This window comes from Methanobrevibacter sp., assembly GCF_017427765.1.
GTDB lineage: Archaea > Methanobacteriota > Methanobacteria > Methanobacteriales > Methanobacteriaceae > Methanocatella.
This window is the reverse complement of record NZ_JAFRSC010000013.1, coordinates 1-45,538: the sequence shown is the minus strand read 5'-3', so window position 1 is coordinate 45,538 and position 45,538 is coordinate 1. Positions and strand designations below refer to the sequence as shown.

Sequence of the window (45,538 nt, the reverse complement as noted above, 5' to 3'; positions counted from 1 at the left end):
CCTTTTTCATCAGTAGTTGTGTTGTATACTTTACCATTGAATCCTATTTTCACAGCCTTATTTGCAATAGGTTTGGATCCGTCGGTTAAAGTCACTTCGAAGTATCCTCCACGCTCACCAGCATAATAATCAATAGCTTTAATGTTATAGTCCTGAGCTATAATGGCAGTATCCTGTCTTACAGGATTAATATTATTCAAAGTTATCTCAGCATCAGACGGCAAATATGAATCTTTACCTGCAAAAGCAATAGTTATTAAAGAATTGTCTTTTGCCTGGAAACTAAATACCCCATTATTACCTGTTGTAGCTGTTAAGTTACTGCTTCCAACCTTAACATTTAATTTGGCACCAGAAATTCCTTTGCCTTCGCCATCTTTTAAAACACCTTCAACAATACAATCCCCATCCACTTTTGTAATAGTGATTGAAGTAGAAATATCAGCCACATTCAATACATCTGATTTGACAAATTGATTATACTTATCATCACCTGAATAGGAAACATTGTAAGGATATTTTCCTTTATCAAGGCTTTCTAAATTAATATTTACTTTACCATTTTTAACTGTAGTATTATATTTATCACTGTTAATTTCAAGTGTTACGTTTCCGGATGCATCAGAAGGCAAATCAAAGCTGAATGTGGTTTGCTTTTGTGAAGCGGATGTCGGTAGCTGCACATCTGTTATGTCAATTTTTTTAACTTCTATTGATTTGATGACACTTGAATTTTTATAAAATTCATCTCCACCGTAAATTGCTTTAAATGTTTGATTTCCGGCCAATAAATCAGATATGGCAAATAAGGCCTTGCCGTTTTCAATGTCTTTAGTGTAGTTTTGTTTATCAAATGCCAAAACGACATTGCCTGTAGCTGTAGTGTTCAATGTAACATTAATGTATGCAATCTGACCTACTTCGATATTTGCAAAATCAACATCCAAACTGGATGCTACTTTCTCAACAATTACATCTGTTGATTTTTCAGCCGGAAGGTATGTATCATCACCTTTGAATTTAATCTTTGCAACATAATCGCCAGGATCGATGCCGTCACAGGACAGACTGATTTGACCTGATGAGTTGGTTGTCAAATTAGAAACAACCTTATTAAGAGTAACTGAAACTTCAACACCACCAACTGCCTTACCGTCGCTGTCAGTTAGTGTGGCAATCAGGACCTTGCCCCCATTGTAAGGAGTGGTAACTGCCGGAGCTGTAATTATAACCTTTGAAAGGGTTTTTACTGTTGTGTTATATGTGTCATTACCGGCAATGCCTGCAACATTATTTTCAAAGTTACTTCCAGCAACTGATGCGCCATACATTGCTCCACCATTTTCTGTAGCTTTATTGTTTGTGAAGTTACAGTTAGTTGCATTTACCCAATAAAGTGCACCGCCATTTTTCGCAGAGTTATTAATGAAAATACAATCTGCAGTTTTGTAAGCACCTTCCTTTTTTTCAGTACCCGTTATAATAGCACCACCATTTCCGCCAGCAGAGTTATTAATAAAAATGGAACTTTCAACAGCAGAACTATTCGTAATAAGATCATAAATAGTATAAATTGCACCACCATTGCCTCTTGCAGAATTATTAATAAATTCACAATTGACAACAGACAAACAATAATTGGTATGAATAGCACCACCAGAAGACTGTGCATAATTATTTATAAACTTAGAATTTACGACAGAAAATTTATTATGACTATAAATGGCACCACCATACCAAGGACCACTTGGGGATTTTGCAGTATTATTAATAAAAGTACAATTTTCAACAGACAACATATAACCATTATGTATAGCTCCGCCCCTAGCAGCCACGTTATTCATAAAAGTACAATTGACAACAGACAGAATGGCAGTATTATAAATAGATCCGCTCTCATAATAAGAAAGATGTTTACCATTCACAAAAACAGTGTCTTTAAAAACTATATTGCCTTTACTCAGTACAAAAAGTACGGCCGAATTATTACCATCAATAATGCAGCCGTTACCATGAATAGTTACATTACGTGAAACCTTTATTCCGGATTGATAACTGGAATCTGAATCTGAATGATACAGATAGGTTCCATTAAGATAAACATCACTACCCTCATTACCGTTAATAGCTGAATTTAAATCCGCAAATGTTTTAGGATTATCGGCTAAAACATCATCATTTACTTCATTTACAAGTTTATTTTGATTTTCAATGCCAACAACATCATCTGTGGCATTTTCGGCTGCATTTAAGCACCAATTGTAAAAATAGCCAATAAAAACAATGTTATTACCATCATCTTTTTTAATTTCATTATTTTTCAACCTATTTCAATTAATTGAATTGATATATATTTATAAATTAAATTGTATTTATTATTTCCTAAATAATTTTAAATTAAATATACAATAAACAAAAAAATATTAATTTTTCAATTATATTTTCAAATATGTTGAAACTATTCAAAAAAATCAAAAAGATTCCATTGCCAATCAAAATTACATTTAACTTTTTTAACAATTAAAAAACAATCAATATTTAACTGAAATTTGTTCAAAAAAAGTAAAAAGAAGAATTATTCTTCTTTATTCAATCTGTAGCTACCGTTTTCCACAATGTATTTTGGAACAATAATCTTTAAAGAACGAATAACATTTAAATAAAAGTCATCAAGTTCCCTGTCAGCATAAGGATAGATATATTCAAAAATATAGAGATTATCATCCTCGACATATAGAAATTCATTGCGGCGGATTTCTTTTTCCCCATCAGAAAAAGATGATACGAACATGTAATAGATTACGTCATTGATTACAATAAAATCTGAGCTAATCAGATTAATCTTGTCGTTTGCCTCCGCATTCTTTTCAATGCCGTCACAGATTTCAGGAAGGCCCACCAATGTAGGGGTTGTTGAAAATTTAATTGACATAGGTATTTTGGTATTTACCAGATACATGTCATTAAATTCCTCTTTTGTTGTAACCGCATCAAAATCTTTAGGCATTTCAAGAGTTACAAATCCGTTTGAAAATAAAGTCATCCAATCACCTATTTATGCGCATAATAAAATATCAGCCCATCATCGGCAATTTCATCAAGACGGGCAAATCCTACCCTTTCAAACTGAACTACATCTCCAACTGACAAGTCTTTTAGCGCAGCTTCACCAAGACCTTCTTTAACAGATGCATCATCCATTACGATTTTAACAGACACATTGTCCTGGGTTGGAACCCATTGAATAATTCTGGCTTTTACCTCACGTGCATCTTCAAAGGAAGTTGAATGATATTTTACTTCATCACCTGAAATTTCAACATTTACCGCATCCATCAATCTGAATAGACCATCTTTAATGTCGGATTCAGCCAAATAAACATTTCCGTCAAACGGCAAGATTCTGTTTCCCCTATCCAAGTGGTCTGCATGAAGTGGTCTTTCAACATCAACTGCTCCGCCTTCATAACCGTCAACACTAATTTCAACAGGGTTTTCACAGAAGAAGTATCTGTTTGCAACAGGTTCTAGGAAGTTACGGTTTAAACCATAGATTTTTTTCCAGCTTATAGCTGAATCAGCCATCTTGACGCCCATTTCGGTAATCAAATCATAAATTGATCTCGGGTCAATTCCACGTCTTGCAATAGCTCTAAGAGTACCTAATCTTGGGTCATCCCATCCACAATAGGTTCCGTTTTCGATACCCTCTTTTGCTTTTGAGGTACTAAGTGCAATATCCTCCATTTTAAGTCTTCCATAGTGGATGAATTCAGGCAAGTCCCATCCCATATGGTCATAAAGGTATTTCTGCTTTTCAGTATTTGCAAGATGATCTTTTCCCCTCAATACATGTGTCATGCCAAGCAAGTGATCATCAACTGCAACTGAAAAGTTCATCATAGGATATATTCTGTATTTTGTGCCCAAACGTGGGTGAACCTCATCGACCAGCCTCATTGCAACCCAATCCCTGATTGCAGGGTTTTTGTGGGCAATATCTGTCTTGACTCTAAGCACTGCTTCACCAGCCTCCATTGTGTCGAATTTCTCCCATAACTCAAGATTTTCTTCAACAGTATTGTCACGACATGGGCAGGCTTTGCAGTTGTCCTTAAGTTCCTTGAATGTTGCACCGTCACAGGTACACATGTAGGCTGCGCCCTTTTCTATTAATTGGCGAGCATAATCATAATAAATTTCAAATCTGTCTGACTGATAGACGATTTCATCAACTTTGACGCCTAGCCATTCCAAATCTTCAGGAATCATATCATAGGCAGGCTCATATACCCTTTTTGGATCGGTGTCTTCAATTCTCAATATTAATTTACCGTCATGCCTTTTTACATATTCTCCGTTTGGAACCGCAGCACGGGTGTGTCCAATATGCAGAGGCCCGCTTGGGTTTGGAGCGAATCTCAAAACGATGTTTTCATGAGAGCCAGGAAGTTCCTGCAAGCCTTTTTCTTTTGCTTTAGGTTTTTTATCTTCAAGCTGAATACCTAATCTTTCCATTTCACCAGCTTGCTCTTCAGTTGATAAAGCATTAACCTTTGCTACGATTTTACCAGACATAGGTCCAATTTCCTTTGCCTTGCTTCTGAGTTCAGGTTCATTTGACATGATTGAACCCATAACCGCTCCGGGATTTGCAGAACCTTTATGTTTTGCCGCATTCAATAAAGCATGTTTATAGATAATTTCTTCTAAATCATTCATTTAATCATCACAATTTAATTAATTTAATAAAAATAAGCATTATTATTTATCTATCTAAAAATATATAAATATAATGAGAGAGTAGTAAAAAAAATCGGAGATTGATAAAAAAATTAGGTCGATATAATGAGTGATGCTATCGAAAAGGCAAAACAATACATTGAAGAAGAAAACTACAAAGAAGCTTTAAGAATTGCCCGTAAAAGACATGCAAAAGATGACATTAACGAGTATTTGGAAATTCTTGACCTGTTAATCGAAAAAGATTATCTTCTAGCTTTAGAAGAAAAGGGACTTTACTATCAATACTACGATGAAAGCCATGACAACGGCGACTATGGTGAAAAATACTTTAACAAATACCTTGAAAAGCAACCAAAATCCATTAATGCCATATGTGATAAGGCAATGTCTCGCTTTAATAAAAACCATCTGGATGAAGCACTGGAGTTAATGGATGAAGCTTATGATAAATACAATCCCTATTCAAAAGCTGAAGAGCCAAGAATTAAAAAAAGCGAGGTTAAAATGGGTAAAATTGAGCTGTTGATACAGGCCAAAGAGTATGATGATGCATTGACATTACTAAAACACTTTGAAAATGAAAACGGCTACACCGAAAAGGTTCAATCATATAAGGGATTGCTATTACAGAAAATCGGTGAAAACGAAGATGCTTTGGAATATATTGACGATGCTCTTAAAAATGACGAGACAATACTTCTCAACAACTCCAAAGCGGATGCCCTGTATGATTTGGGAAGATACAAGGAAGCACTAAAATATTACAACCGATGCATAAAATACGAAAAGGAAGTAGATGACTTGGAGCTTTTGACCAACTTCAACTATAAACCTGCATATTGTGAACTTAAGCTTGGAAACACAGAAGAAGCCGTCAAATACTTAAATAAAACAATCAATATGCTGAATGAATATGGCAGACTTCCAAAAGATATTGAAGCGATCTATCAGAAATGCTCCTTTAAAAAAGATGAACTGATGAAGCATGGAGACATTGAAGATAAGGAATTCAAACAGACAAAGTTTCTTTCTGGAAAAACTGCAATTTACGTTTTAATTGCAATAATAATTATTTATATAATACTCAAAATATTCGGTTTTTAAGATTAACCTGTGAATTTTATCAGAATACTCACTAGTGAAATGAAATAGGATGGATTTTAAAATGAGGCTTGGAAAAACTAATTTAGAAGTAAACAAAAATGGATTTGGGGCTCTCCCGATTCAAAGACGCAATATGGCCGATTCAATTGAAATACTTCAAACCGCTTATGAAAACGGAATCAATTTCTATGACACTGCACATTTTTATACAGACAGTGAAGAGAAAATAGGCAATGCATTTAAAGACATTGCCCGTGAAGAAATTTATCTGGCAACTAAAAGCGGATCAGAAACTGTGGAAGATTTTTGGAGCGATTTGGAAACATCACTTAAAAGTATGAAAACTGATTATGTTGACTTGCATCAGTTCCACAACATTTCATTTTGCCCGAAAAAAGACGATGAACTTTACAAAGCAATGCTTGAGGCAAAAGATGAAGGTATGATTAGACATATTGGAATTACCACTCACAAAATAACCCACGCTCATGAGGCGCTTGACAGCGGATTATACGAAACATTGCAATATCCATTTTCCTATTTGAGCGGTGAAGAGGAACTTAAACTGGTTGAAAAATGTAAACAGTTAGATGTCGGATTTATTGCAATGAAGGCAATGGGCGGAGGATTACTTAAAAACTCAAAAGCCAGTTTTGCATATATAAACCAATTTGACAATGTCCTGCCGATATGGGGAATCCAAAAGCTTGAAGAGCTTGAAGAATTCCTAACATATGATGAAAATACTATTTTAACTGATGATTTAAAAGCAATTATCAAAAAGGATAAAGAAGAACTGGGAGAAAATTTCTGCAGAGGCTGTGCATACTGCATGCCATGTCCTGAAGACATCAACATTAGCTTATGTGCGAGAATGTCCCTTTGGATTAGGCGTTTTCCAACTGAACCCTATTTAACTGAAGAGTATCAGGAAATGATGGAAAAAACCACTAACTGTATGGAGTGCTATGCCTGCGTGGACAACTGCCCATATGAACTGGATATTCCTGAGCTTTTAAAAGAAAATTATGCTGATTATCAAAATGTTTTAAATGGGAATGTGAAATTATGAAACAGTGCATTGAAAATCCAAATGATGTCGACTGGGCCGGTTTTTGGGCTGAAAAACTCGCCACAAAAGTTGACAAAGACTGGGATAAAGCAGCACCTGGATTTTTTAAAAGAACCCATAAAGAAGACTATAACGATGCATTATTTGACATGCTGATTTTAGATGAAAATGACACAGTGCTTGATGTCGGATGCGGTGAAGGATCTGTAACCGTGCCTCTTGCTAAAAAGGTCAAACATGTAATCGGACTTGATTCATCACCTAAAATGTTGGAATATCTTGAAAAAAGATCTGCTGAAAATGATATTTCAAACATTGAAACCATTTTAAAACCGATTGAAGAGATAAAATACGATGAAATAGGAGATGTAGATGTTGTTGTCTGCTCAAGATCTCTAAACGGTATTATCCCAATTGAAGAAGTGCTGGCTGAACTGAATAAAATAGCTAATAAATATGTTTTTATAACAATTTTCGGACCTGAAAACAAAAAAATAGAAAAAGATTTTGATAAAAGAATTGGAAAACAAACCGAAAACTTTCCTGATTACAATTATTTCTTCAACATACTTTACAACATGGGAATATATGCAAATGTCCAAAGATTTGACCTGAACAATTACCGAGAATATGACAGCATTGATGAGGCAGTTGACAACGGCAAATTCCGACTGGATTTATACTCTGAAAGTGAAAAAGAAGAGCTTAAAAGATATTTATCCGAAATTCTAACCAAAGATGAAGAAACCGGAAAATTATTCAATGTAAAAGACAAAGCTGACTGGATAATGGTTTGGTGGAAAAAATGAACTAACAATAGGAGCAGTTAACCACTCCCTAACCTCCTCTTGGTTTGTGTGACATCATCCATATATGTATTTAAAAAAAAAAGAGATAACCATGACAAAATTAATTAAAAAAGATAGTATACTCAATAGTGCAATTCATCCACGACTTAAAAGAAGTCGTGGCATTCTTGCATTTTTAAGATAAATCGTTTAAGATAATAAGAGTCAGGTTTTGGCCAAATAAATCCTAATTTCTTAAGTATATCTACAGTCTGAGTGATATTTACATTAACTTCACTTGCATCTGCAGAAAGCTCTGAATCATCCATAGAGTTATCTGATGTGATTAATCCCTGAATATTTTCATCAAGATTCTCCATACATATTTCAAAAAATTCTTTATCACTGACACATTTAATATTATTACCCAATGAATTTAATGCTTCAATAATGTCTTTAGTGTATAAGAAATTATTGTTCTGGCAGTTGAACACACTGCATTGAGAAGGAGTTTTTGCCAATGCAATGATAGATTTTGCAGTAAAATCAATTGGACTCATCTCTATTTTTGCATTATACATGGAATCTGATATAACCTGAAGGTTTTTAATTGATTTGATATTGGATAAAAATGCATTGGTATCATAGTTTTTCTGGAATAATCCGTCATCATATCTGGCCATAAGGTTTCCGACCCTTACGATTTTTACATACAAACCATCCAGTGCAGCTTCAAGCACTTTCCTTTCAGCCAAAAATTTGAGTTTAGAATTTGATTATTATTCTCTTGGTGATTTAGTCAAGATTAAATATGGGAAAAATCAGAAGAAAGTTCAAGATGATGAGAATGGACAATACCCTATTTTTGGAACTGGTGGATTAATGGGTTATTCAATGAAATATCTTTATGATAAACCTTCTGTTTTAATTGGTAGAAAAGGTTCAATTGAAAAAGTTAGATATATTGAAGAGCCATTTTGGACTGTAGATACATTATTTTATACTGAAGTTAATGAAAAAATTGTTATTCCAAAATTTCTTTATTACGTAATGTCTTTAATAGATTTAAGCAGATATAATGAAGGAACATCAATTCCTAGTTTAAGAACTGAAACTTTAAACCGTTTAGACTTACCAATCCCCGATTTAGGTTATCAAAATAGAGTTTTATCAGTATTATCGAAGATTGATGAAAAAATTGAGATAAACGAAAGAATAAATAATAATTTATAATCCTAACTATTTAAAAGAAAATACTGTCAAAAATATATTCCAAATGAAATCAGCCAATAAAATAACTAATTTAAAGAATTTTAAAAAATTAATCATCAACTATAGCATATTCAAATAATATGTAAAAATAATATATAAAATAGATACTTAGCAAAAATATTGGGAGAATTAATTTTCATACATACTTATTCCAGTAAGTTTTTCAATATCTGAGAAATTCCAATACTTATTCTCCCAATGATAATACACATCTTTTCTTTTCTTAAAAATTCTAAATGGAACATTTGTATTATCATAAATATGGACAATATCACAAAGCTCAATTAATTTAGGGATTAAATCCAATGCTTTGAAGTATCTTGATTTAATTTTATCTTCTGGAACATTATGTCCTCCCATGGATTCCCTAATATTTACTCGAGTGATGTTAATTTTATAATCTGATGTCAAAACATAGATGCATCTTAAAAAATATCCTTTTTCTTTAGCTTTTTGGAGCAATTTTAGATTCCTATCTGTAGAAAGTACTGTCTCAAATGTGAAATCTTCACCTTTTTCAACCATCATTTCTCGAAGTTCTTCCGCTTTAACGGCGGCTTCCAAATCACTGCATGAATTTGATTTTTTAATATCGTCTGCATTAATATAGACACCAATGGTTTTTGCCATGCGAGTGATTGTAGTTTTGCCACTTCCATTTGGGCCTGCAAATACAATAACTTCAGGAAGTCTTTTATTCTTTGACATATTCCCTCTTTCCATCAGGATATTCTATGTAAGGACAATTAAGTTCATCATCATAACCCGCAATAGGAAGTCCTTTAATTTTACAAATATCTTGATCTATTTTAATAGATGCTTTAAATCTTTCTGTAAGTTCTTCATCGGAAATTCCGCATGTTGAATCTAATTCGTTACCTTCTTGCAAAATAAATCTCCTCCTATTTCTAATTGTATTATAAGATATAAACTTCATCAATAATAAATATTTTCAAACTGCGACTAGATGAAAAAGCACCGATGCACAAATAAACTGTAATTAATAAACCCAACTATATGATTGTGAATATAGATTAAAAACTGATATTTATAAGCCTATCGATTAAGTGAAAAATAAGTCACAGAATAATTTAGGAGCAAGCAATTAATTAAAATAAATAAAAAAGAAGAAGTGGAGATTTAAATTGAATTAAAACAATCAATTTCCATGATACTGCCCACATCCAACTTAATAAACTTCGGATTTTCTCCTTGCTGAAAATAAATATAATAAAGGTTGTCTTTTAATATGAGACAAACCTAAACTACATTACTATATTAGTCACTTTTTATCATGGTTAAAATCATTTTATATGGACTGTTTTCTGCCTGAAGCGCATGTGGCTCATTTGCAGGCATGATAATCATTTCACCTGCTTTAACAGTGTGTTTTTTACCGGAAATAGTTATTTCGGCTTCACCATCAATAACCTGAACCATTGCATCGAAAGGAGCTGAATGCTCAGAGAGGCCCTGACCTTGATCAAAGGCAAAGAATGTTACAGTTCCCAACTCCTTTTTGATTACTTCACGACTAACAACAGTATTCTGCTGATAGTCGACCAAAAATTGGATATCCAAAGCCTGTGCTTTAATATCCCCACTCATTGCTTATTCCCCCATAATAGTTTTAATATCGGCTATTGCATCACCAGTTGTTGGAGTCAAGTTGTAATTTTCAACTAGGACATTGATGATGTCTTCATTACACCATGCAGGAAGAATCGGTCCAATCCACATGTCAGTTTTTCCAAGGTATAATAATGCCCATAAAACTGCAGCTGCTTTTTGTTCCATCCAACTGAGCACAATAGTTAATGGTAAATCATTTAATGGCAAGTCAAATAATTCAGATAATGCTAATGCCACATCCACTGCGACAATAGTATCGTTACATTGACCTACATCCAATAATCTTGGAATACCTTCAATATCACCTAAATCTAAGTCATTGAATTTGTATTTACCGCATGCTAATGTTAAAATTACAGTGTCTTGAGGTAAGTTCTGTACGAATTCTCTGTAATAATCGTTGTGTTTAGCTGCTTTGTCACATCCTCCGACAACGAAGAATCTTCTGATTTTACCTTCTTCAACTAATCTTTTAATTGTATCAGCATGTTCTACAATAGCTCCTGCACTCCAACCAGTAGTTATGGTAGTTAATTCTTCTGGTTCTAGAGATCCAAGAGATTTTGCGCATTCAATAACTTCTGAGAAATCATAATCATCTATAGTTTTTACTCCTTCAAGTTTAGCTACATCCATAGTGAACATTCTTTCTTTGTATGCGTCAAGAGCAGGAAGTACACAGTTACTGGTTCCAACGATTGCTGCATTGTATTTCTTAAAGATTGTTCTTTGATCATGCCATGCTCCACCTAATTGTCCTGCTAGGTTTTCGTATTTGTTTAATCCAGGATATCCGTGAGCAGGTAACATTTCAGAGTGAGTGTAAACTTTAATGTCTGTTCCTTCAACTTGTTTTAATAATTCTTCGAGAGCTTTTAAGTCGTGCCCGGTTACAATTATTGCAGGACCTTCTTGTGCCCCAACTTTAACTTCTACAGGTTGTGGTTCACCGTAAGCTTTAATGTGAGCGTCTTTGAGTAATCTCATTACAGCTACGCTTTTTTCACCAGCTTCAAGTGCCAATGCAACTAAATCCTGAACATCAAAATTAACGTTAGTTAATGTTGTGTACAATCCTTTGGTTAAAAATGCATCGATTTCAGGATCATAAGCTCCTAAAACATTTGCGTTGTAGTTGTATGCACTTATTCCTTTCATAGTGAAGATTAAGTTATCCTGTAATCTTGCTACGGTTGGTTTTTTACCACAAACTCCACTAACAGTACATCCTGTACCTTTAGCGGTTTGGGAACATTGATAACAAAACATATCTAATCCGTCTGCCATAATAATTACCTCTTTAAGAGTTGTTAATATTTATTTAATTAAAGAGAGTATATAAAGATTTTGTCACTTGTTAAGGGTTAAAAGTAACAATTATATATGGTTACTTTCAAAATATTATTATGGATGAAAATTTATCAGTTTTAAAAGGAATTGGATTAACAATGTATGAAGCCCAGGCATATGTTGCACTGACATCACTGATATCCGCAACTGCAGTTGAAGTGTCCGAAAGTGCCAACATTCCAAGAAGCAAAATATATGATGTGTTGAAAAAACTAAATGAAAAGAATTTCATTGACATTGAGGATGGAAGACCATTAACATACAACGTTAAATCTCCAGTTGAGGTATTATCCCGTGAAAAAGAACGGCTGGACAGCGAAATTGATGATACCATTACAAGGTTAACATACGTTTATGAAAATGGTATGAGTCAGGTTCAGGCCCCTATCTGGAGAATATATGGCGTTGACAAGATTATCTCACAGGAACTTGAAATCATAAAAAGGGCAAAAAAATCAATAAATATGAGAATAGGATTTCTCTTTGAAGGCGAAGGGGATGAATTAGTAAAAGCCCTTAAAAACAGATCAGATTTAAGAGTAAATATCCTCGCTTCACCAACTTGCTATATCAATGATGAAGAGTTTAACATTATCCAACTTTTTAAGGAAAATGACATCAATATCCAAAAAGCAGATATTCCATTTGTTAAGCTTATCATTTCAGATTCAAAGGAAATGATGCATACATACACAAAGTTTACGGAGGATAAACGAAATGTAATTCCACAAACAGCAATTGGAATCTGGAATAAATACGAAGATATAGCGCGAAACTACGATGACAGATTCATGAATCAGTTAAAAAAATTAAAAAAGAAATCTAAACAGAGTTAAATTTCTCTTCAAAATCAATGAAAACATTTAGCAACGTATAATCCAGACGATGAATAGTTTTATATGAAATACTTTTAGGAACATCCCAAAATGCTGATGCAATACTTCCTGCAATTGCAGCTTGTGTATCGGCGTCACCGCCTAAAGATACTGCATTTCTAACTGCATCTTCAAAGTCATTGGCTTCTAAAAAGCAAATTATTGATTCAGGGACACTTCCTTTGCAAGACACGTCAAAAGAATAATAAGACCTTATTTCATCTAATGGCCTGCTTAAATCATATTCATATCTAACTTCAACATGGTCTTTAATTTCATCTTTGCTTGCGCCAACTCTTGCAAGATAAATTGCATCTACGGTCGCAAGCGCTCCTTTAATGCCTTCAGGATGATTGTGAGTTACAACAGCAGAAGTGTAAGCCAAATCCTGTGCTTCCTCAAGAGTATCTGCAACCCAAGCACATGGTGAAACGCGCATTGCAGATCCGTTTGCCCAACTGCCATAAGGTTCGGGACTGTCCTGTCTTAACCATTCATAAAACCTGCCACCATAACCTGCATTGGGATATAAATTACCAAAATATTTTAAATTTTTAATCAAAACATCTTTTGAATCTTTATTTTCACATAACCACTTAGCTACTGCCAATGTCATTATAGTATCATCAGTGAATATGGACCTTCTTGTAAATAAGTCAAAATCCTTAGTTTTTATGGGGTCAAACTCCCTGGTTGAACCAATGATGTCCCCACTTATAGCTCCAATTATACCTTTCATAATAATATATTGTGAATAAATCATTAATAAATATTATTGACCCCACTTCGAAAAATTGCTTTAAGAGTGTAAAATTGTCCCAGAAAAGAATAAAAAAGATTATATAATTCTTTAAACATAATTATAGACGATAATATCTAATATTATCAAAAACACGGAAATTTCTATATATCTAAAAATAAAAAATCATTCAAATGACATGCTTCATTGAATAAATTCATATACGTATTACCAAAAAAATATAGAAATTTCATGCAATTACTTCACAGAGAAATCTAGCATAAAAATTAGTGGTTCTGGGTTCGCCCGGAACCATAAAAATAATTTTCTAATTCTAAAAAAAATAGTAAAAAAGAGAGAAATTATGCACTTCTCTCAAGTACGAAATCTGCAATGTTTGCAAGTACCTGTTTGGATGAAGAATCAGGTAATATTTCAAGTACTTCTTTAGCTTGGTCAACAGATTCTAGTGCCAAATTGCGAGCATATTCAATAGCACCACAATTTGATAAAATTTCAATTGCCTCATCTATCTCATCTTGAGAATTTTCTTCAGCTTTTAAAATTTCTAATAACTTATCATCCTCAACATTATCCAAACCTTTAATTGCAATAATAGTCATCTTGCCTTTTCCAATATCTGATCCAATAGGTTTTCCTAATGTTTCTTCATCGGAAGCCAAGTCAAGATAATCATCCTGAATTTGGAAAGCAAGTCCAATTAAACGACCATATTCATACATTGCTTCAATGACTTCATCTGATGCTCCTCCCATGATAGCTCCTGCTTTAGTAGCAGCAGCAATCAGTGCACCAGTTTTTTTGAAAATCATTTCCATGTACTCATCTTCAGTCACATCAAATCTATCTTCAAAGCCCATATCAGATGCCTGACCTTCACAGATTTTTACACATGCATCTGCAACAGTAGCCAATGCCTTGTTGTTTTGCTCTGAACTAGTGCCCTCAGTGCCTATAATTATTTCAAAAGCTTTTGAAAATAAAGTGTCACCTGCAAGGATAGCTACATCATCACCCCAAACCTTGTGAACTGATGGCATTCCTCTCCTCATATCATCCTGATCCATGATATCATCATGAATAAGTGAAAATGTATGAATCAATTCTATAGCTGCAGCGGATTTAAGTGCATTTTCGCGTTTTCCTCCAACAGCTTCAGCAACAATTAAAGTTAAAGCCGGTCTGAGCATTTTTCCACCAGCTCTTGTAAGATAAACTGATGCTTCTGCAAGATTATCCGGAGTAATAGTTGCCAATTCCTCTTCAATAGTTTTTGTAATGTCAGTTGAATAATTTCCTAACACTTCTTTTACATCACTCATATTATTCCCTCTTTAACTTTTAAAAACTTGTGCCTGAGCATTCCTTAAGATATGAATGTCATATCCTATCCTATAACCTTCCTCTTCGGCAAGTTCAGCGTAAGCTGCAAGCATTGATAAGTCTCCGTGTGCTGGAATAATATGTTGTGGTTTTAACATACGTAGGAATTCTCTGTGATCTTCTCTTCCAGCGTGTCCAGAAACGTGAGCATTCGGATAAATTCTAGCACCTTTTAATTTCAATCTCCTTTCCATAATATGCCTATTTGCAGCATTGGTTGGATTCGGAATGATTGGTGCTGAAATGATTACATTATCTCCCTTTTTAATATTGAATGGTGTTCTGCCATTAGCGATTCTTGGAAGTAATGCATCAGGTTCACCTTGGTGACCTGTAGTTACAAGCAAATAATTTGCCCTGTCTTCATCAGCTCTCATTAAAGCTTTATTGACAGCTTTTGGAGAGCCGTAAATACTGGCATTTTTCGGTAATTTTAAAATACCCAGTTTTTGTGCTATTCCGCAGAACCTTTCCATAGACCTTCCTAGGAAGAATATTTCCCTATGGCTTTTTTTAGCGATATCTGCAATAGCCTGTACACGTTCAACGTGAGATGAAAATGTGGTAACAATCATACCAGTTTTCTCTTGAAGAGGCCCTTTCATTACGTCCTCTAAAATATTTTTAGCTATTCTTTCTGAATGAGTTTTAACCTCATTATAGTTTTTGGCATTAGTTGTCTCAACAATTAAAGCAAGCACTCCTTTCCTTCCAAGTTCTTTTAACCTTTTGTAATCAGGAGGTGGAGATACTTTTTGATGATTATCAAATTTAAAGTCTAATGCATACACAATAACTCCTTCTGGAGTATGCAATACCGGAAATACTGCCTGCGGAATACTGTGAGTAGATTGAACAAACTCTAAAGTAATATCTTTAGATAATTTCAATTTACTTCCAGGGTTTAAAGGTCTGATTGGATTTGTAACCTTAAATTTACGTTCACCTTTAATCTGTTTTTCAATTAAAGCAGCAGTATACGGTGTTCCGATTAATGGTGCATCATATCTGTGAGCCAATTTGGCTACTGCACCAATATGGTCCAAGTGACCGTGAGAGAATACTATTCCTTTTACTTTACCATCCACATCTTTCATTAAGGTATCGTCTGGAATAACTCCTCTTTCAATTAAATCTAAGCTATGCATTCTATCAATATCAGTATCTTCATGCATACTGATTCTGTCAAGATGGATTCCCATATCAAAGATAATTACATCTTCGCCAATCCTAACAGCAGTCATGTTTTTCCCGACTTCTTGATATCCGCCGATAGCGATTACTTCTACACTCATGTTTTATCTCCTTGAATAATTTTTAGTGTTAATTCCTCTTTCATTGAGCCACTCCCTTGTTTTTCCTCGAATGACTAAATTAGATTGTTTTAGTTCTTCAATGTTGTTAGCTCCAACTAAAAACATTGCAATTCTAAGTGAATCATTAAATCTATTAATAAAATCATTAAGTTGTTTTTGAGATGCACAATTTTTTAAAAATGGCAATGCCATGCCCACAGCATCAGCTCCAAGAGCAATAGCTTTAGCCGCTTCAAGACCTGTTCGAATTCCTCCGGAAGAAATAACCGGAATTTCAACTGCATTAGTAACTTCAGCAGTACTAATTGCTGTAGGAATTCCCCAATCCCAAAATATTTCACCTAAATATCTGTCTTCAGCGCGGTAGGTCTCAACTGCAGCCCAGCTAGTTCCGCCAGCACCTTCAATATCAATAAAATCAACACCTGCATCAACCAGAACCTTTGCTGATTCTGCAGATATTCCACATCCTGTTTCTTTTGCAAGTACTGGAATATCAACTGATTGTGTAATTTGACTGATTAAGTCAGTGTAACCTCTTGCATCCAAATCACCTTCCGGTTGAATAGATTCCTGAAGAGGATTTAGATGAATTGCCAAAATATCTGCATCTAAAATTTCAACTGCTTTTTCTGCTAAATTAAGTTGTGGTGCGCCAATGTTTCCGACAAGCAAACAATCCGGAGCATTCTCACGAACAACAGTGTAAGTATCAGCAAGTTCGGGATGCTCACAGGCAGCTCTTTGAGATCCAACACCCAAAGCAATATTATTATTTTCAGCTGCTATTGCCAATTGCTTGTTTATTGATTTTGCAGCCGGATGGCCACCAGTAATAGCTGTAATAAATAAAGGAGAGTCTAATTTTTTACCAAATACTGAAGTTGATAAATCAATTTCATTCTTATCCACTTCAGGAAACACATTATGGATTAATTCTATATCTTCAAATCCAGTAGTTTTATTTTTAAACTCCACATCATAATTTTCACAAATTAATAAATGCTCTAATTTTCTATCTGAAATCATATTTTTAATTTCCCCTTGAAATTATTGTTCCTTTTACCTTTTCATCTTCCAAAACTTTGAAAATATTATTTTTAACTTCAGCATTTATTATCATAGATTCGATTCCTAAATCTGCTAAATATAAAAGTTCTTTAATTTTTCCAACCATTCCACCTGTCACATCGACATTTGTAGTTCCTTCCAAAGTGTCTAAATCTTCAATTGATGAGAATTTTTCGAAAAATATTGCATCATCATGTGTTTTAGGATTCTTGTTGTAAACTCCATCAACGTCAGTTCCCAGAATTACCTTATCAGGATTTAGATTTACGGCCAAGTATTGAATTAACTGGTCACCTGAAATTACGCAGATTTCAAGCTCGCTGTCCAAGACAACATCACCATAAATAACTGGAATAAAACCTTTAGAAAGATAATTTTTAAAAGATTCCAAATTTCCTTTAGTGATTCGTTTATTTGTAGCAGTCATGAAACTTGAAGCAGGAATTGCAACAACCGGCAAGTCTTCCTCAATGAATGCTTCACAGATTAGCATGTTTAACTTTTTAACTGCATTCTGTGTTTTGCAAAATCCGATTCTTTTTTGTGGCAGTTCACTTTCATCAAACACCTCACCGATCTTATATTCCTTGGCAGGCGGATGTCCGAATGACCCCGCACCATGAACAATGATTAATTGCTTATCTGACTTGTCAAGTGAAGACTTGATTTCACCAGCTATTCTTTTTAAAGAATCACTGTCAATTTCACTTTCAGCAGAATCTTTATTGGTCAGGATACTTCCACCAATTTTTAAAATTATCATAAAATCACTTATAAACCCTTGAAGAAACTCCTTTTCGAGTGAAATGGATTTTTAAAATATTATCATCACGAGCTATGGCCTCAGCAACTTCATCCACTTTGCCTGGGCAGAGTGCAATAATACTACCCCCACCACCAGCACCAGTGGTTTTAGAACCAATAGCACCAGCTTCCCGTGCATTATATACCATTCTGGATAATTCTAATGTATTTACTCCTAAAACATCAAGAAATCCATGATTAATATTCATCAATTCTCCAACTTTATTGAAATCTCTTTTTAAAATAGCCTGTTTTGCATAATTAGTCAGATTACCCATGGATGTTATTACCGGATTGATAATTTTAGGATTTTTGTTTTTAAGATTTCTAACGTCCTTTACCATTTTACCGGTGTTTCCATGTTTTGTAGTATATCCCACTACAAAAGGAACATTAAAATTAACTTTAAAATGCTCAACTTTTTTATTTCTGGATAAATAAACAAGACCTCCATAAGTAGAAACTAAAGTGTCAAGCGGGCTTGCAACACCCTGAACTGCCTGTTCAACCATGTGGGCGTCATGAGCTAGAGATTTTTTATTAAAACGAATATTGTGATATCTATACAATGCAGCCAAAGTAGCTACTGTAACCGCTGCAGAAGATCCAAGCCCCGAACCGATAGGTACATTTGATGACAATGTAATATCAATTGGAGTATGGTCATGTACTCTGTAAAGAGACTCTAAGATATATCTAATAATACCAGGTTTTCCTTTCAATAAAATATATTTCTTTTCACGTGTAAGAAGTTGCGCTTCAAAATTAATATTTGGAGCTCTAAAAATAGATCTGTCATCTTCAGATTCCTTAATAGTAACATAAGCCCTTTTATTTACAGCACCCGCTATAGCAGGTTCATCATAAACTACAGAATGCTCTCCGAATAAAATTGCTTTTGCAGGAGCTGAAGCCTTAGCTATCATAAATACACCTTATTTAAAAATACCTGAAGCATAACCTACTACCGAAGTCAAATCTCCGGTAACATCACCGCTTGTTCCATAAGCCAATATTTCACAATTGTTTTTATCAGTCATCTTTGAAACAGCAATTGTTGTCATTACCGGACCGTAACCGCACATTGTTATATTGTACTGAACAACCTCTTCAAAAAGTTTGAATTCATTCATCTCTGCAATATCTTCCAGAACAAAACCATCAACCTTATTGGCTTTTTCCTGATTGTTAAAATGAGACAAATCAGTGCTGGCAATAACTGCATAGGATTTACCTAACTGTTTGCCAGATTCAACAATAGCTTTTGCCAAATCATTTGAAGCAGCAAAAGATTGTGAACCCATAGTGACTGGAACTATTTTAAAATCACTGGAAAAATATTGTAAGAAAGGTAGCTGAACTTCAATACTGTGTTCATGAGTGTGAGCTGCAAAATCAGCAGTTGCAATATCTGAATTATCAATTAATGTGTTTGCAAATTCGCCGTCAACATTTACACTACCTAAAGGAGTTATCCACTCCCCTTCATTAAACACTGAAATTTCACTACCATAACCTGTGTGATTAGGACTTAATATAATAAAAACTTCAGGAAAACCATTTTGAACTAATTTGCAATAGCTATGAGATGCTATTGCACCGGAATATTGATAACCTGCATGCGGAACCATAATATTGATAGGATAATCTACACCATCAAATTTATTCAATTTCGGTATTTCCCCAACCCCAAAATCATCTAAAAAACAATTTTCAATAGTTTTAACTAGTGTTTCAGGATTAGCCGGATAAAATGCTCCGGCAACAGCAGGTTTTCTTAACATTTAACTCGATTAGAATTTAAGTTCAAAGTCAGTTGCTTCAATATCTAAGTCACCATCTTCTGGGATGTCGCCTCTTTCTCTTAAGATTTGTCTTGCAAGTAACCAGTAAACTAATGCAATAGCTTTTCTACCTTTGTTGTTTACAGGTACAGCAATATCAACAAAACTGAGTAAGTTTTCAGTATCACATAATGCAATTACAGGAATACCGTTTTGTTTTGATTCTAAGATAGCTTGAGCATCAGATCTTGGGTCAGTTACAACAATGATTTTTGGTTCGATGAATTTAGCGTAATTAGGGTTTGTTAAAGTACCTGGAATGAATCTGCCAGGGATAGTTTTTGCGCCGGTAATTTCACCGAATTTTTTAACAGGAGCCTGACCGTATTGTCTGGTAGCTACTACTAAAATATCTTCCGGGTCATATTTTGCTAAAAGTTTTGCAATCTGTCTGATTCTTTCATCAGTTTTTTGAATGTCTAAAACATATAAACCGTCGGATCTTACTCTAAATATATATTTTTCCATGTCACTAGTTTTTTGTTGGGTTCCGATATGTAAACCTGCTGCTAAATAATTATCTAAATCTATTAAAAGTTCGTTAGTCATTAATAATCACCTTTTTTATTATATTTAATCTTCATCATCAATGTGTACACATTCATTTGGACATACGTCCATACATACTTCACAATAACTGCAATCTTCAGGATTGTTAATTGTGATTTTATCTCCTTCGAGAACTAATACTTCCATTGGGCAAACGTCAGAACATTCTGCACAGTCAGCACCATCACATTTATCATAATCAATAGTTACTTTTGCCATTAAACTCACTCCCTAAAATATTTATTAGAATTCACCCATTTTCGGATTGGAAAGTTCTTCTTCAATGCGAATAAGTTCATTTAATTTAGCTATTCTTTCACCACCAATAGCTCCGGTTTTAATCATCGGAGATGCAAAACCAACAGCAAGGTGTGCAATAGTTTCATCAGTTGTTTCGCCTGATCTATGGGATACAACCGGTACAATACCATTTTCTTTTGCTAACTTTACAGTAGCATAAGTTTCAGATAAAGAACCGATTTGATTAGGCTTAATGATAATAGCATTTGCGGCATTCATTTCAATACCCTTATCCAACAATTCTTTATTGGTTACGAATAAATCATCACCACAAACCAAACATTTATCCCCAACTTTTGAAGTTAACTCGCTAAATCCTTCGAAATCAGATTCATCGAATGGGTCTTCCACATAAAACATTTTATAAGTATCAATGATTTCTTTTACAAAATCAATTTGATCTCCGGTGTCTCTTTTAACACCATCTTGAGCATAAACATATTTTTGCTCATCAACATTCCACAATTCAGAAGCTGCCATATCTAAAGAAGGCCTAATTTCAATACCGAGTTCATCACCAACTTCTTCACATGCCTTAGCTTGGATTTCCAAAGCTGCATCATTAGTGATATTTGGTACCCATCCTCCTTCATCGCCTTTACCACCAGTAAAATTGGAGTCTTTAGTTTGAATTAACTCTTTTAATCTTTTGTGAACATTAGCATTAGCAAAGATAGCTTCACTAACTCTGGTAGCTCCTATAGGAACAACCAAAAATTCCTGAATATCCGGTGCATTAATGCCTGCGTGAGCTCCGCCGTTCATCATATTTCCTAAAGGAAACGGTAATTCATTTACTAAACTTCCACCAATGTATTTGTATAATGGCATGTTATAAGATTTTGCGGCTGCTTTAGCAACAGCCATGGAAATTGCTACTGTAGTATTACCACCAATAGCTGCCAAATTATCTGTACCATCGATTTCTCTAAGGACTTCATCAATAGTAGTCAAATCTTCAGCATCCATTCCAATAAGTTCAGAAGCTATAAAATCTTCCATTTCACGGACTATTAAATCTACTCCGCCTTCCGGAAAAGATACAACTTCCCTGGAACCAGTACTGGCTCCACTTGGTGCAGCGGCTCTACCAAAACCATTCCAAGTAACTACATCTACTTCAATAGTTGGGTTACCTCTGCTATCCAAAATCTTACGAACTTGGACATCTTCTATTACACTATCCAAAAAAAACACCTCAGTGCCATTTAATTTATTACCATATAATCTATACTCTTTAAAAAATCAGTAAGTTTCTTTATAGAGTTATGTTGGTATTTTTTATTTTTTTTAAATAATTTAAGAATAAATAGAAAAAAAACTATTTATTCATCTCTAATAACATCTAATGGTAAAACTCCAGCTTTTAACTCCTCATAAGCTATGTCAATTGGATCTAATGAATCTTTAATATCAACTAAAGGTTTTGCACCCATGGATATTTGAATTGCTCTAGCTCCAAGAAGTCTAGCTCTTTCAAACCTTGTTAATTTTTTCTCAACATTCATGAATATTACTCCATTATTAGGCATATATTTTACCAAGATTATATTTTACAATACAATATCCCTACAATTGTAAAATTATTCCCAGGTTTCCACATGAGAAATTAACATTCTTCTACAACAGTATCTAGTTAAACCTAAGTCATCTAAAACATCTTTTGACTTTTCCCCAGCAGCTACCCTTTTGTTATATTCATCAAAGTAAGCAGATACTGGTTTTCCACAACTTAAGCATCTAATAGGAATCATTTATATCATCTTTTTTAATTTAAATAAAATATAAAGGTACAGAGTAATTATCTGTAACTTTTTTGTTTACGTGCTCTTGCTCCAGGACCACCATATTTTTTAGGTTCAGAACGTCTTGGGTCTCCAACTAACATAGTTCTGTCATATTGTATGAATTTTTCTTTTAAATCCATATCCTGAGACCATTGTACAAGTCCTTTTGCAATTACCATACGTGCAGCTTCAGCTTGGCCCATTACTCCTCCACCAACAACACGGATATTGATATCCACTTCATTAGCTAAATCTCCAGCTAAGGTCAATGGTTCTTGTAATTTTAAGTTTGCAAGCTCAGGAGAATAAAGTTCTAAAGGAATTCTGTTAATTCTTACTTTACCTGTTCCTTCTTGAACAGTACCTCTTGCGATAGCTGTTTTACGTTTTCCACTTGTATGAATAACTTTAACCATAATCACACATCCATATATCTAAAAGGTAGCTCCTAAAAGTTTGGAGATTTCCCCTAATTCAATACCTTTTTTAATGTTTTTGTATTCTGCTTCAGGAACTGAAGTGAGTTCAGCATCTGCATATTCTGCAGGAACACCAACAAAAGCTTTTAATCCTTTGTATGCAGTTTTACCTTTAGCTTTTTTGAAAGGTAACATTCCTCTTACAGTTCTTCTAAATATATCATCTGGTCTTCTAGGATATTTAGGACCTAAGTCACGAGGGTTGGAAATACTTGCCCTGTCAACTCTTTGTTTGTATTTAGCATAAGCCCAATCCCTATTACCAGTTAACATAATTTTTTCAGCATTAAGAATAACTACTTCTTCGCCTTCTAAAAGATTCTTACTAGTTACACTAGCTAATCTTCCTAAAACGCATCCTTCTCCATCAATAATCATAATAACACCCTATTTATTCAATGATCCTAATGTTTGATCCTTTAGGATTTGATTCGATTATCTCATCAATTGAGATGCATTCTCCACCAGCACTTTCAATTTTTTCTTGTGCTTTAGCTGAGAATTTTAATGCTACAACATCTACTTTTTCTTCTAAATTACCGTTTGATAAAACTTTACCAGGCACTAAAATAGTTTCACCAGCTTCAGCATGTCTTGCAATATCAGACAAATTTACTTCAGCAGTTCTTCTATTAGACCTTTCAAGTCTTTGTGCAACATCTTTCCAAATAGCTGCATCTTCACTTCTTGATTGTTCATAAAGTTTATTAATAAGTTCAATAAGGTTAGGATTTGTTTTAACTACTTTCTTAACCATTATTTACTTCCTCCTTCTTCACTAAATTTGATAAACTTATCAGCTTTTTCACCTAATACATCACAAGCTTTTAATAAAACTTCTTTAGGAGGCATTGCTCCATCTGTTTCAATTCTGAAAATGAAATCGTTTTCGTGATATCCAACATTAATATAACCATTTGAAGAAGCTCTTACGCAACTTTTACACATGGCACAGTTTTCAATATCCAAAATTTTAATCTTTTTGGATCTTCTATCTGATTTTAAAACGCCACGAGGACATGCTAAAGCACAGTCGTAGTCAATTTCCACATCTTCATTAAAAGTTATTTTAGGATATTGTTTGTATGCGCATACTGTAGTTGGCATCCATTTTGCATGTTCTTTACCGTATCCAACTTTTGCAGAAGCTTCAATATCTATAATTTCATCTTCTTTAAGTTTCACTAAAGGAATTGTGTCGTATACTGGTTTAATTTTTGAGTCTGAAGATATTAAATCCTTAGAATAAACAACTTTAGGTCCTTGTTCTTTTAGCTCAAACAATATTCCGCTTTTGAAATCTTCCCATTCTTCATCTTCAGGTAATGGTAAGCCTTCAAGAGCGTCCAAATCAGAAACTAAAGGAGTTAAACCAAGTCTATGAGCAAGTACCTCGTTAAACATTGCAGAATCATTTCTAATAATATTTACATCTTCAATAGCTATTTTAGGCACATTTACCATTGCGCATCTTCTAATAGCATTTATAAAAGGCACTTCTGCGTCACGAACAATGAATACCATTTCATTGTCGCTTTGACTTCTAACTTCTATCTCCATATTAAACCCTTCCACTTATACTCTTCTTCCTCTTTTACCACCAGGTCTTCCAGTACCATCGTGAGGAATAGGAGTGATATCTTCGATTTTACCTATTTTAATTCCAGCTCTTGCTAAAGCACGAATAGTAGCTTGTGCACCAGGTCCTGGACTTCTAGGTCCGTTTCCACCAGGAGCTCTTACTTTAATATGTAAACCGACGAATCCTTTTTCTTTAGCGTCATCAGCTATTCTGGTTGCTGCAGCCATAGCTGCGAAAGGTGAAGCCTGTTGTCTGTCTGCACGTACAACTTTTCCACCAGACCATTGAGAAATAGTTTCGGCACCAGTAATATCTGTTACAGTAATAATAGTGTTATTAAATGATGAGTAAATATTAGCTATACCCCATTTTTCATCTTTTGCCATAGTTACACCTTTTATTCTTCTGTATTAGCTTTATTAGCTTTGTTATTGTTATACTCTTCAATTTGTTTAGCTACAGGTGAAGAACGATAGAAACCTATTTCATCTTCTTGACCTTTCAAGACTACATAACTTGGTGAGTTGATTTTTTTACCAGCTAAAGCTATGTGTCCATGTACAACAAACATTCTTGCTTCTTTAGGAGTACGAGCTAAACCTTTTTTGTATACAATAGTTTGTAATCTTCTTCTTAAGATATCTTCAACGTTTAAATCTAAGATTTCTTCAAGAGCAGCACCTTCTGGCAAAACACCGGTTCTAGCTAAGTGTCCTAATAATTCTAATTTTTCGTTAACCATTTGATCAGTACCGAAACCAAGTAAATATCTTGCTTCCCTACTGTATCTTCTGACTAAAGTATCAGCTTTCCAGATTTCTTTTTTATTTTTTAAACCGTATTTAGTCATTAATTTGTTTTCATTTTTAATTCTTTCCGCATTCCAAGGATGTGGTGGTGTATTATACTTTTTCCTTGATTTTCTAGGTTGTCCCATTAAAACATCTCCTTATAAAATTGAATTTAAAATATTTAATTTATAAAAAAAGTCCCATGCCTATCCGCGTGAACGTTTTACACCAACTGAAGAACTTTTTCTGAAAGTAGATTTGGTTCTTTGACCTCTAACAGGTAAACCAACTTCATGTCTTCTACCTTTGTAACTTCTGGTCTTTTTCATTCTGTTTAAATCATCTCTTAAAGTCATATCAAGATCAGATTCAATTAAGTGAATGTCATCACCAGTTTCATAGTCTTCCCTACGATTTAACATCCAGGAAGGAATGTCAAATTTTTGTGGGTCTTCTAAAATTTCTTCAATTCTTAAAACATCTTCGTCAGCAATGTATCCAATTTTAGCGTCTAAATCTAAGTCTAAAGTACGGCACATAGTTTTAGATAAAGATATTCCAACACCTTTGATTTCAGTTAAAGCTTGTTCAATGGTTTTGTTACCATTTACATCCTTTCTTGAAATACGCACTAAATGCTTAAAATCGTCTTCCATTAAATAACCTCCATTTATAGAGCGAATCTACGAGACGTAAAATAATAGATTCGAATGTTTTGAAATTCAAAACACAGTTCTTTCAACAATGTAAAACTTAGTTTAAATAAACTAAGAGTGCAAAAAAATATCAGTTTAACAAGTATTTTAATAATGATATTAAATTAAAAAACTAAGTTAAAAACTAATAAACGCCGAGACTGGGATTTGAACCCAGGAGGGCTGAACGCCCACGAGATTTCCAGTCTCGCGCCTTACCAGGCTAGACTATCTCGGCATAATAGTTAGCAATACTTGCACATCATATTGACTAGTATAATATGATAAGATAATATATAAATCTACACCTATATAAAGGTATTGTTTAAAATGAAGTTTTCACAAAAAAATCTTCTTAATAATAATTATTATTTAACCATAAATAAATTCTCGCTTGACAAATTAAAAAATAAGTTATATGTCATGATTACATATATTATAATGTTAGGTGATAAAATGGATTTAACATTAATAATTGTATTAATAGCATTAATATTCTTTATTGGATTTACAATAATACACTTATACAATAATTTGGTAAGTTTAAGAAACCGTGTTAAAAACAGCTACTCACAGATTGAAGTTCAACTCAAAAGAAGAAATGATTTAATACCTAATCTTGTTGAAACAGTAAAAGGGTATGCTTCACATGAAAAGGAACTGTTTGAAAACATAACAAATGCCAGAAGCAATATCATCAATGCCGAAAATATTGATGAAACAAGTACTGCTAATGATCAGTTAACCGGTGCTTTAAAAACATTGTTTGCAGTTGCTGAAAATTATCCAGAACTTAAAGCCAATTCAAATTTCCAGCAATTACAATCTGAATTAAGCGAAACCGAAGACAAAATTTCATATTCAAGACAGTTTTACAATGACGTTGTCTTAAAATACAACAATGCATGTGAACAGTTCCCAAGCAGCATATTTGCAAAAATGTTTGGTTTTAAACAAGCTGAATTTTTCAGCGCTCCTGAAAGCGAAATGGAAGTGCCAGAAGTTGAATTTTAAAAAAAAAGGTGAAATTATATGAATGTTAAAAATGCATTTTGTATAATTTTATTATTTTTAGTTTTATTTTCAGCAATTGCTGTTGTATCAGCAGATGACGATAAAAGCTACAGCATTAATCAGGCATTTATCGAGTTAAATGTTGAAAATAACGGTCTACTTCATGTAGATGAAATATACGATTATACATTTCATGGAACATACAATGGAATCTACCGAGACATACCCCTAAAAGAAGGAGAAAGCATAGAAAATGTTACAGTAGATACAAAAGGAGCATATTCTGTTGTAGAAGTTACACAAGAAGACGGAATAGCTCACATTAAAGTATATCTCTATGCTGACGAAGCACATACCCAAAAAATATCCAATGCACAAGTATATGCCTACATCAGTTATGATATGAAAAATACAGTAACCATTTTCAATGATGTTGCAGGCCTTCAATACAAGCTCTGGGGAGAAGAATGGGATGTTGGAATAGATGCCCTAACGGCCATAGTCCATCTTCCGGGAAACGCCAGTAATGAATATTATTTAAATCCACAGGAATATAACGCAACAAGTTATTTGAAGGGCAATACAATTACATTAACATCAAACCAAATCCCTAAAGGGGAATTTTATGAACTGCTCGTTTTAATGCCTACAACTGATTTTGAAAATGCAACTTATGCAAAGCATGTTAATGAAAACGGGAAAGACTCAATAACACATAATTTAGAAGACAGCGCAAACGGACGTTCATTCTGGAATACAACATACATAATACTTGGATTATTATCATTAATCACACCAATAATCGGAGTAATAGTCTACTTCAGACTAGGCAGGGAACCTAAAGTTGATTATGATGGAATTTATGAAAGAGAACCGCCGACAAATGACCCGCCAGCTGTTGTGAATGCACTAATTGACAATAGTTATGATATCGGGACACCAAATATGAAAGGATTTGAAGCCACAATTTTAAATCTTATTGATAAAAATGTTATCGGCCTTAAAACAAAACTAGACCCAAACACAGATATGAACGAGTTATTATTGAAATTAAATAAACATTATGATGAAAACCTAGCCATCCATGAAAATACCGTATTGGACATTCTTTCAATGTTTGCCGAGGACGACTTGATCAACTTATCTAATTTGAACTCAGATTTGTCTTATGAATCAAATGCAAAATTGTTCATGGAAGAATTTCGCATTTGGCAACAGGATGTTAAGCATGAATATTTAGACAGTGATAATCTTAAAACATATTTCAACAGCAAAGGTGCATCAATCATGAAAAAATTCGCTGTTTTCGGGTTGGCAGCCGGAATAATAATCTTTTCATTAGGATTGATAACAAATCTTAACAATGGAGTATTTGCAATTGGTGGAGGAATAGTTCTTACAATATTTTCCTTAATCGTATTCATGCTTCCGGAAGATATTTTCGGACAATGGACCAAAAAGGGCAGAGTCTACTATCTCAAATGGAAAAACTTTAAGAAATTCTTAAAGGACAACAGTTTAATTGAAGAACACCCTCCAGAATCAATAGTTGTCTGGAAAAAGTACCTCATTTATGGTGCCTCCCTTGGAGTAGCAGACAATGTTTACAAGTCAATGAAACTCCATGAAAAAAATATTTCCGATTATGATGATAACATCTTCTTATATCATCACTTCGGAGGATATTACATGATGCATCATGCATTTGAAACCGGTCAAACAACCGCAAATCCATCTTCAGACTCTGGAAGTTTCGGAAACATAGGCGGAGGATCCGGCGGAGGTGGTGGAGGAGCATTTTAGCTTCTTCATTATTTATTTTATTAAAAAAGACAAATTTTAAATGAAACATCATATGGAAAAATAACAAAATTACGGATTTTCAAATAACCTAAATTAAATTAAAAGAATAAGTCAAATAATTAATTTTGAAAACATAAAATAGCGTAAAATCGAAATAATGAAAAAAAGATTTACTTCTTAACCGTTATTTTTACTGTTTTAGTTGAAGAGTAATAAATGCTACTTCCAGCATATTTAACAACTGCATTGAAAGTACCTTTTTTAGTCAGTTTATTGAGTTTGAATATCGCCTGACCTTTAGAATTTGTTTTTACAGAATATGTTTTTCCATTAACTGTTACAGTAACTTTGGTGTTTTTCATAACCACATTCTTATTGGTTTTCAAAGTAACAGTATATTTTTTGGTTTTGTCTTTTAGTTTAAAAGTAGCTTTAGCCGCAGTTAACTTTGGAGTTAATTTTTTAACTGTGATTTTAGCTGTAGCTGAAGCTTTGACATAAGTATTACTGCCTGCATAATTAATATCTACAGTGTAAGTTTTAGGAGCTAAAGTTTTAGTTGCTATCATTACCTGACCATGGTCATCTGTAGTATAGGTTTTAGTCGCACCATTCAACTTAACGGAAACTTTAGCATACTTAATTACATTTCCTTTAGCATCATGTAAATTTATAAGTAAAACCTTACCTGCATGATAATTTGTAACCACATCGGCAGCATAAATAAAAGAAGATTTTTTAATAGTTATTTTTATATTAACTGGATCCAACTCAAACAGCTCATCATTAATGCTGATAACTGCTTTATAAGTACCTGCAGATAAACTGACAAACCAGTTATATCCCACTTCAGATAATGAGGTTTTAATTAATTTATTTTTAGAATTATAAAGTTTAATTGTTGCATTTACTCCAGTCACATAATAATTTGTATTATCAGCCAATTTGATACTAATATCCCCACCAAATCCTTCAACGCCTGAAAAATCGGAAACATATAGTTTATATACCGGCAAATTACCTTCACATTCTATTGTATCTGCAACGTAAGCTTCATATCTGACACCGCCAGTAATTTTAGCAATATTCTTTTTAAAGGAACATTCAGAAGCAGACCCATATGCAAGAGCCGCACCATATTTGGCAGTGTTTTGAGTGAATAAACATCTCCTTGCTGAAGACTGATAAATTGCACCACCATATTCATCAGCATTATTGCTTATAAAAGTACATGCCAAAACATCACTGTTACTGGCCGCACCGCCGTTTACAGCATGATTGTATCTGAAATCTGAAGATTCAGCACCGCCTTCATCTATTGCACCACCCCTTGTTGCAGTATTATTGTAAACTTTACATTTTTCTGCATGAGAATTATACATTGCTCCACCATTAACTGCTGAATTAAACATGAATATACAGTTTACAGCAGATTCCTGAAACATTGCCCCACCTTCAAGGGCAGAATTATGTGTAAAATTACAGTTAACTGAATAACATTCCATTGTAGCGCCGCCCCTATTTACAGCATGATTGTTATCAAAAAGACAATCCCTAGCTGATCCGGAATATTTGGCACCGCCCTGATGAGCTTGATTATTTATAAAAACACACTCTAAAGCAGTACCACCATACATAGCACCACCATTATCAGCAGAATTATCTTCAAAGCGAGAATTTACGGCAGAATAAGATTCACCACCTAGAGCACCACCATTTTCAGCAGAATTTTTTGAAAATTACAATCAACAACATAAGCATCGAATGCCGCACCAGCATAATATCTTGCAGTATTGCCAATGAAAACAGAACTGCCTACAGAACCTCCGTATATGGCACCACCATATTTTTCGGCAGAATTATTGATAAATTGAGATTGAGTAACATATGAACCATATAATGCACCTCCTTCCTCACCTGCATAATTACCTATGAAAGTGCAATTTTCCAAATTGGAATTATAAGCTACACCACCCCATCGGCCAGCAGAGTTATCTTCAAAAATACATTCCTTAGCATAACCGCCATACAATGCACCACCCATCCTATTTGCATAATTATTTGAAAAAGTACAGTTTACAGCGGCAAAATTAGAACCGGTAATAGCAGAACCACTTTCTGAATTACCATTAATAAAAACAATATTGTAGAATCCTACATATTCCGTTACATTAAAAATTCTTGACTGATACTTTGCATCAATTGTATGGCCATCACCATAAATATTAATGGAACGGTTTATAACAATACCATTAACAAAATTAGAATCAACATCACTAGAAAAGGTATAATCTTGGTCTAAATGATAATTCCAAATAGAATCATCAGCAAGAATATTATTTAAATCAGAAAAAGTATTTGAATTTGAAGAGGGATTATTCTCATCCGAATCCAAAGTAACTAAAGTGTCGTCAGCAATGCTTACAACATCTCCTGTGAAGTTATCTGCTGCACTAACAAATGATACAGACAACAATGCCGCAAACAATATAGAAATCCAAATAATTTTCTTATTCAGCAAACCTTAGACACCCCTAGCATTTGTATTGATATATATTTATGAAATGTATAATATTTAATACTTACGAAATAGTCACAAATTGGAATTATCAAATTAGAAACAAAAAAACAACACTTCAATAACAAATTACCTCCTGTATAAATTGAAAATTATTTATAAATGAGATAATTATACTATTCCTAGCAAAACTAATGTTAATATTCAAAACCAAACTATTTCCAAAATCTTGGATAAGTATCAGGTTTCATAAATACTTTGGATGTATTTACAGCAAATCCATTATCTGCATCTAAAATTTCATTTGAACTCAGCAATGAATTACCTGATGCAACCAATTCTCCTTTAAGAGTTTCAATAGCTACAATATCATTCTTTTGAATATTATCGGCTAATGAAGCAATTCCACCGCAAGCTAGATCTGCCCCATGACATATCGCATCTACTGCAGAATCCTTAATGACCATTTTTGGAAGATAATCTGCAGCTCGTTCCATTGGCATAATAGCGTCACGCAAGAATGATTCATCACCATCTTCTTTCCAGAAATGATATGCGTCAGTTACGTCCTGAAGAGTAACTAAATTGTTTTTTTCGGTAAATGAACCTACTTGAGTTCTTCTAAGTTCTGCCATATGAGCCCCAACACCTAAAGCTTCACCAATATTATGACAATAAGTTCTAACGTAAGTTCCAGCTTCACATCCTATTCTAAACAGCACGTCACGTCCTTCAATTTCATAGATTGTAGAATAATAGATATTACGTGTTCTCATTTCACGTTTAACAGCTGATTTTACTGGAGGCAACTGAAAAATTTTACCTGTAAACTCAGCAAAGACTTCACGGATTCTATCTTCATCCACATCCTGATGAAATGTCAGCAAACACACATATTCTTTTGGAGCTGTCAAAAGCAGTTGAATTGCACGGGTAGCGTCGTCAAGACCAACCGGAAGAATTCCAGTGACTTTAGGGTCTAATGTTCCGCCATGCCCTGATTTTTCCAAATTTAAAATACGTTTAACCCAGGAGTCAATTTCATGAGAAGTCGGACCGGATGGCTTATCGAGATTAATAACACCTTTAGAAATGTATTCTTCAATCTCCCTATCCTCAGGTTTACATCCAAATTCAGGATTTGTAAAACTGCTGGATTTTGTTATCATGTCAAACTTCATGAAAATATACCCTTTAAAAAAAATAGTAAATAAAAAAAGTTATGAATAATAATTTAATTATTCATTTTTGAATTTATAAGTCAGCTAAAGCTGCTTTAATAGAGTCAATATCGCCGGAAACGTCGATAGTTTCTTCGGTTGGTTCTAAGTGAGCAATGTTACATCTTCTGTTTTTAACTGCTTCACCAACAACTTCCACAAAGTTTTCATCGATAATTTCAACGATTGCACATTTTTCGCCAGCTTCTCTACCAGCGATTTTTACACATACTCTACCTACTTCAATTGATGCCATTTATATCACCTTTAATGTTTGAATAATGATTTCTGATACACTTTCTGGATTGAAGGTATCAGTATTTATAATTAAATCATAGATATCCATATTAGAAATGTCTATGTTATGAATTTCCATGTATCTTAAGGCTTCGCTTTTTTCACGAGTAATTATTTCGTTTTTGGCTACATCAACAGATTTTTCTTCTCTTTCAGCTATTCGTTTAGATCGAACATCAAATGGAGTTACTAACCAGAGTTTTAAATCAGAGTTATCAACGAAATATGCTGATAATCTGCCCTCAATTATTAAATTTTCTGCTTCCTTAGCCTTTTGAGCTTGCCTTCTATCAATTTCTTTATCAATATCATCATTACCTTCGGCAAATTCACTAAATTCTAGAACGCTCATTCCTTTCTCTGCAGCCATTTCCCTAAAAACGAATCCTGCAGAAATATATGGAATGTTTAACTTTTCACTGAGCATTTCTGCTGCAGTTGTTGTTCCAGTTCCAGCTAATCCACCGATTGTAATTATCATTATTTTCTAGCTCCGTTTTTGAAAAGTTTACGAGCACATTTTGAGCATAAGTACCCACCATATGGACGGTTAGGTCTTTTAGCTGTTTTTGATAATTTTCCAATTTCGTATGGACGTCCACGAGGAACTCCATGCAATACTGCACCACATTCAGCACAAACATGCTTAGATGGTTTTTTCTTTTTGTATCTTAAAACATTTTCTCCGCCAGGAGTGTTTTTATGAACTCTTTTATATGATCTTGATCTAAACCTATTTGCAGGCATTTAATCACCTATAAATTTAATTTTAATAAAATATTTAATAATTGTGTAATAGCGTATTCAATATAGAATATTATAATATATTCTTTTCATCATTAATAAATGTATGTTTAATGGTCGATTTTAGAACCCTTGTTTAAATCCTAAGAATTTTCTTAAAATCTGACTCATTCCGAAAGTACAAATCATATACCACAACAACCAACCGATACCATACGGAATAGTAGCTTTACCACCATATAAAAAACTACCTATCCAATGCCAAATTGGTGTTAAAGTAACCCAATATACTGTTTTTGGTAAAATTATTACCAAATTATGAATTGCAGAGGTTCTCATCCAAAAGAAAATCAAAATAATTGGAACAAAAGTAACAATCATCGGTTTGAATTGATTGGTCATCATTGCAGTCTGATTTTTCATTAATTCAGCTTGTTCAGCTTGAAGTTTAGCAACTTCTTTTCCGTCACCTCTCTTTTGAGCATCCCTAAGTCTCTTATTAAACTCGTTCATTGTTGCTTGCTGTTCGTTTAATTCATCTTGATCAACCAAATACTTATTAGCAATAGTTGTAATCAAAGAAACAATAAATGCAATTATTAAAACAGTTAAAGCTGGATTAGTCGGATTTGGATCAATAGCGAGAATTGGACTAAATATCGCATTCAATACCCCATAAACCGGCCCAAATAAATCAACCATTGTAATACCTCACTATAAATTTAATACATCCACCAATTTAGAAACTGAAACATCTAAATGATTATCTGGATTTTTTAAGATTTTAACAGTAGCCCCTGTCAAAGTAGCATAAGCCATTGAAGTAGCTCTGTTCATTTCTTGATGTAATTGAATTTCTTTTACTTTTTGTAAGTCACGTTCACGAGTGTCATCATTTAATCTTCTGTAAATAATTTCATCAGGATTAGCTTCTATCAAAATAAAAAGATCCGGTTTTAACTGTTCTAAAACCCATATTGGAAGACCCGGAAGGAATCCTGCAGGAGTGTTAATAGTACAGTGAGTATCTACTATAACATTATCATTTTCAGATCTTTGTTTTATTTCTTTAGCAGCCTTTGCTTGAATTTCTTTTTGTGTTTCAGCTGGTAATTTCCTTAAAGCATCTCTATCTTCAACGAGACCTTCACCAATAGCAATTTCAGTCATTATGTCCCCATAGTTTAAATGTACATAATCAACTTCATCAAGTGCCCTACCTAGTAAAGTTGTACTTCCAGAACCTGGAATTCCTGTTAATACTACTAATTTCATTTTAACCCCTCGATTGTAAAAAAGGATAATAATAGGAGATTATTCTCCTAAAAATTTCCTAAGAAGTGGATTGGAGGACATAAGTTGTTCCTCTGCCATTTCTTCATAAAGTTTATGAATAATACCTACAGTAAGCAATACACCAGTACCTCCACCTAAAGCACCAGTTAAATCTGCAAGGAAAGCAATAAGACCTACATAAATACCACTGATAATGGTAAGTGCAGGAATATATTTCTTTAAAATTTTATATAACTGACGTTTACTACTTCTAAACCCAGGTATCTGTATACCTGAATTGTATAATTGTTCAGAAATCTTTTTAGCATTCAATCCACTGATTTCCACCCATAGATATGAGAATAACATACAACATATAATAAAGAATATCGCATAGACTAAAACATGGATTGGTTCTGTAATAAACATGTTTAATTTAGGTGTTGATAACAACCATGCTATACCGTCAACAGCTTTTCCGTTTTGAATGTGACCTAATAAAGGAACCCCAATTTTTTGGAAAACATTTGCGAAAAGTGTTACGTTTACAAGCAATGCACTTGTCAAAATAACTGGCATGTTACTTGAGTAAACGAATTTCAATGGGTATTTACCAACAGACCCTCTGATTCTTCCATGTCCTCTTACACTACCATGGGAAATTGGAATTTCAACTCTCATAGATTCACCATAAAGAACAACTAAGAATACTACGATAGTTGCAATTAATGGAATTAAAATTGAGAAATCATATACTCCTGTTGTTGCTAATTGGATGAATTTTGGAATAATACCAGTAAATAAGTGATCGGTACCGCTCAAAATACTAAATGTACCTACAACGATTTGCTGACATACACCAGCTGCAATGAACAAACCAATTCCACTACCGAATCCCCATTTTGAGACAACTTCATCAAGGTAAATAATTACTAAAGCACCAATTACAAGTTGAACAATTAATAGTAATGTATAAGAACCATCTATAGGTACTAAATTACCAGTCAATACTAAAACTGAAGCTTCAAATAAAGTAAAAACAATAGATAATACTTTTTGAGTAGCTTGAAAATGAGATTTATCTTTATGTGAAGATAAATCTAAATCCAAAAGATTAGAACCTACTAACAATTGCAATACAATTGAAGCAGTAACAATAGGACCAATTCCTAAAGTAAGAATTGAACCGAAACTCCCCGCCATAACAGCTCTTAACTGAGCAAATTGATCTATAGCACCTGGAGCTAAACCATATAACGGAATTAAAGTTAAAAAGTAATACAATACTAAAACCGCTGCAGTCCATTTAAGTTTTTCATTGAAATCTTCTCTGTGAACTGGAGATTTAACTTCAGGAATAACCTTAAATATTGGCTCTAATACTTCTAGTGATGACATTTTCTTCCTCTATAAATAATAAATTATAGAAAGCTATAATTCTATAGCTTCCCCTCCTAATTCTTCAATTTTTTCAATTGCACCAGCGGAAAATTTAGGTGCTGAAATTTTGAAAGTTTTAGTGATATTACCTTTAGCTAAAACTTTATCATAACCTAATTCAGTTACATCAATAACTATTGCATCACCATCTTTAGATGCTTTTCCACTTGCAATTAAATTTTCAGCTTGTTCTTCTAAATAAACTAAATTAACTGAATTAACTTTTTTAATCATTTTTTGAGGTCTTTTAAATCCATGTTTACCAAAGTGGTCAGGGTCATGAATTACAGTCCAGGTCCAATGTTGTTTACCCATACCTGCTTTACCTTTTCCACCTTTGTTACCTGCACCTCTACGTTTTTTGGTACAGCCACCTCCGTTGGATCTAGAACCTCTTTGTTTGTTAATTTTACGTTTTGTTCTAATCATAATTATACACCCTTTTTAAAGCATTCTTTTTGCAAGATCTTTAATTTCTTCTCCCCTGTAACCTAAAGATCCACCTTCGTTTACAGATAAACGGATATCTTCATATCCTTTTCTTGGAGGGTGTAAACGGAATACAGGTTTAATACCCACATCAGCCAATTTTACATCAGATTTAATTAAAGCTTCTGCTAATTCTGCAATATTACTGTAATCAGAATTTTCTGCAACATATTCATCGGTAACTTTAACATTACCCGGGAGTCTACCTCTTTTAGCAATAATTGCTGCTAAAGTTTCAGCATCAATTTCTCCCCAAGTGATGTAATCCTTAGCTTTTTGAAGCATACCTTCATAACTAGGATTTTCTTCAACTAAAACTGCATGGCTGATTCTGTTAAGTCTTAACATGTCTAAAGTGTCAGCAATGTTTTGAATGACACCAGTAGTTCCTCTAACTCTAATAACTAAAAACATAGTAATCACCAATTAGTAGTTAACTCCCATTTTCTTAAGGTCTTCTTTACTTGCTTTAACATTACTTAATTCTTTTAAAGCATCAAATACTGCGTTAGCAAAGTTTACAGTAGTTTGGGTTTGTCCGAAAGTTTGAGACCAAACATCGTGAATACCAGCGAGTTTTAAGATAGTTTTACCTACATCACCAACTACTAAACCTACACCTGCAGGAGCTGGCATTAAAGTAACACTTACACTACTTGTTTTACCGGTTACTTTGAATGGTACAGTGTGTTCTCTTCCACAAACACAACCCCAATCTCCACAACCTCTTCTTACTTTAATAAGGTTGTATTTAGCGTTGTCAACAGCTTTTCTAATAGCTGGACCTACTTCTTTAGCTTTACCTTGGCCTAATCCTACATATCCGTTTTTGTTACCTACAGCAACAATAACTCTGAAATTAACTTTTCTACCAGATTTGTGCATCCTTTGAACTAAGTTAACATCCATTACTTCTTCTTCTAAATCTGGGATTAAGGCATCAACTATTTCTAATTCCATAATTGGAAGACCTTTCTCAAAGATTTCATCGATATCAGTAATGGTTCCATCTTTAACTAATCTACCCATTTTAGTTTTAGGTTCCCATTCATCAATATTAAAACTCATAGTTATACCTCTGCCTCATCAATATTTTTAATAGTTTCATCAAAGTTTTCAGGTAAATCTGTTGGATTGAGACCTCTTTCTAAATACTTTGAGAATTTAACTGCAACATCTTCAGCACTTAAAGATTCAGCATAATTTGCAACATGTTCTCCTCTGATACGTTCATCTTCAGGGAAAATGAAGTCACCGTGAGGAACTTCTAAACCAGCATCAACAGCACCTTTGAGAGCTGCAAATACTTTAGATCCTTTAATAGGAGATTTTAAACCGATGTCTAAAATTGCATTTTCAATACCATTAGCTAAAGCTCTTTTAGCACAGAGGTATCCGGTTAAGTAAAATGCTGAGATATTACCAGTATTTCCTTTGTATCCAAATCCAGCCAATTGTTTACTTACTGCAGAAGCAACAGTGACATCTCCTTCAGGAGCATAATCAATTACTTGAACAGTTGCATGAGCATTAGAAACTCTAACAACTAAACGAGATTTTTCATAGTCAACTAATTTTATTCTAGCTGCATAATCAGTTTTACCTTCTCTTCTTCTTCTGAAAGCAACTTTATAGTTAGTTCCATGTGCCATGTTTAGTCATCTCCTTTAATTAAATCATGGTCACGGGCGTAGTTTCTCATGTAAGATTTACTTCTAAATGCGCCACCCTTAGCCATTTTGTATAATTTACGATAGGTAGTTGCATCAATCACTTCTTCTTCACGCATTTCTTTTAAGTCTTTTCTTAATGCTCTGATAGTAGTCATCCATGCTTTTTTCTTAGGTGTACGTGCTTTTTTAGCCCCTTTAATACTACCTCTACCTTTTCTTTTACCTTTTGCTTTTTGTTCTTTGATTTTTTTAGATCTGTAGCTACTAATACCTTTTTTAGGTTTTGCTTTAATAGCGCCATCATTTATTAACTGCTTTACTCCTTCTCTAGTAATCGCCATGGATACTTCTTCTAATCTTTCAGGATCAATCCATACACGATTAAGCCCTACTTTGAGTATACTAGCAGCTAATCTTTTTTGAGTTGTAAGATTCATATATATAATCCTCCATTTCAGCATAGCTGATAAATTTAGACAATATCTAAATTCCCTTTAATATTTTTTTAATTTAAACAGTCAAACCAATTCATAAAAAACCCCGGAATTGATTCAACTTATAAATATGACTTATTTGTTTAATACTTTAATTCCGAGTTCTGATGCTTTTTCTAACATCAAAGCTTTTTTCCTTTTACCGATAGAAGCACTGATTCTTGCAGCATCAACTGCTGGATCTAAGTCTTCTAATTCTTTTAAGTTATGAACAAGAACATCGTTGTACCCTGAAGGGTGTAAGTCCCTTATAGCTCTAGGGGTTCTGTAACCAATAGCTGGCATGTCAGGTTTTCCTGCTTCATATCTTCTCATTTTACTGGTTTTACCTCTAGGGCGTCTCCATTTGATTCCAAGTTTTTTATAACGAGCATATTCTTGTCTTTTAAATCTTTTATTAGCCATTTAAATCACCAAATTTATTCCTTGCTAGTTAAATATATTCCGTCTTGGAATACTCTAGGATCTCTTCCTTTAATTTTAGTTGCTTGTTCTAAGTTAGCCATAGTTTGACCAACATGTTCCTTATTAATACCTGTAATTGTTACCTCATCACCTTTAACTGCTACTTTGGAATCACCGACGATTTTAGCAGATCTTGGGTGTCTTTCCCCGAGGAAGTTGTCAATTACAACTACGTCATTTTGTACTTTTACATTCATTGGAAAGTGAGCGTAAACGATTTTCATGTGATATTCAAATCCATCAGTTACACCAATAATCATATTATTGAGGTGTGCTCTAGTTGTTCCAATCATTGCTTTATCTTTCTTTTTAGGAAATGCAGTTTCTAAAACTAACACATCGTTTTCTTCTTTAATACTTACATTAGGATAAGTAAATTTTCTGGAGTTTTCTCCATTAGGTCCTTTTACAGAGACCTCATTATTTTCAATTATAACTTCAACGCCTTCAGGGATTTCAATTTCTTCCCTTATAGCTGCAGCTACTACCATTATATCACCTAATACATGTAAGCCAACAAACGTCCGCCAATTCCTCTTTCCTTAGCCTCATTGTGAGTCATAATTCCTTCAGGAGTTGTGACGATTAATATACCAAAGTTTTTTGCTGGCAAATATCTTTTTTCAAATTTCTCAAATTCATCTTTCTTAACAGCATGACGAGGTTTGATAACACCACATTTGTTAATGTTACCGATTAATTCAACAGTGAATTTACCTGCCCTGTTGTCATCAATATATTCAAAATTACCAATATAATTCTCTTTTTGCATAGTGCTTAACACTTGTCCAATTAATTTGGAAGCAGGAGAAATAACACAAGAGTCATTTACTTGTAATTCGTTATTTCTGATATTTGTTAAAGCATCTGCAAGAGGATCCATAAGACTCATATTTTAAACCTCTAATTATATTTTTTAAATCCCATTTTAGGAGCTACTTCCCTAAAACATTGTCTGCATAAATTTATGCCATATCTACTAACCATTGCAGAATGGTCTCCGCAACGACTACATTTTTTTGCAGCTTTTCCGTATTTTCTTGGCAAACTATCACCTTATTCAGTCACATAATTAACTTTGAAGTTTTCTTCCATAAATTTCATAGTTTCTTCTTTAGAAATTCTATGTTTTTGAGGAACTTTCTTTTGTCTGATTTTTCTTTTAGCAATTCTGTAACCTGGTTTTTCAAAAGTAACAGAAACATTCATACCAAAGATACCGATATCTGGGTTATATCTCATTCCTGGAATATCAATGTGTTCTCTGATACCAAAAGAAAGGTTTCCTTGTGCATCAAATTGAGTAGGTTTAATATTTCTACTAATACCTTCTAAAACCATATCGATAGCTTTATCAGCTTTTTCTCCACGTAAAGTTAATTTACATGCAATTGGTTGTTTTTTCCTAATACCCCATTCAGGGTTAGTAACTTTAGAGAAAGTTTTAACAGGAGTTTGGTCAAACATTTCTTCTAAAAGGGTAATAGCACGGGATAATTTTTCACCTGCTTCACCAACACCAATACTGACTGTAGCTTTTTCGATACGTACTTCATTCATTGGGTTCATTTATTAACCTCCAATAAAGATATTGCTGGCGCATCGCTACCAACTACAAAAGCATAATCTTTTAAAGTTAAAAATTCATCTTTTGAACTATTTTCAATAATAATAGTATTTGGGTTAGAAGATTTATTTTCAATAATTTCACTTACAGTACCTAATTCACCGGTGTGTTTACCACCAGTAACAAGAACTGTAGCTCCTTCTTGTAAAGGATAAACTTCAGCAATTTCTTGTTCAGGTACTTTTAAAGAAATAACATCTCCAACAGAATAAGCATCTTCATCAATGATAACATTTTTACCATCATGAAGGTTTAATTGAGTTTTTCCACCTTTAATAGTGGATTTATTAACAATCTTAGATAATTTAGCACTATTATCATCAATTAAATCTAATTGTAATCTGCCTTTTCTATCTAAAAGGACTCTATAAGATTCACCAGTTTTAGGAATTTCAATAATGTCCATGAATCCAACTGGGAATTTGTAATCTTTTACAACTCTTCCATCAACTAAAACATTACCTGAGTTGATGATTCTTTTAGCTTCTCTTGAATTGTCAGCTAATTTCAATACATCTCTGATAACTAAAGTTAATGGAATTGAATCCTTAATAGCATGAGCACCTGGTGCAGGTTTTACTGTCCAGGTATCTTCTTTAGGATGAATAGGCCAGGATTTTGGTGCTTTATATCTTTTAAGATGTTTTCTAGATCCCATTTTAGCCATATTAATTGTCTCCTTTATTTTTTATTCTTCTATCATCTTTTAAATCTGCATCAATAATTACTAAGTTAGATGGGTCAACTGGGAGAAATGTAGCAGTTCCATCAGGTTTTGATAAGGTAACTTCTTCAACAGTTACTTTGTAAGAACCATAATCTACAGAAAGAACTTCTCCTTCATGTCCTTTGAAATCTCCACGGACAACTCTAACTTTATCTCCTGATCTTAAAGGTAAAGTTCTAGTTCCAACTTTTTCCCTTAAATCTTTGCTTAAGGAAGCGCTCAAATGTTTTCCACGTGCATGAGCAGGAGCATTATAAAGAGCTTTTCTTTGTTTTCTTGGTTGTTTTGACATTTTTTCACCTATACTAAAATACTTGCTGCACTACCAACACTAGGCCATCTGTCAGCTGCTTCTTTAGCAACAGGACCTCTGATTTCGGATCCTTTTAAAATTCCTTCAGGAGTAATAATAACAGCTGCATTATCTTCAAATTTAACACGAAGACCATCAGCACGCCTATATTCCTTTTTCTGTCTGATTACAACTGCATTAACAACTTCTCTTCTCATGTCAGCAGTTCCTTTTTTAACAGAAGCAACAACTAAATCTCCAACACCAGCAACGTCGAGTCTTCTTCTTACACCTTTAAATCCTTTTACGGAAATAATTTCAATTTCACGTGCACCGGTATTATCTACACATTGGAGGGTTGCTCCAATTGGTAATGCTTTAGATACACTTGAGGTTAATGGTTTCATTTAATTACTCTCCTTTAACTTCTACTAAAACAAAATGTTTAGTTTTACTTAATGGTCTGCATTCTGCAACTTTTACAGAATCACCAACATTCACATTTAAACAATCTGGTTTGTGAACATTGATTTTAGATTTTCTTTTCTCATATCTTTCATATTTTTTAATGAATTTATAGTAACTACGTTCAACAGTAATAGTCCTTTCTGCTTTGTTACTTACAACAACACCTTCAAGAACTTGGCCTCTAACAGGCAAAGTCCCATGGAAAGGGCAGTTAGGATCATCACATGTAGTTTCTGGTTCTTGAACATTAAGCCCGACCATATTATCACCATATTAAATTTTTTTAAATCTTTTTTTTATTCTATCTTCAGGACGTATAGACAAGATATTACCATCAATTTCAATTTTTTCCCCGTTTGGAAGTTCAAACAAAAAAGTTGAACCCCTTTTTGGAATAATTTTTTCAAAATTATTCTCATCTTCAATTTTAATGGTATTCTTTGTCTCATCAATGATAGTTCCGTTCAAATCAAGAGATTTATTCTTCTTATTAGTTGCATGAACTTTCAATCCAATGAATTCATGATGAACTAAATTTTTTGAAGTAATCATAATCCCAATCTCTTAACTATAACATTTACAATAAATCATGCAGAAAAATTACAAAATTTTATTGAATATTTATCGAATAGATGAATTATCTCCTTTTTTTATTATTTTTCTTAGATTCACGAATTTCAATAGTATCAGATGAAAAACCCAAATCAGAAAGAACTTCTTTGACTCTCACTTTGTGATCACCTTGAAGTTCGATTTGTCCATTTTTCGCTGTTCCTCCGCAAGCACATTTTGCTTTAAGAGTTTTTGTGAGTTCTTTTATATCAATATCGTGTTCATCTATACCTTCGATAATAGTCATGAGTTTTCCGAATCTTCTTCTAACTGTAAAAACTTTTAGAGTTTGAACTTCACGTGCAATTTCTTCACAAACACAAAGTTCTTCAGGAAGCCCACATACATCACAGATTTTTGACATTTAATTCTCCTTCTGTTTTTCATTCAATATTGTAAGAACACGAGCAATTGTTCTTTTTAATTCTCTAATTTTTCCAGGATTTTCAACAACCCCAGCAGCTGCACTTTTAGAAACATTTTTGGATAATTCAGTTCTGAGTTCAACTAATTTATCTTGAATCTCATCAACTTCCATGTCCCAAATTTCTTTACTTCTTAAAATCGCCATTGTTCCAACTCTTTTAGATAATTAAATTTCATATTTAACTATCATCTTCTTCTACTTCTTCAGTAGATTCTTCTTCAACAACTTCTTCTAATTCTTCGAGATCTTCAACTTCCTCGATTATTTCTTCTTCGATGATTTCTTCGGTTTCAACATCGATTTCTTCATCTTCTACAATTTCACCATCTTCTTCAATGGTTACTTTTGGAGGAAGGATTTCAACAGAATCAGGTAATACAGTTTCCGGAGGCATAATTCTTACATAAATACCTAAAACACCAGGTTTTAATTGAACTGTAGCAAAGCCTTCTTCTACTAATCTGATTGAAGGTTCACCACATTTTTTAATGTATCCTTCAACGAATTTAGCTACAGCAGATCTTGAACCTCTGATTTTACCAGAAATAGTAACTTCTACACCTTGAGCTCCAGCACCCATAATTCTACGAATAGTGGAATAAGCAACTCTTCTGAAATGCATACCTCTTTGTAACATGTTAGCTATTTTATAAGCCATGATTTTTGGATTAAGTTCAGGAACTTCAACCTCTTTAACTTCAATTTGAGGATTATCTAAACCAAATTCGTTTTTAAGAGTGTTGGTAATAGTTCTTACGTTTTTTCCACCTCTACCAATAACCATACCAGGTCTTTCAGCATAAACAACAACCATGGTACCTAAAGGTGTAATTTGAACTTCCATACCACCGTATCCAGCTCTTTCGAGTTCTTTTTCTAAATATTCGTCAATTCTGGTTCTTCTAAGGCCCTCTGTGACAAAATCTTTTTCTATCATTAGTTAGCCTCCTGTAATACAATTTGAATATGAGTAGTAGGTGTGTTAAACGGAGTCATTCTACCGAATGCTCTTGGGATGTAACCAGGGATAATAACACCTCTGTGACTTGAAATATGTTCAATGAATAATTTTTCAGTGTCTAAACCTTTGTACTCTGCATTAGCTTCAGCATTTTCTAAAACTTTTAAAATTTGTTCTGCAGCTTTAACAGGGTATCTTCCGGAAGGCCAGCCTTCTTGTCCTTTTCTGTGACCAACTTTTTTGTTGTGTCTTTTGAAAGGAACAGCTTTTTTCATGTCAATTACATCTTCTAAGTAAGCTTTAGCTTTTCCTACTTCCATTCCTCTAATTGCTCTGCAAATCTCAACACTGTGTTTTGGAGAAATCTTAAGAGATTTTGCCATAGCACGTGCAGTTTTTGCTTCATCTACGTCATTATTATAAGCATATTTGTTAGCCATGTTCTAATCTCCTTATTTAAGTGGTACAAACATGGATGATCTGGTAGCACCCATACCTGGGTCTCCGTGTTGAACTCTTTTTCTAGTTGGTGCGTATTCACCAAAGTAATGACCAATCATTTCTGGTGCAATAGTTACTTCAACAAAATTTTGACCATCATAAATACCGAAAGTGGTTCCAACCATTTCAGGTATAACAATCATGTCTCTACAATGGGTCCTAATTACAACAGGACGACCATCTTTAGTTCCTTCTTTATTCAATTTTCTCATTTTATCCAAAACAATTTGTTGTCTTGGTAAGAATCCTCTCTTTAAAGATCTTCTTTGTCTTGCAGGGAATAATTCCATT

Annotated in this window: 63 protein-coding genes and 1 tRNA gene; 7 read left to right on the top strand and 57 right to left on the bottom strand. The window is 33.7% G+C overall.

The genetic code is table 11. The features are described from left to right. The 3 genes from IJL02_RS03110 to IJL02_RS03100 form a co-directional block, all read right to left on the bottom strand. Window positions 1–2,324, bottom strand: a 2,324-nt coding sequence (locus IJL02_RS03110; RefSeq protein WP_292808915.1) for an Ig-like domain repeat protein, incomplete at its 3' end; no start/stop codon positions are given. Between the two features lie 251 nt (window positions 2,325–2,575). Further along, on the bottom strand, window positions 2,576–3,043 hold the full coding sequence (locus IJL02_RS03105) for a hypothetical protein (RefSeq protein ID WP_292808913.1): 468 nt from the start codon (window positions 3,041–3,043) through the stop codon (window positions 2,576–2,578). A gap of 8 nt (window positions 3,044–3,051) precedes the next feature. Then, the gene (locus IJL02_RS03100) at window positions 3,052–4,722 is read right to left on the bottom strand and encodes a glutamate--tRNA ligase (RefSeq protein ID WP_292808911.1); all 1,671 of its coding nucleotides are present in this window, start codon (window positions 4,720–4,722) and stop codon (window positions 3,052–3,054) included. A 126-nt stretch (window positions 4,723–4,848) separates the two neighbouring features. Here IJL02_RS03100 and IJL02_RS03095 point away from each other — a divergent pair, with 126 nt between their 5' ends. From IJL02_RS03095 to IJL02_RS03085, 3 genes are read left to right on the top strand one after another with little or no spacing between them, the layout of a single operon-like run. Further along, a complete protein-coding gene (locus tag IJL02_RS03095) occupies window positions 4,849–5,850 on the top strand; it encodes a lipopolysaccharide assembly protein LapB (RefSeq protein ID WP_292808909.1) in 1,002 nt (333 codons plus the stop codon). Between the two features lie 49 nt (window positions 5,851–5,899). Beyond that, window positions 5,900–6,922: an aldo/keto reductase gene (locus tag IJL02_RS03090; protein WP_292808907.1), complete on the top strand. Its 1,023-nt coding sequence runs from the start codon at window positions 5,900–5,902 to the stop codon at window positions 6,920–6,922. Further along, window positions 6,919–7,731, top strand: a complete 813-nt coding sequence (locus IJL02_RS03085; RefSeq protein ID WP_292808905.1) for a class I SAM-dependent methyltransferase — start codon at window positions 6,919–6,921, stop codon at window positions 7,729–7,731. The genes IJL02_RS03090 and IJL02_RS03085 overlap by 4 nt, the downstream gene beginning before the upstream one ends. 146 nt (window positions 7,732–7,877) lie before the next feature. Here IJL02_RS03085 and IJL02_RS03080 read toward each other — a convergent pair whose 3' ends face one another. Continuing rightward, window positions 7,878–8,465 carry a hypothetical protein gene (locus IJL02_RS03080; protein WP_292808902.1) on the bottom strand — a complete coding sequence of 196 codons (588 nt, stop codon included), beginning with the start codon at window positions 8,463–8,465 and terminating at the stop codon, window positions 7,878–7,880. Window positions 8,466–8,469: 4 nt separating this feature from the next. Between IJL02_RS03080 and IJL02_RS03075 the strand changes: the two genes are divergently transcribed. After that, window positions 8,470–8,943, top strand: coding sequence for a restriction endonuclease subunit S (locus IJL02_RS03075; RefSeq protein ID WP_292808901.1), 474 nt, complete (start codon window positions 8,470–8,472; stop codon window positions 8,941–8,943). A 168-nt stretch (window positions 8,944–9,111) separates the two neighbouring features. Here IJL02_RS03075 and IJL02_RS03070 read toward each other — a convergent pair whose 3' ends face one another. The 4 genes from IJL02_RS03070 to hcp all read right to left on the bottom strand — a co-directional run bounded on the left by IJL02_RS03070 (window position 9,112) and on the right by hcp (window position 11,901). Continuing rightward, window positions 9,112–9,690: a zeta toxin family protein gene (locus tag IJL02_RS03070; RefSeq protein WP_292808899.1), complete on the bottom strand. Its 579-nt coding sequence runs from the start codon at window positions 9,688–9,690 to the stop codon at window positions 9,112–9,114. Further along, window positions 9,677–9,871 carry a hypothetical protein gene (locus IJL02_RS03065; protein WP_292808897.1) on the bottom strand — a complete coding sequence of 65 codons (195 nt, stop codon included), beginning with the start codon at window positions 9,869–9,871 and terminating at the stop codon, window positions 9,677–9,679. The genes IJL02_RS03070 and IJL02_RS03065 overlap by 14 nt, the downstream gene beginning before the upstream one ends. 389 nt (window positions 9,872–10,260) lie before the next feature. Beyond that, the gene (locus IJL02_RS03060) at window positions 10,261–10,590 is read right to left on the bottom strand and encodes a cupin domain-containing protein (RefSeq protein ID WP_292808895.1); all 330 of its coding nucleotides are present in this window, start codon (window positions 10,588–10,590) and stop codon (window positions 10,261–10,263) included. Between the two features lie 3 nt (window positions 10,591–10,593). Further along, window positions 10,594–11,901 (bottom strand): hydroxylamine reductase, encoded by a 1,308-nt coding sequence (gene hcp / locus IJL02_RS03055; RefSeq protein WP_292808893.1) that lies wholly within the window; start codon window positions 11,899–11,901, stop codon window positions 10,594–10,596. A gap of 119 nt (window positions 11,902–12,020) precedes the next feature. Between hcp and IJL02_RS03050 the strand changes: the two genes are divergently transcribed. Then, window positions 12,021–12,800 (top strand): TrmB family transcriptional regulator, encoded by a 780-nt coding sequence (locus tag IJL02_RS03050; RefSeq protein WP_292808892.1) that lies wholly within the window; start codon window positions 12,021–12,023, stop codon window positions 12,798–12,800. On the opposite strand, the gene IJL02_RS03045 is transcribed toward IJL02_RS03050, so the two are convergent. From IJL02_RS03045 to IJL02_RS02950, 20 genes are all read right to left on the bottom strand, one after another. Further along, window positions 12,787–13,578, bottom strand: coding sequence for an ADP-ribosylglycohydrolase family protein (locus IJL02_RS03045; RefSeq protein WP_292808890.1), 792 nt, complete (start codon window positions 13,576–13,578; stop codon window positions 12,787–12,789). The genes IJL02_RS03050 and IJL02_RS03045 overlap by 14 nt on opposite strands. Before the next feature lie 362 nt (window positions 13,579–13,940). Further along, entirely contained in the window at window positions 13,941–14,921 is a 981-nt protein-coding gene (idsA, locus tag IJL02_RS03040; protein ID WP_292808888.1) for a short chain isoprenyl diphosphate synthase IdsA, read from the bottom strand. Between the two features lie 12 nt (window positions 14,922–14,933). Beyond that, on the bottom strand, window positions 14,934–16,277 hold the full coding sequence (locus tag IJL02_RS03035) for an RNase J family beta-CASP ribonuclease (protein ID WP_292808886.1): 1,344 nt from the start codon (window positions 16,275–16,277) through the stop codon (window positions 14,934–14,936). Between the two features lie 3 nt (window positions 16,278–16,280). Next, the gene (gene fni / locus IJL02_RS03030) at window positions 16,281–17,327 is read right to left on the bottom strand and encodes a type 2 isopentenyl-diphosphate Delta-isomerase (protein ID WP_292808884.1); all 1,047 of its coding nucleotides are present in this window, start codon (window positions 17,325–17,327) and stop codon (window positions 16,281–16,283) included. Between the two features lie 4 nt (window positions 17,328–17,331). After that, the gene (locus IJL02_RS03025) at window positions 17,332–18,132 is read right to left on the bottom strand and encodes an isopentenyl phosphate kinase (RefSeq protein ID WP_292808882.1); all 801 of its coding nucleotides are present in this window, start codon (window positions 18,130–18,132) and stop codon (window positions 17,332–17,334) included. Between the two features lie 4 nt (window positions 18,133–18,136). Beyond that, window positions 18,137–19,099, bottom strand: a complete 963-nt coding sequence (mvk, locus tag IJL02_RS03020) for a mevalonate kinase (protein ID WP_292808880.1) — start codon at window positions 19,097–19,099, stop codon at window positions 18,137–18,139. 9 nt (window positions 19,100–19,108) lie between these two features. Beyond that, the gene (gene amrB, locus IJL02_RS03015) at window positions 19,109–19,957 is read right to left on the bottom strand and encodes an AmmeMemoRadiSam system protein B (RefSeq protein ID WP_292808878.1); all 849 of its coding nucleotides are present in this window, start codon (window positions 19,955–19,957) and stop codon (window positions 19,109–19,111) included. A 9-nt stretch (window positions 19,958–19,966) separates the two neighbouring features. Further along, the gene (gene rpsB, locus IJL02_RS03010; protein WP_292740274.1) at window positions 19,967–20,566 is read right to left on the bottom strand and encodes a 30S ribosomal protein S2; all 600 of its coding nucleotides are present in this window, start codon (window positions 20,564–20,566) and stop codon (window positions 19,967–19,969) included. A 24-nt stretch (window positions 20,567–20,590) separates the two neighbouring features. After that, window positions 20,591–20,785 (bottom strand): 4Fe-4S dicluster domain-containing protein, encoded by a 195-nt coding sequence (locus tag IJL02_RS03005; RefSeq protein ID WP_292808876.1) that lies wholly within the window; start codon window positions 20,783–20,785, stop codon window positions 20,591–20,593. A gap of 24 nt (window positions 20,786–20,809) precedes the next feature. Next, the gene (gene eno, locus IJL02_RS03000) at window positions 20,810–22,054 is read right to left on the bottom strand and encodes a phosphopyruvate hydratase (protein ID WP_292808873.1); all 1,245 of its coding nucleotides are present in this window, start codon (window positions 22,052–22,054) and stop codon (window positions 20,810–20,812) included. 137 nt (window positions 22,055–22,191) lie between these two features. Beyond that, window positions 22,192–22,398 carry a DNA-directed RNA polymerase subunit K gene (locus tag IJL02_RS02995; RefSeq protein WP_394355669.1) on the bottom strand — a complete coding sequence of 69 codons (207 nt, stop codon included), beginning with the start codon at window positions 22,396–22,398 and terminating at the stop codon, window positions 22,192–22,194. 51 nt (window positions 22,399–22,449) lie between these two features. Beyond that, complete coding sequence (locus IJL02_RS02990; RefSeq protein WP_042694539.1) at window positions 22,450–22,620, bottom strand: DNA-directed RNA polymerase subunit N; 171 nt, start codon at window positions 22,618–22,620, stop codon at window positions 22,450–22,452. Window positions 22,621–22,667: 47 nt separating this feature from the next. Further along, on the bottom strand, window positions 22,668–23,069 hold the full coding sequence (locus IJL02_RS02985; RefSeq protein WP_292808869.1) for a 30S ribosomal protein S9: 402 nt from the start codon (window positions 23,067–23,069) through the stop codon (window positions 22,668–22,670). An 18-nt stretch (window positions 23,070–23,087) separates the two neighbouring features. Then, window positions 23,088–23,510 (bottom strand): 50S ribosomal protein L13, encoded by a 423-nt coding sequence (locus IJL02_RS02980; RefSeq protein ID WP_292808867.1) that lies wholly within the window; start codon window positions 23,508–23,510, stop codon window positions 23,088–23,090. Window positions 23,511–23,523: 13 nt separating this feature from the next. Further along, a complete protein-coding gene (locus tag IJL02_RS02975; protein WP_292808865.1) occupies window positions 23,524–23,889 on the bottom strand; it encodes a 50S ribosomal protein L18e in 366 nt (121 codons plus the stop codon). Continuing rightward, window positions 23,889–24,692 carry a DNA-directed RNA polymerase subunit D gene (locus IJL02_RS02970; RefSeq protein WP_292808863.1) on the bottom strand — a complete coding sequence of 268 codons (804 nt, stop codon included), beginning with the start codon at window positions 24,690–24,692 and terminating at the stop codon, window positions 23,889–23,891. The genes IJL02_RS02975 and IJL02_RS02970 overlap by 1 nt, the downstream gene beginning before the upstream one ends. Before the next feature lie 15 nt (window positions 24,693–24,707). Beyond that, window positions 24,708–25,100 (bottom strand): 30S ribosomal protein S11, encoded by a 393-nt coding sequence (locus IJL02_RS02965; RefSeq protein WP_069574667.1) that lies wholly within the window; start codon window positions 25,098–25,100, stop codon window positions 24,708–24,710. An 11-nt stretch (window positions 25,101–25,111) separates the two neighbouring features. Further along, window positions 25,112–25,651, bottom strand: coding sequence for a 30S ribosomal protein S4 (locus tag IJL02_RS02960; RefSeq protein WP_292808861.1), 540 nt, complete (start codon window positions 25,649–25,651; stop codon window positions 25,112–25,114). 60 nt (window positions 25,652–25,711) lie between these two features. Continuing rightward, the gene (locus IJL02_RS02955; protein ID WP_292808859.1) at window positions 25,712–26,161 is read right to left on the bottom strand and encodes a 30S ribosomal protein S13; all 450 of its coding nucleotides are present in this window, start codon (window positions 26,159–26,161) and stop codon (window positions 25,712–25,714) included. Between the two features lie 192 nt (window positions 26,162–26,353). Further along, window positions 26,354–26,438 (bottom strand) — tRNA-Ser (locus IJL02_RS02950). Between the two features lie 218 nt (window positions 26,439–26,656). On the opposite strand from IJL02_RS02950, the gene IJL02_RS02945 reads away from it, so the two are divergent. After that, window positions 26,657–27,214 (top strand): LemA family protein, encoded by a 558-nt coding sequence (locus IJL02_RS02945; protein ID WP_292808857.1) that lies wholly within the window; start codon window positions 26,657–26,659, stop codon window positions 27,212–27,214. 18 nt (window positions 27,215–27,232) lie between these two features. Further along, complete coding sequence (locus tag IJL02_RS02940; RefSeq protein ID WP_292808855.1) at window positions 27,233–29,017, top strand: DUF2207 domain-containing protein; 1,785 nt, start codon at window positions 27,233–27,235, stop codon at window positions 29,015–29,017. 170 nt (window positions 29,018–29,187) lie between these two features. Here IJL02_RS02940 and IJL02_RS02935 read toward each other — a convergent pair whose 3' ends face one another. The 29 genes from IJL02_RS02935 to rpsS form a co-directional block, all read right to left on the bottom strand. Continuing rightward, window positions 29,188–30,654, bottom strand: a complete 1,467-nt coding sequence (locus tag IJL02_RS02935) for a hypothetical protein (protein WP_292808853.1) — start codon at window positions 30,652–30,654, stop codon at window positions 29,188–29,190. Between the two features lie 65 nt (window positions 30,655–30,719). Further along, the gene (locus tag IJL02_RS02930) at window positions 30,720–31,538 is read right to left on the bottom strand and encodes a pectate lyase-like adhesive domain-containing protein (protein ID WP_292808850.1); all 819 of its coding nucleotides are present in this window, start codon (window positions 31,536–31,538) and stop codon (window positions 30,720–30,722) included. Window positions 31,539–31,750: 212 nt separating this feature from the next. Then, on the bottom strand, window positions 31,751–32,716 hold the full coding sequence (locus IJL02_RS02925; RefSeq protein WP_292808848.1) for an RNA-guided pseudouridylation complex pseudouridine synthase subunit Cbf5: 966 nt from the start codon (window positions 32,714–32,716) through the stop codon (window positions 31,751–31,753). A gap of 73 nt (window positions 32,717–32,789) precedes the next feature. Further along, window positions 32,790–33,011, bottom strand: a complete 222-nt coding sequence (locus IJL02_RS02920; RefSeq protein ID WP_292808846.1) for a 50S ribosomal protein L14e — start codon at window positions 33,009–33,011, stop codon at window positions 32,790–32,792. Further along, window positions 33,012–33,533, bottom strand: coding sequence for a (d)CMP kinase (gene cmk / locus IJL02_RS02915; RefSeq protein WP_292808844.1), 522 nt, complete (start codon window positions 33,531–33,533; stop codon window positions 33,012–33,014). After that, on the bottom strand, window positions 33,533–33,799 hold the full coding sequence (locus IJL02_RS02910) for a 50S ribosomal protein L34e (protein WP_292808842.1): 267 nt from the start codon (window positions 33,797–33,799) through the stop codon (window positions 33,533–33,535). The genes cmk and IJL02_RS02910 overlap by 1 nt, the downstream gene beginning before the upstream one ends. A gap of 120 nt (window positions 33,800–33,919) precedes the next feature. Further along, window positions 33,920–34,498 carry a DUF106 domain-containing protein gene (locus IJL02_RS02905; protein ID WP_292808840.1) on the bottom strand — a complete coding sequence of 193 codons (579 nt, stop codon included), beginning with the start codon at window positions 34,496–34,498 and terminating at the stop codon, window positions 33,920–33,922. 12 nt (window positions 34,499–34,510) lie between these two features. After that, window positions 34,511–35,071: an adenylate kinase gene (locus IJL02_RS02900; RefSeq protein ID WP_292808838.1), complete on the bottom strand. Its 561-nt coding sequence runs from the start codon at window positions 35,069–35,071 to the stop codon at window positions 34,511–34,513. A gap of 39 nt (window positions 35,072–35,110) precedes the next feature. Next, on the bottom strand, window positions 35,111–36,469 hold the full coding sequence (gene secY / locus IJL02_RS02895) for a preprotein translocase subunit SecY (RefSeq protein WP_292808836.1): 1,359 nt from the start codon (window positions 36,467–36,469) through the stop codon (window positions 35,111–35,113). Window positions 36,470–36,502: 33 nt separating this feature from the next. Continuing rightward, a complete protein-coding gene (locus IJL02_RS02890) occupies window positions 36,503–36,940 on the bottom strand; it encodes an uL15m family ribosomal protein (protein ID WP_292808834.1) in 438 nt (145 codons plus the stop codon). A gap of 15 nt (window positions 36,941–36,955) precedes the next feature. Beyond that, window positions 36,956–37,414: a 50S ribosomal protein L30 gene (locus tag IJL02_RS02885; RefSeq protein ID WP_292808832.1), complete on the bottom strand. Its 459-nt coding sequence runs from the start codon at window positions 37,412–37,414 to the stop codon at window positions 36,956–36,958. Between the two features lie 12 nt (window positions 37,415–37,426). Further along, the gene (rpsE, locus tag IJL02_RS02880) at window positions 37,427–38,068 is read right to left on the bottom strand and encodes a 30S ribosomal protein S5 (RefSeq protein WP_292808830.1); all 642 of its coding nucleotides are present in this window, start codon (window positions 38,066–38,068) and stop codon (window positions 37,427–37,429) included. A 2-nt stretch (window positions 38,069–38,070) separates the two neighbouring features. Then, window positions 38,071–38,652, bottom strand: a complete 582-nt coding sequence (locus IJL02_RS02875) for a 50S ribosomal protein L18 (RefSeq protein WP_292808827.1) — start codon at window positions 38,650–38,652, stop codon at window positions 38,071–38,073. Between the two features lie 2 nt (window positions 38,653–38,654). Further along, complete coding sequence (locus IJL02_RS02870) at window positions 38,655–39,110, bottom strand: 50S ribosomal protein L19e (RefSeq protein WP_292808825.1); 456 nt, start codon at window positions 39,108–39,110, stop codon at window positions 38,655–38,657. 132 nt (window positions 39,111–39,242) lie between these two features. Beyond that, window positions 39,243–39,572, bottom strand: a complete 330-nt coding sequence (locus tag IJL02_RS02865) for a 50S ribosomal protein L32e (protein ID WP_292808823.1) — start codon at window positions 39,570–39,572, stop codon at window positions 39,243–39,245. Window positions 39,573–39,586: 14 nt separating this feature from the next. Next, entirely contained in the window at window positions 39,587–40,123 is a 537-nt protein-coding gene (locus tag IJL02_RS02860) for a 50S ribosomal protein L6 (RefSeq protein WP_292808821.1), read from the bottom strand. An 8-nt stretch (window positions 40,124–40,131) separates the two neighbouring features. Next, the gene (locus IJL02_RS02855; RefSeq protein WP_292808818.1) at window positions 40,132–40,524 is read right to left on the bottom strand and encodes a 30S ribosomal protein S8; all 393 of its coding nucleotides are present in this window, start codon (window positions 40,522–40,524) and stop codon (window positions 40,132–40,134) included. Window positions 40,525–40,535: 11 nt separating this feature from the next. After that, window positions 40,536–40,679 (bottom strand): 30S ribosomal protein S14, encoded by a 144-nt coding sequence (locus IJL02_RS02850; RefSeq protein ID WP_292608552.1) that lies wholly within the window; start codon window positions 40,677–40,679, stop codon window positions 40,536–40,538. 9 nt (window positions 40,680–40,688) lie between these two features. After that, window positions 40,689–41,201, bottom strand: a complete 513-nt coding sequence (locus IJL02_RS02845) for a 50S ribosomal protein L5 (protein WP_292808816.1) — start codon at window positions 41,199–41,201, stop codon at window positions 40,689–40,691. Beyond that, window positions 41,198–41,926 carry a 30S ribosomal protein S4e gene (locus IJL02_RS02840; RefSeq protein WP_292808813.1) on the bottom strand — a complete coding sequence of 243 codons (729 nt, stop codon included), beginning with the start codon at window positions 41,924–41,926 and terminating at the stop codon, window positions 41,198–41,200. The genes IJL02_RS02845 and IJL02_RS02840 overlap by 4 nt, the downstream gene beginning before the upstream one ends. A 1-nt stretch (window position 41,927) precedes the next feature. Next, window positions 41,928–42,278 carry a 50S ribosomal protein L24 gene (gene rplX, locus IJL02_RS02835; RefSeq protein ID WP_292808811.1) on the bottom strand — a complete coding sequence of 117 codons (351 nt, stop codon included), beginning with the start codon at window positions 42,276–42,278 and terminating at the stop codon, window positions 41,928–41,930. Window positions 42,279–42,286: 8 nt separating this feature from the next. Beyond that, a complete protein-coding gene (locus tag IJL02_RS02830) occupies window positions 42,287–42,685 on the bottom strand; it encodes a 50S ribosomal protein L14 (RefSeq protein ID WP_292746869.1) in 399 nt (132 codons plus the stop codon). Between the two features lie 4 nt (window positions 42,686–42,689). Further along, on the bottom strand, window positions 42,690–43,007 hold the full coding sequence (locus IJL02_RS02825; protein WP_292784702.1) for a 30S ribosomal protein S17: 318 nt from the start codon (window positions 43,005–43,007) through the stop codon (window positions 42,690–42,692). A 12-nt stretch (window positions 43,008–43,019) separates the two neighbouring features. Further along, window positions 43,020–43,298: a ribonuclease P protein component 1 gene (rnp1, locus tag IJL02_RS02820; RefSeq protein WP_292808809.1), complete on the bottom strand. Its 279-nt coding sequence runs from the start codon at window positions 43,296–43,298 to the stop codon at window positions 43,020–43,022. Between the two features lie 85 nt (window positions 43,299–43,383). Continuing rightward, window positions 43,384–43,722, bottom strand: a complete 339-nt coding sequence (gene yciH, locus IJL02_RS02815; RefSeq protein WP_292808806.1) for a stress response translation initiation inhibitor YciH — start codon at window positions 43,720–43,722, stop codon at window positions 43,384–43,386. Further along, window positions 43,723–43,929: a 50S ribosomal protein L29 gene (gene rpmC, locus IJL02_RS02810; protein WP_116591334.1), complete on the bottom strand. Its 207-nt coding sequence runs from the start codon at window positions 43,927–43,929 to the stop codon at window positions 43,723–43,725. Between the two features lie 34 nt (window positions 43,930–43,963). Next, complete coding sequence (locus IJL02_RS02805; RefSeq protein WP_292784696.1) at window positions 43,964–44,722, bottom strand: 30S ribosomal protein S3; 759 nt, start codon at window positions 44,720–44,722, stop codon at window positions 43,964–43,966. After that, complete coding sequence (locus tag IJL02_RS02800; RefSeq protein WP_292808148.1) at window positions 44,722–45,186, bottom strand: 50S ribosomal protein L22; 465 nt, start codon at window positions 45,184–45,186, stop codon at window positions 44,722–44,724. The genes IJL02_RS02805 and IJL02_RS02800 overlap by 1 nt, the downstream gene beginning before the upstream one ends. Window positions 45,187–45,198: 12 nt before the next feature. Continuing rightward, window positions 45,199–45,538, bottom strand: a 340-nt coding sequence (rpsS, locus tag IJL02_RS02795) for a 30S ribosomal protein S19 (protein ID WP_292808804.1), incomplete at its 5' end; no start/stop codon positions are given.

Coding starts and splice junctions, on each gene's coding strand:
- IJL02_RS02960 (WP_292808861.1), bottom strand. CDS start 25,651: ATGGGACAACCTAGAAAATCAAGGAAAAAGTATAATACACCACCACAT.
- IJL02_RS03085 (WP_292808905.1), top strand. CDS start 6,919: ATGAAACAGTGCATTGAAAATCCAAATGATGTCGACTGGGCCGGTTTT.
- rpmC (WP_116591334.1), bottom strand. CDS start 43,929: ATGGCGATTTTAAGAAGTAAAGAAATTTGGGACATGGAAGTTGATGAG.
- IJL02_RS02940 (WP_292808855.1), top strand. CDS start 27,233: ATGAATGTTAAAAATGCATTTTGTATAATTTTATTATTTTTAGTTTTA.
- IJL02_RS02985 (WP_292808869.1), bottom strand. CDS start 23,069: ATGGTTAAAGTTATTCATACAAGTGGAAAACGTAAAACAGCTATCGCA.
- IJL02_RS03060 (WP_292808895.1), bottom strand. CDS start 10,590: ATGAGTGGGGATATTAAAGCACAGGCTTTGGATATCCAATTTTTGGTC.
- IJL02_RS02805 (WP_292784696.1), bottom strand. CDS start 44,722: ATGATAGAAAAAGATTTTGTCACAGAGGGCCTTAGAAGAACCAGAATT.
- IJL02_RS02995 (WP_394355669.1), bottom strand. CDS start 22,398: ATGCCTAATAATGGAGTAATATTCATGAATGTTGAGAAAAAATTAACA.
- IJL02_RS03070 (WP_292808899.1), bottom strand. CDS start 9,690: ATGTCAAAGAATAAAAGACTTCCTGAAGTTATTGTATTTGCAGGCCCA.
- rplX (WP_292808811.1), bottom strand. CDS start 42,278: ATGTCAAAACAACCAAGAAAACAAAGAAAAGCTCTTTATAATGCTCCT.
- IJL02_RS02845 (WP_292808816.1), bottom strand. CDS start 41,201: ATGAACCCAATGAATGAAGTACGTATCGAAAAAGCTACAGTCAGTATT.
- hcp (WP_292808893.1), bottom strand. CDS start 11,901: ATGGCAGACGGATTAGATATGTTTTGTTATCAATGTTCCCAAACCGCT.
- IJL02_RS02965 (WP_069574667.1), bottom strand. CDS start 25,100: ATGGCAAAAGATGAAAAATGGGGTATAGCTAATATTTACTCATCATTT.
- rpsE (WP_292808830.1), bottom strand. CDS start 38,068: ATGAGTTTTAATATTGATGAATGGGAACCTAAAACTAAAATGGGTAGA.
- IJL02_RS02855 (WP_292808818.1), bottom strand. CDS start 40,524: ATGAGTCTTATGGATCCTCTTGCAGATGCTTTAACAAATATCAGAAAT.
- IJL02_RS02830 (WP_292746869.1), bottom strand. CDS start 42,685: ATGAAACCATTAACCTCAAGTGTATCTAAAGCATTACCAATTGGAGCA.
- IJL02_RS02925 (WP_292808848.1), bottom strand. CDS start 32,716: ATGAAGTTTGACATGATAACAAAATCCAGCAGTTTTACAAATCCTGAA.
- IJL02_RS02900 (WP_292808838.1), bottom strand. CDS start 35,071: ATGAAATTAGTAGTATTAACAGGAATTCCAGGTTCTGGAAGTACAACT.
- IJL02_RS02970 (WP_292808863.1), bottom strand. CDS start 24,692: ATGGAGATAGAAGTTAGAAGTCAAAGCGACAATGAAATGGTATTCATT.
- idsA (WP_292808888.1), bottom strand. CDS start 14,921: ATGAGTGATGTAAAAGAAGTGTTAGGAAATTATTCAACTGACATTACA.
- IJL02_RS02860 (WP_292808821.1), bottom strand. CDS start 40,123: ATGGTAGTAGCTGCAGCTATAAGGGAAGAAATTGAAATCCCTGAAGGC.
- IJL02_RS03025 (WP_292808882.1), bottom strand. CDS start 18,132: ATGATAATTTTAAAAATTGGTGGAAGTATCCTGACCAATAAAGATTCT.
- rpsB (WP_292740274.1), bottom strand. CDS start 20,566: ATGACTAACGAACTTTTAATAGATTTAGATAATTATTTAGCAGCAGGT.
- IJL02_RS02870 (WP_292808825.1), bottom strand. CDS start 39,110: ATGAATCTTACAACTCAAAAAAGATTAGCTGCTAGTATACTCAAAGTA.
- fni (WP_292808884.1), bottom strand. CDS start 17,327: ATGATTTCAGATAGAAAATTAGAGCATTTATTAATTTGTGAAAATTAT.
- rnp1 (WP_292808809.1), bottom strand. CDS start 43,298: ATGATTACTTCAAAAAATTTAGTTCATCATGAATTCATTGGATTGAAA.
- IJL02_RS03095 (WP_292808909.1), top strand. CDS start 4,849: ATGAGTGATGCTATCGAAAAGGCAAAACAATACATTGAAGAAGAAAAC.
- IJL02_RS03005 (WP_292808876.1), bottom strand. CDS start 20,785: ATGGCAAAAGTAACTATTGATTATGATAAATGTGATGGTGCTGACTGT.
- IJL02_RS02945 (WP_292808857.1), top strand. CDS start 26,657: ATGGATTTAACATTAATAATTGTATTAATAGCATTAATATTCTTTATT.
- IJL02_RS03090 (WP_292808907.1), top strand. CDS start 5,900: ATGGATTTTAAAATGAGGCTTGGAAAAACTAATTTAGAAGTAAACAAA.
- IJL02_RS02875 (WP_292808827.1), bottom strand. CDS start 38,652: ATGGCACATGGAACTAACTATAAAGTTGCTTTCAGAAGAAGAAGAGAA.
- IJL02_RS03045 (WP_292808890.1), bottom strand. CDS start 13,578: ATGAAAGGTATAATTGGAGCTATAAGTGGGGACATCATTGGTTCAACC.
- mvk (WP_292808880.1), bottom strand. CDS start 19,099: ATGATAGCTAAGGCTTCAGCTCCTGCAAAAGCAATTTTATTCGGAGAG.
- IJL02_RS02955 (WP_292808859.1), bottom strand. CDS start 26,161: ATGGAAGACGATTTTAAGCATTTAGTGCGTATTTCAAGAAAGGATGTA.
- IJL02_RS03105 (WP_292808913.1), bottom strand. CDS start 3,043: ATGACTTTATTTTCAAACGGATTTGTAACTCTTGAAATGCCTAAAGAT.
- yciH (WP_292808806.1), bottom strand. CDS start 43,722: ATGTCAAAAATCTGTGATGTATGTGGGCTTCCTGAAGAACTTTGTGTT.
- IJL02_RS02920 (WP_292808846.1), bottom strand. CDS start 33,011: ATGGCATCAATTGAAGTAGGTAGAGTATGTGTAAAAATCGCTGGTAGA.
- IJL02_RS02905 (WP_292808840.1), bottom strand. CDS start 34,498: ATGGTTGATTTATTTGGGCCGGTTTATGGGGTATTGAATGCGATATTT.
- IJL02_RS03035 (WP_292808886.1), bottom strand. CDS start 16,277: ATGAGTGTAGAAGTAATCGCTATCGGCGGATATCAAGAAGTCGGGAAA.
- IJL02_RS02825 (WP_292784702.1), bottom strand. CDS start 43,007: ATGGTCGGGCTTAATGTTCAAGAACCAGAAACTACATGTGATGATCCT.
- IJL02_RS03100 (WP_292808911.1), bottom strand. CDS start 4,722: ATGAATGATTTAGAAGAAATTATCTATAAACATGCTTTATTGAATGCG.
- IJL02_RS02980 (WP_292808867.1), bottom strand. CDS start 23,510: ATGATTATTGATGGAGAAGGATGCGTTTTAGGAAGATTAGCTAGTGTA.
- IJL02_RS03050 (WP_292808892.1), top strand. CDS start 12,021: ATGGATGAAAATTTATCAGTTTTAAAAGGAATTGGATTAACAATGTAT.
- IJL02_RS02840 (WP_292808813.1), bottom strand. CDS start 41,926: ATGGCTAAAATGGGATCTAGAAAACATCTTAAAAGATATAAAGCACCA.
- cmk (WP_292808844.1), bottom strand. CDS start 33,533: ATGATAATTACAATCGGTGGATTAGCTGGAACTGGAACAACAACTGCA.
- IJL02_RS02800 (WP_292808148.1), bottom strand. CDS start 45,186: ATGGCTAACAAATATGCTTATAATAATGACGTAGATGAAGCAAAAACT.
- IJL02_RS02975 (WP_292808865.1), bottom strand. CDS start 23,889: ATGGTTAAGAAAGTAGTTAAAACAAATCCTAACCTTATTGAACTTATT.
- IJL02_RS02990 (WP_042694539.1), bottom strand. CDS start 22,620: ATGATTCCTATTAGATGCTTAAGTTGTGGAAAACCAGTATCTGCTTAC.
- IJL02_RS02910 (WP_292808842.1), bottom strand. CDS start 33,799: ATGCCTGCAAATAGGTTTAGATCAAGATCATATAAAAGAGTTCATAAA.
- IJL02_RS02935 (WP_292808853.1), bottom strand. CDS start 30,654: ATGTATGGTGGTACTGCTTTAGAGTGTGTTTTTATAAATAATCAAGCT.
- amrB (WP_292808878.1), bottom strand. CDS start 19,957: ATGTTAAGAAAACCTGCTGTTGCCGGAGCATTTTATCCGGCTAATCCT.
- IJL02_RS02865 (WP_292808823.1), bottom strand. CDS start 39,572: ATGGCTAATAAAAGATTTAAAAGACAAGAATATGCTCGTTATAAAAAA.
- secY (WP_292808836.1), bottom strand. CDS start 36,469: ATGTCATCACTAGAAGTATTAGAGCCAATATTTAAGGTTATTCCTGAA.
- IJL02_RS02885 (WP_292808832.1), bottom strand. CDS start 37,414: ATGTTTTTAGTTATTAGAGTTAGAGGAACTACTGGTGTCATTCAAAAC.
- IJL02_RS02890 (WP_292808834.1), bottom strand. CDS start 36,940: ATGATTAGAACAAAACGTAAAATTAACAAACAAAGAGGTTCTAGATCC.